A 57,671-nucleotide genomic window follows, 5' to 3' on the forward strand; every position below is an offset into this window, starting at 1 on the left:
GCCGAACAGTTCCTTGCAGAACTGCTCCTCCTCCACGGTCTCCGAGCCGTGGGTGTGCAGCCGCACGCCGAGGCGGCGGGCCAGCTCGGCACCCTGCCGGAGCAGTTCGGTGGAGACGGAGAACGGCGAGCAGGGCGCGACGGCGACCTGCGTCATGGCGTCGAAGGAGGCGTCGTGGTGCTTCTTGACGGTCTCCTCGGTGGCGGCGAGGGCGCCGTCGAGGGTCTCGACGGCGAAGTCCGGCGGCAGGCCGCCGTCCTTCTCGCTGCGGTCCATGGAGCCACGGGCCAGGGTGAAGCGGACGCCCATCTCGGAGGCGGCCTTGATGATGGCGCCGGACAGGTCGCCGGAGTCCTTCGGGTACACGTAGTGGTGGTCCATGGCGGTGGTGACGCCGCCGCGGGCCATCATTCCGAGGGAGCCCTGGGCCGCCGCGTACCCCATCTGCTCGTCGATGCGCGCCCACGTCGGGTAGAGGGCGACGAGCCAGTTGAAGAGGTTGTGGTCGGTGGCCAGGCCACGGGTGATCCACTGGTAGAAGTGGTGGTGCGTGTTGACCAGGCCGGGGGTGACCAGGTGGCCGGTGGCGTCGACGCGCCGTACGACGTTCGTCAGGCCCTCGGGGGCCTTGCCTGCTCCGACGGACTCAATCCTGTTGTCCGCGATGACGACGTGACCCGAGGCGTACTCGGTGTCGTTGGCGTCGACGGTCGCGATGGCGCAGTTCTCGATCACGATGCGCTGGGGAGCGCTCTGGGCTGCCGAAGGTGCCATGGTGCTTCCTTCTTCTTTCAGTGGCAGTGGCGGTGGGGGCACGGCAGGACCCTAGGAGGATTTGAGTGCCGGGACCGGGTGACGGCGCCGGGTGCCGAGATGGTGGAAGAACAGGTTGAGCAGGACCGCGACGAGCGCTCCGGCGCTGATCCCGGAGCCCAGGACGGTCTGTGCCCAGGCCGGGAAGTGTGCGTAGAAAGTGGGCGCGGCGAGCGGGATGATCCCCGCGCCGAGTGCGACGGCCACCAGGATGATGTTGGAGCTGTCGTCGAGTCCGGCCTCGGAGAGCGTACGGATGCCGCTGACCGCGATCGAGCCGAACAGGACGATACCGGCGCCGCCGAGGACGGGCATCGGGACGAGCGAGACGACCGCGCCGAGGACCGGGAAGAGCCCGAGGACCAGGAGCGCGCCGCCGGCGACCGCGACGACGTAGCGGCTGCGCACCCGGGTGAGGGAGACGACGCCGACGTTCTGGGCGAAGGCCGAGGTGGGGAACCCGCCGAAGACGGGGCCGATCAGGGTGGCGATGCCGTCCGTACGCAGACCACGGGTGATGGTCCTTCCGTCGGTGCGGCGTTCGCAGATCTCGCCGAGGGCGAGCATTCCGGCGCTGGACTCGGTCATCAGCACCAGCATCACGATGCACAGGGAGAGGATCGCGGCGGGCTGGAACTCGGGCGCGCCGAAGGCGAACGGCGAGGGCAGGGCGGCGACGGGGGCCTCGCGGAGGGTGGCGAAGTCGGCCATCCCGAAGGGGATCGCGGCGAGCGTGCCGAGGAACAGGCCCAGCAGCAGGGCGATCTGCTTGACGAAGCCCTTGCCGAAGCGCTGGAAGAGCAGGATCACGACGAGCGTGAAGGCGGCGAGCGCCAGGTACTTCATGGCACCGAAGTCGGCGGCGTGCTCGTCCCCGCCCTGGGCCCAGCTCACCGGTACGGGCATCAGGGTCACCCCGATGAGGGTGATGACGACGCCGGTGACCAGGGGCGGGAAGAAGCGGAGGAGGCGGCCGAAGAAGGGACCGACGGCGAGGCAGAACACTCCGGCGACCATGACGGCGCCGTAGATGGCGGGCAGTTGGTGGCCGGGGGCGCTGGTCTCGGCGATGGCGAGCATCGGCGCGATTCCGGCGGAGGAGGCGGCGTTGACGAACGGCAGCCGGTTTCCGGCGACGTTCGTGACGCCGATGGTCTGGAGGATGGTGGCGAGGCCGGCGATGAGCAGGCTCGCCGCGATGAGCCGGGTCATTCCGGCGGCGTCCAGGCCGACGGCCTGGCCGATGATGAGCGGAGGGGTGACGACGCCCGCGTACATGGCGGCGATGTGCTGGAGTGCGGCGGGGACGAGCCGCGAGAAGGGGAGCTTTTCGTCCACCGGGTGACACACCGCGGGGCGGGGCTGCGCGGGGCGGTCCGCCGCGGGCCGGTTCGCCGGGGGGCGGTTCGCCGCGGGCCGGTTCGCCGCGGGCCGGTTCGCCGCCGTACGCTCCGCCGGGTTGTGCTCCGCCGCGGCGCGGGGCTGCGCGGGGCGTTCCGCCGTCGGGGCGGAGGCGGGTGCGGTCGTGGTCTCCGGTGGGGTGGAACACGGGCCTTCTGGTGCCGGCCCTGTTGCAGGCTGTGCCATTGCTGGTCCCTCCGGTCCGGTGTCGCCCCGCCCGACTGCGGGCGGGCGGGGCGGCACCGGGCTGGCGTCAGAGGTTGGTCATGTCGACCGGGATCTTCGGCTCCACACCGTCACGCAGGATGGTGGCCTCGATGAGGCCGTACGGACGGTCCGCCGCGAAGTAGACCTCGTTGTCGTTCTTCAGCCCGAACGGCTCGAGGTCGACCAGGAAGTGGTGCTTGTTCGGGAGCGAGAAGCGGACCTCGTCGATCTCCGAACGGCTGTTGATGATCCGCGAACCCATCTGGTACAGGGTCTGCTGGAGCGACAGCGAGTAGGTCTCCGCGAAGGCCTCGAGCATGTGCCTCTTGGTCTGCTCGTAGGACTTCTCCCAGTTGGGCATCCGCTGCTCGTCGTCGGTCCAGTTGAACCGCCAGCGGCCGGAGACCTGGGTCGCCAGGATGCGGTCGTACGCCTCCTGGAGCGTCGTGTACTTGTCCTTGATGTAGCCCCAGAACTCCGAGTTGGTGGAGTTCATGACGACCAGGTCCTTCAGACCGGAGATGACCTGCCAGTTCTCACCGTCGTAGGTGATCTCGGTGAGGCGGGTCTCCTGGCCCTTGCGGATGAAGGAGTGCTTGACCTCGTCCGCGCCGATGAACTTCGAGTTGGCCTCGGAGGTCTCGATGCGCTCCCAGGCGTACTCCTCGATGCGGATGCGCGCCCGGTGGATCGGCTCCTGCGACGTCACGAAGTGACGCGCCAGGTGGATGCCGAACTGCTCGGCGGACTCGATGCCGTACTCCTTGGCGAACGCGTACACCGTGTTCTTGGTGGTGTCGGTCGGAAGGCAGTTGGCGTTGGAGCCGGTGAGGTGGACGTCCGACATGTCGCCGGAGAGGGCGACCGAGACGTTCAGGTCCTTGATGTGGTGGGTGTCGCCGTCCCGCGTGATCTTGACGACGCGGTTCTCTGCTTTGCCGTACTGGTTCTGGCCGAGAATCGTGGGCATGTGTCTGCTAGCTCCCTCGGTAAACGGAGTAGCCGAACGGGTTGAGCAGCAGCGGTACGTGGTAGTGCTCGCCCGGCACGACGGCGAACGTGATCGCCACCTCCGGGAAGAACGCGCCGCTGTCCCTTACGCGGGGGGCGTCCTGCTGCGCCTCGGCTTGCTTCTTGTCGAAGTACGCCTCGGTCTCGAAGTCGAGACGTACGTGGGTGGTGCCTTCCGGCAGGGCCGGCAGGTCCTTGCAACGCCCGTCCGCGTCGGTCGCCGAGCCGCCGAGCGCCACCCACTGTGCGCCGGACCCGCTGCGGGCCGACAGGGAGATGGCGACGCCCTCGGCGGGGCGGCCGATGCTGGTGTCCAGGATGTGCGTGGACACCGATGCGGTGGTTTCCGTGCTCATGCGGCGTTCTCTTCCTCTACGAGGCGGGTCAGGCGGATGCGGTTGATCTTGCCCAGTTCGGCGCGGACGATCTCCCGCTCCTGCTCGGGCGAGTTCTCGATCCGCTCGCGCACCGCGTCGCGCATCTGCTCGCCGGTCCTGCCGGTGGCGCAGATGAGGAAGACGTGGCCGAACTTCTCCTGGTACGCCAGGTTCAGTTCGAGCATTTCCGCCTTGAGGTCCTCGGAGGCACCGGCCATCCCGCTCTGTTCGCGGGAGGAGGTCGGGTCACCGGGCTTCGGGCGGCCGATCGGCGGGTGCCCCGCCATCGCCTCGGCCAGGTCTTCCGCCGTCAGTTCGGCCATGGCGGCGTCACTGGCGAGAAGGAGGGCCTCGGTGGTGGCGTACGGGCGCTGGGCGAGCAGCTTGCTCCCCCACGCCGAGCTGGCACACACCTCGTGCAGGGCGGCGAGCGCGTCGCTGTCCGCGGAGGTGTTGAACCGGGCGAGGCCCGGTGTCGTACTCGAAGTCACGGGAGCCTCCGTGGCTGTTTTTCCTGTGCTTGGACGGGCTGCGGATAGCTAACGCCCTCGCCCAACGCTCCGTCAACACTTTGTTGAAACTTCGGTGACACAAAAGCCGCCGTCCCGACATCTGGACGGCGGCCTTCGACACACAGTCATCACTTACTCACTCTTCGCGGCATTTTCCCTGTTCAGGTAGTTGTAGACGGTGAACCGGCTGACCCCGAGCGCACCCGCGACGGTCTCGACGCCATGGCGGACGGAGAAGGCGCCGCGCGCCTCCAGGGTCCGTACGACGGCCTGCTTCGTCTTGCGGTCCAGCTCGGCGAGCGGCTTCCCGTGCCGTCGTTCCATCGCCACCAGGATGTGATCCAGCGAGTCGGCGAGCTGTGGCAGCCGTACGGCGAGGACGTCCTCGCCCTCCCAGGCGAGGACGACGTCGTCGGCCGTGGCCTGCTCCGGTCCCAGTATCTGGGCGCCCATCGCGTCCACCAGCGGCTTCACCGCGGTGACCAGGGGGTGATCTCCCGGCTCGGTCACTTCTCGTCCTCCCCTGCCGCCGGGCTGCCCCCGGTCTCGCCGATCACGTTGACCTGCAGCGACACCCGGGTGGCACCCGCGCCCAGGGCCTGGCGGAGGAGGGCGTCGACCGCGGTGAGCACCGCGTCCGCGCCGCCTTCGGCCGTGTTGCCGAACGGGCCCACGTCCACGGCGTCCAGATCGGCCGCCTGGATGACCTCACGGGCCACGACCGCGTGGGCGGGTGCCTCGTCCAGGTCGAAGGGCTCTGTCGTGAACTCCACTCTCAGTCGCTGCATGCCCCCACGGTATGCAATCGCGGCACGCGCGTGCGACGGACGGGGGCTACTGGCCCGTAGAGGAGGTGACAGGACGGTCGCACAGGTCGGCAGGGAGGGCGTACGCCATGAAAGCAGCGCACAGGGGCAGGGCGGTCCGGGGAACGGTGGCCGCCGCGGCGGCGATGGCGGCGCTGACCGCGTCGCAGGCACCGGGGGCCTCCGCGTCGGCCTCCGCCTCGGCGGCTCGGGACGAGGCCGCGGCCGCGCCGGGGGCGAGCGTCTCCGGCGACTCGCCGTACCGTACGGAACTGCCGCCGCTGCGAACGCCGGGCGCGGCGGAGAAGGGCCGTGGCGCGTCGTCGCGAGGCCACGCCGTGCGGGGCGGCGGCACCCTGCCCGCCACCGTGTTCGCGGCGTACCGGCAGGCGGAGGAGCGGCTGGCGGACAGCGCGCCCGGCTGCCGCCTGCGGTGGCAACTGCTGGCCGCGATCGGCCAGGTGGAGTCGGGGCACGCGCGCGGCGGCCGGGTGGGCGCGGACGGCACGACCCTGGCGCCGATCCTCGGACCACGTCTGGACGGCAACGGGTTCGCGCTGATCAGGGACACGGACGGGGGCGCGTACGACGGGGACGCGGTGTACGACCGGGCCGTCGGGCCCATGCAGTTCATCCCCTCGACCTGGGCGGTGTGGGGCGCCGACGCCAACGGGGACGGCGTCGCGGACCCCGGCAACGTCCACGACGCGGCGCTCGCGGCGGGGCGTTACCTGTGCGCCGGCGGGCGGGACCTCTCCGACCCGTACGACCTGGACCGGGCGATCCTCGGCTACAACCACTCGACCGCCTACCTGCGCACGGTCAGGGCCTGGTTCGCGTACTTCCTGGAGGGCCACCTGGTGGTTCCGGATCCGGGGGCGGAGGGGCGGCCGGGGGTCTCGCCGTCGAAGGCGCCCGCCGAGCCGGCCGGCGCGGGGGATGACGGCCGCGGTACGGCGCCCTCCCCGGCGCCGTCGCGGAAGCCGGCGCCCACGCCCACTGCCACGCCCAGGCCCTCGGAGCCGTCGCCCTCCCCTTCGGCGTCGGGCTCGCCGGCGCGGCCGCCGTCGGGCGGGCCGGCCGTGCCGTCGGAACCTGTGGTTCCGGTTCCGGATGCCGTGGACGTCCTCCCTGGTGGGCCCGTGGGCAACGGTAAGGACTCGATGGTGGCCGCCCCCTCCACAACTCCGGATACCGGGCGGTAATGTCGCGTCCCGCCGGGCGGCAGGGACCGGCGGGTGAGCGCGAAGGGGCCCTCATGGCTACGGACATGCATGCACCGTCGGACGACGACCGGTGGCAGCGGGCGTGGAGCCACCGCGAGCAGCTGCTCAAGGTGGCCCGTCGCAGGTCCATGAGCCAGGAGGACGCCGAGGACGCCGTGCACGAGGCGATGCTGCGGGCCGCCGAGCAGCCCCACCTCGACGACGAGCGCCTCGGCGCCTGGCTGACGACGGTGACCATGCGGCTGTGCGTCGACCGCCACCGCCAGGTCCGCCGCGAGGCCGACCCCGGCCGGGCCGCCGCGCTCGTCCCGCCCGGCCCGGCGCCGGTCGACGAGGTGGTCTGCGACCGGGCCGAGGCGACGTGGCTGGCCCGGCGGAGCGGGGAGCTGCCCGCGCGGCAGGCGGAGGCGCTGTGGCTCAAGTCCGAGGACCTGGACGTCGGGCAGGTCGCCCGGAAAATGGGCCTCAGCTACCGCACGGTCGAGTCACTGCTGGCCCGCGCCCGCCGTACGCTGCGCAACTCCCTGGCGGCCACGCTCGGCCTGGTCCTGTGGCTGTGCGGGCGCGGCCGGCCGCGCGGGGTCGGCAACGCGCACGTGGTGGCCGCGGCCTCGACGGCGGCGACCTTGGCCGTCGCGGGGTTCGTCGCGCCGTACGCCCACGACTGGTCCCAGGACCGGCCCGCGTCCGCGCCGGCCACGTCCGGGGCGGCGGACGTACGCCCCGGTGACGGCGCGCACCCGCCGGTGTCGTCCGCCCCGGTGACCTCGGAGCGGCCGGCCCCGGCCTCGGCCCCGGGGAGCGGCGCCCCGTCCACGGGCCCGAGCCCGCTCCTCACGGAACCCGCGCTTCCGGTGTTGCCGCTGCCGCTGCCGCCGCTGCCCGACGCGGAGGTTCCGGAGGTTCCGGAGGTCCCGCCGGTTCCCGAGGTCCCGGCACTTCCGGCGGTCTCGGACGTACCCGAGGTCGCGGGCGTCCCGGAGGTTCCGGACGTGCCGAAGGTCCCGAAGGTCCCGGACATCGCGGACGTCCCGGAGGTCGCGGACGTCCCGGAGGCTCCGGATGTGCCGGAGACGCCCGATACGCCCGAGGTGCCGACTCCCTGACCGCCCGGCGGCCATGCCCGGTTCGTGGGGGGCGTGGCCCCTCCGGGCTCACCTCCTCGAGGCCGGCGGCCTTGGGTACGACGCTTGGGAGCCGTTACGGAGCCGCCGACCTCTGCGGGGGCGACCCTGCACGGCCCCGCCCCGGCCGGATGCCGGGTGCGGGTGGTTGGGGGGCTGGCGGCACGGACGCGGCCCGGTCGGTGCGGGTCGGTGTCGCTGGGGTTTCGCTCCGGAAAAATTTTCGGTTTCCGTGCGACGGACCGCCCGTCCCTCCCCGTAGAGCAGATGTCGGAGCTGCTCCACGGCTGAAGGGTGAACCGGATGGGTGTCGAGATCTGTGTGGAAGGACTGACCAAGTCCTTCGGCCACCAGGTCATCTGGCAGGACGTCTCACTGACGCTGCCCGCCGGGGAGATCTCGGTCATGCTCGGCCCCTCGGGCACGGGCAAGTCGGTGTTCCTCAAGACGCTCGTCGGGCTGCTGAAGCCGGACCGGGGGTCGATCGTGATCGCGGGCCGCGATATCACCGAGTTGCGCGAGCACGACCTGTACGAGGTGCGCAAGCTCTTCGGTGTGCTGTTTCAGGACGGCGCGCTGTTCGGGTCCATGAACCTGTACGACAACATCGCCTTCCCGCTGCGCGAGCACACGCGCAAACCGGAGAGCGAGGTCCGCCGGATCGTCCTCGAGAAGATGGACATGGTCGGGCTGATCGGCGCCGAGGAGAAGCTGCCCGGCGAGATATCCGGCGGCATGCGCAAACGGGCCGGGCTGGCCCGGGCGCTGGTCCTCGATCCGGAGATCATCCTGTTCGACGAGCCGGACTCGGGCCTGGACCCGGTGCGCGTGGCCTATCTGAACCAGCTCATCGTGGATCTCAATGCGCAGATCGACGCCACGTTTCTGATCGTCACGCACGACATCGCCTCCGCCCGCCAGGTGCCGGACAACATCGGGCTGCTGTTCCGGCGTGAGCTGGTGATGTTCGGGCCTCGGGAGAAGCTGCTGACCAGCGACGAGCCTGTCGTACGGCAGTTCCTGAACGGGCGCATGCAGGGGCCCATCGGCATGGCGGAGGAGAAGGACGCCGGCCAGGTCGCGCAGGAGCTGGCCGGGATCGACGACTCCCAGGGAAGCCTGCCCATGACTCCCCGGCTGCTGCCGAGCGCCGGGATCACTCGGCCGGCCCGCTGGGAAGCGATCGCCGAACGCGAGGAGGCGACCGCCAAGTGAGCCTCTCCCCCATCGGCGCCCTGCGGCAGACCGGCAGCCTGTTCGCGATGGCCCTGGACGTGCTGCGCACGCTCCCGAGGCGGCCGTTCCAGGTGCGCGAGTTCATCCAGCAGGCGTGGTTCATCGCGAGCGTGACGATCCTGCCGACCGCTCTGGTGTCGATTCCCTTCGGCGCCGTCATCGCGTTGCAGATCGGCAGCCTGACCCGGCAGTTGGGCGCCCAGTCGTTCTCGGGTGCGGCCTCGGTGCTGGCGGTGCTGCGGGAGGCGTCGCCCATCGTCACCGCGCTGCTGATCGCGGGCGCCGGCGGCACCGCGATCTGCGCGGACCTCGGGGCGCGCAAGATCCGCGAGGAGATCGACGCCATGCAGGTGCTGGGCATCGATCCCATTCACCGGCTGGTGGTGCCCAGGGTCCTCGCCTCGATGCTGGTGGCCGTGCTGCTCAACGGGCTGGTGTCGGTGGTGGGCGTCGCGGGGGGCTATTTCTTCAACGTCGTCCTCCAGAACGGCACGCCCGGCGCGTATCTCGCCTCCTTCACCTCCTTGGCCCAGATCTCCGATCTGTGGGCGGCGGAGCTGAAGGCGCTGGTGTTCGGCGCGATCTCGGCGATCGTCGCCTCGTACAAGGGACTGACAGCGAAGGGCGGGCCCAAGGGCGTGGGCGACGCCGTGAACCAGTCCGTGGTGATCACTTTCATGTTGCTGTTCGTGACGAACTTCGTGATGACCGCCGTGTACTTCCAAGTCGTTCCGCAGAGGGGTTGACGACGCATGGCTCTGTTGCACCGCCTGGAGGAGCTGGGCGCCCAACTCGTCTTCTACGGCCGCTCCTTGGCCTGGACCGGGCGCACCCTGCGCCGTTACAAGAAGGAGGTCCTGCGGCTGCTGGCCGAGGTGAGCTTCGGCCGCGGCGCGCTCGCGGTGGTCGGTGGCACGGTCGGCGTGATCGCGTTTCTGTCCTTTTTCACCGGGACCGAGGTGGGTCTTCAGGGATACGCGGCGCTCAATCAGCTCGGTACGTCGAACTTCGTGGCGTTCCTGTCGGCGTACTTCAACACCCGTGAGATCGCCCCGCTGGTGGCGGGGCTGGCGCTGTCCGCGACCGTCGGGGCCGGGTTCACCGCCCAGCTCGGCGCGATGCGGATCAGCGAGGAGACGGACGCGCTGGAAGTGATGGGTGTGCCGTCGCTGCCGTTCCTGGTCACCACGCGGATGATCGCCGGTTTCGTGGCGGTGATCCCGCTGTACGTGGTGGGCCTGCTGTCCTCGTACTTCGCCGCCCGGACCATCACGACCGGCTACTACGGCCAGTCGGCGGGCACGTACGACCACTACTTCCAGCAGTACCTGCCACCGGTGGACGTGCTGTGGTCCTTCGGCAAGGTGATCGTCTTCGCCGTCGTGATCATCCTGGTGCACTGCTACTACGGCTACTACGCGAGCGGCGGCCCGGCCGGTGTCGGTGTCGCGGTGGGCCGGGGCGTGCGGACGTCCATCGTCGCCATCAACGTCCTGGACTTCTTCCTCAGCCTGGCGATCTGGGGCGCCAGCACGACCGTACGGATTGCGGGGTAGGGGCCATATGCGTACACGTATCAGACTCCGGGTGTACGGGGTCGTCTTCGTGGCTGTTCTCGCCCTGCTGCTGTCCCTGTCCGTGGCTGTCTACCAGCAGGTGTTCACCTCCGTCGTACGGATCACGCTGGAGGCCGGCACGCTCGGCAACCAGCTGGAGCCGCGGGCCGACGTCAAGCTGCGCGGGCTGCTGGTCGGCGAGGTGCGCGAGGTGCGGGCCGACGGCGAGAAGGCCACCCTCGACATCGCGCTCAAGCCGGAGCACGTCTCCCGCATCCCGGCCGACGTACGGGCGCGGCTGCTGCCCAAGACGCTGTTCGGCGAGAAGTACGTCGACCTGGTGGCCACGGCCGGTTCGACGGCGCGGCCCATCCGGGAGGGGGACGTCATCACGCAGGACCGCACCCGGGTCGGCATGGAGGTGCAGCAGCTGATGAACGACCTCCTGCCGCTGCTGCGGACGGTGAAGCCCGCCGAACTCAACGCCACGCTCTCCGCGTTCGCCACCGCCCTGGAGGGCCGGGGCGACCGGATCGGCGACAACCTCGTACGCGTCGAGGACTACCTGAGCCGGCTGAACCCGCACATGCCGTCCATCAAGGAGAACATCTCCCGGTTCGCCGATGTGGCGGAGGTGTACGGGGACGCCGCGCCGGATCTGATGAAGATCCTGCGCAACACCATCACCACCAGCCGCACCCTCGTCGAGAAGCAGGACCAGCTGGCCGCCCTGTTCACCTCCACGGCGACCATGGCCGGCACCGCGGAAACCTTCCTGGACGACAACGGCGAGCGGCTCATCACCCTGGGCCGTGTCTCCCGCCCCACGCTGGCGCTGTTCGCCCGGTACGCGCCGGAGTACCCGTGCCTGCTCAAGGGCCTGGTGAGGCAGGAGGCCGCGGCGGAAGAGACCTTCAGAGGCGGAAAAATGCGCATCACCCTGGAAATCGTCCGCCCCCGCCCGGGCTACGAGCCCGGCGAGGAGCCGCGCTACCGCGAGCGGTCGGGGCCGAACTGCCGGGGGCTTCCCGGCCCCGGCGTCCCGGCCGGGCACACCAAGCTGGACGACGGCACGCGTGACGTGCAGGCCGGCGGCGGCCCCGTCGCGCACCAGTCGTCCGCCACGGCGGCCGAGCAGCGGGCCGTGGGCTCGCTCGTAGCGCCCGTCATGGGCGTACCGGCCGACGAGGTTCCGGCGGTGGCGACGCTGCTGTTCGGACCGATGGCCCGGGGGACGGCGGTGAGCGTCGCATGAGCCGTACGAAGAGCGCGCGGAGCACGGCGGCACCGCTGGTCAAGTTCGGTGTCTTCGCGGTGGTGACGGTCCTGGCGACCACGCTGCTCGCGGCGACCATCGTGAGCATCTCGTTCACGCCCGAGCACACCTACAAGGCCGTGTTCAGCGATGTGACGAGCCTGGAGGAGGGCGACGACATCCGGGTGGCGGGCGTGCGGGTCGGCGAGGTGGAAGAGATCGCCATCAGGGACCGGACGCTGGCGGAGGTGACGTTCACGGTCGCCGAGGACCGGCCCTTGCTCGCCGGTACCGGCGCCGTCATCCGCTACCGCAGCCTGGTGGGGCAGCGGTACATCGCGCTGACGGAGGGCGCGGGCGACGGTACGCGGATGCCGCCCGGCGGGACGATCCCGCTGTCCCGTACGCAGCCGGCGCTGGACCTGAACGCCCTGCTGAACGGGTTCAAGCCGCTGTTCGCGGCGCTCAGCCCCAAGGACGTCAACCAGCTCGCCACCGAGATCATCAAGACGCTCCAGGGCGAGGGCGGCACGGTCAACAGCCTCCTCGCGCACACGGCCTCCCTCACCACCACCCTCGCGGACCGGGACCAGCTGATCGGCTCGGTGATCGACAACCTCAACACCACCCTGGCGACGCTCGACGAGCGCGGTGCCCGTTTCTCGGGGCTGATCCAGCAGCTCCAGCGGGTGATCTCGGGGCTGTCGGCGGACCGCAAGCCCATCGGCGAGTCGCTGGTGAACATCAACAACCTGACGGAGGCCACGTCGGGGCTGCTGGAGGACGCCCGTCCGCCGCTCAAGGCCGACATCGCGGAGCTGACCGAGCTCACCGGAACGCTGAACAAGAACGAGAAGACCGTGGAGGGTGTGCTGAAGCGGCTGCCGAACAAGCTCAACAAGCTGACGAGAACCGCCTCGTACGGCTCCTGGTTCAACTTCTACCTCTGCGACTTCGACGGCCGCATCGTGCTGCCGAAGACCAAGGAAGTCATCACCCCCGAGCTTCACGTCGCCCGGGCGAGGTGCGCATGATCCCCTTCCGGGACCGGAACCCGGTCACCATCGGTGCCGCCGGCCTCACGGTGCTGGCGCTGCTGACCGCCGCGGCGTTCAACGCCGACAGCCTGCCGCTGATCGGCGACGGCGAGACGTACAGCGCGGCCTTCTCCGAGGCGGGCGGGCTGAAGCCCGGCGACGAGGTGCGGATCGCCGGGGTGAAGGTCGGCAAGGTCGACGAGGTGGACCTCGACGGCGACCACGTCAAGGTGGTCTTCCGGGTCAAGGGCGACCCGGCGTTCGGTACGAGGACGGGCGCGGCGATCCGCATCAAGACGATCCTGGGCGCCAAGTACCTGGCGCTGGAGCCGAAGGGCCCGGGGCAGCTGGAGCCGGGCAGTGAGATCCCGCTGAACCGGACGACACCCGCGTACGACGTCGTGGCGGCCTTCAGCGACCTGACCACGACGACCGAGCAGGTCGACACCGAGCGGCTGGCGACGGCGCTGGACACCATCTCGACGACCTTCGAGGACTCCCCAGCCGAGGTGCGGGCCTCCATCCAGGGCCTGTCGCGGATCTCCCGTACGGTCGCCTCCCGCGACCAGGCGCTGCGGGAACTCCTCGCCCACGCCCGGGGCGTCAGCGGGGTGCTCGCCGAGCGGTCGGGCGAGTTCTCCCGGTTGGTCAAGGACGGCGACAAGCTGTTCACCGAGATCGCGAACCGGCGGGCGGCGATCCACGCCCTGCTCAAGAGCTCGGCGGCGCTGGGGATCCAGCTGTCCGGCCTCGTCAAGGACAACAGCGAGGAGATCGGCCCGGCGCTCAAGGGCCTCAACCAGGTGGTGGCGATGCTGGAGCGCAACCAGGCGAGCCTCGACCGCTCGATCAAGCTGATGGCCCCGTACGTCCGGGTCTTCACCAACACCCTCGGCAACGGCCGCTGGTTCGACAGCTACATCCAGAACATGGTCGCCGCCCCGGTGGTCCCGCGCACGGGAGGTACGTCGTGAAAGCACCAGGAGTGAAGGTGCGCCGGGCGGTCGCCACCGCCGTCGCCCTCGCGGTCGTCGCCACGGGAGCCGTGGTGCTGTGGCCCGAGTCGGAGCCGGTCCGGGTGACGGCGTACTTCCCGCGCACGGTCGGGATCTACCCCGGCTCCGACGTGCGGGTGCTGGGCGTGCGGATCGGCGAGGTCAAGGAGATCACCCCGCTGGGCGAGCGGGTGCGGGTGGTGCTGGAGTACGACGCCGGCCGCAAGGTCCCGGCGGACGCCAAGGCGGCCATCATCAACTCGTCGGTCGTCAGTGACCGTTACGTCCAGCTGCTGCCCGTGTACCGCAAGGGCCCGGCGCTGGGTGACGGGGACGTCATCCCGGAGGAGAGGACGGCCGTGCCGGTCGAGCTGGACCGGGTCTTCGACAGCCTGCACACCACGTCGGAGGCGCTCGGCCCGCGCGGCGCGAACAAGGAGGGGTCGCTGGCCCGGCTGCTGGGCGTGAGCGCGGACAACCTCGAAGGGCAGGGCGAGAACCTGCACCGGACGGTGGAGGACCTGTCCCTGGCCGTGACGACGCTCGCCGACGGGCGGCAGGACCTGTTCGGGACCGTGCGCAACCTCCAGGTGTTCACGGCGGCGCTGGCCGCCGACGACAAGAGCGTCCGGTCCTTCAACGACAGCCTGGCGAAGGTGGCCGACCAGCTCGCCGCCGAGCGCAAGGACCTGGCGGCCGCGCTGAGGCACCTGGGCGTGGCGCTGGCGGACGTGTCCGAGTTCGTACGGAACAACAAGAAGTCCCTGTCGACGAACGTGGAGGGGCTCGCCGAGGTCACCAAGGTGCTGGTGACGCAGCGTGCCGCGCTGGCGGAGGTGCTGGAGGTGGCCCCGGCCGGGCTGTCGAACCTCCAGAACGCCTACAACCCGTCCTCCGGGACCCTCGACACCCGCAACAACCCCGATCAGCCGCAGGATCCGGCCTCCTTGCTGTGCTCGCTGCTCAGTACGACGGGCGAGGCGAAGGCGGCGGACTGCAAGGAGCTGAAGAAGCTGTTCGATTCCCTTCCGGAGCTGGGGTCGCCGCCGGGGGCTCCGGCCGCCGGGGCCGGCCCGGTGGACCGGACGCTGGGCGGAATCCTGGAGGAGGACGTATGAGGGCCCTCCGTGTGACCGCGGTGGTGTGGTCGGCGGCCGGTTCGCTGCTGCTGACGGGCTGCGACTTCGACGGCCTGTACGACATCGGCCTGCCGGGCGGCGCGGCGGCCGACGGCAACGCGTACCGGGTGACGGTCGAGTTCCGGGACGTCCTGGACCTGGTGCCGCAGTCCGCGGTGAAGGTGAACCACGTGACCGTGGGCGCGGTGGAGAAGGTGGAGCTGGACGGCTGGCACGCGCGCGTGCGGCTGCGGATCGCCGACGACGTGAAGCTGCCGGGCAACGCGGTCGCCGAGCTGCGGCAGACCAGCATGCTCGGGGAGAAGTACGTGGCGCTGTCGGCGCCCGTGGACGCGGCGCCGGCCGGGCGGCTGAAGGACGGGGCGCGGATCCCGCTGTCGCGCAGCGGCCGCAACCCGGAGATCGAGGAGGTGCTGTCGGCGCTGTCCGCCCTGCTCAACGGCGGTGGCGTCGCCCAGCTGAAGACGATCACCACGGAGCTCAACAAGGCCCTGGAGGGCCGGGAGAACCGGGTGAAGTCGCTGCTGGGCGAGCTGGACACCTTCATCGGCGGGCTCGACTCGCAGCGTACGGAGATCGTCCGCGCGCTGAACGGCATCGACCGGCTCTCCAAGCGGCTGGCGGCGGAGAAGAAGACCATCGCGGCCGCCGTCGACACCGTACCGCCGGCGCTGAAGGTGCTGGCCGACCAGCGGCGCAAGCTGACGGCGATGCTCACCTCCCTGTCGGCGCTGAGCACGACCGGTACGAAGGTGATCAACGCGTCGCGGGACGACGTGGTCGCCAATCTGCGCGCCCTGCGGCCGGTCCTGGAGCAGCTGAACAAGGCGGGCGACGACCTGCCGAACGCGCTGGAGCTGCTGACGACGTATCCGTTCCCGCGCAATGTGGTGGGCGCGATCAAGGGCGACTACGTCAACCTCAAGGTGACCGCCGATCTGGACCTGGCGAGCATCTACGGCAACCTCCGCGACGAGCCGCCGGCCAAGCCCGGGGCCCCGGCGCTTCCCGGTGTGCCGGAGGCGCCCGGGCTGCCGGAGGTGCCGGAGGTCCCCGGCGTGCCGGAGGCCCCGGGAGTCCCCGAGGCCCCGGACGTCCCGGGCGCACCGGATCCGGCTCCGCTGCCGCCGGCTCCTTCGCGGCCCTCGGACGACGGCGATCCGCTCTGCCCGCCGGTGTGCACCGTCGGCCATGCCTCGTACGGGGACGGCGACGGTTTCCCGCCCGGCACCGACCGCTCCCTCGCGGAGCTGATGCTGAAGGGGATGCTGCTGTGATCACCCGTACGGTCAAGGCGCAGCTCCTCGCCTTCGCCACCGTGACGGCGGTGGGCGTGTCGTACGTCGGCGCCGAGTACACCGGGCTGGCCGACGCCCTGTTCGACCGCGGCTACACCGTGAACGCGGACTTCGCCGACTCCGGAGGTGTCTTCCAGGGCGCCGAGGTCACCTACCGCGGTGTGCCGGTGGGCCGGGTCGGCGAGCTGCGGCTGACGGACCGCGACGGGGTGACGGTCGTCCTGGACATCGAGGACGGGGCGCGCATCCCGGCGGACACGCTGGCGGTGGTGGCGAACCGGTCGGCGGTGGGTGAGCAGTACGTCGACCTCCAGCCGCGCGGGTCGGGCGGCCCCTACCTGCGCGACGGCTCCACGATCGCCCGCCGGGACACACGGGTGCCGCTGCCCGCGACGGATCTGATCGTGAGCCTGGACCGGCTGGTGAACTCGGTCGGCAAGGACGATCTGCGGATCACGGTGGACGAGCTGGGCAAGGCCTTCGCCGGCACCGGTCCGGAGCTGAGCCGGCTGGTGGACTCGGGGAACCTGCTCGTGGAGTCGGCGTCCGACTCGCTGCCCCAGACGATCTCGCTGATCGAGGACTCGCGGACGGTCCTGAAGACCCAGGCCGACAAGGGTTCGGCGATCAGGTCCTTCTCGAGCGACCTGGCCGCGCTCACGGCTCAGCTGAAGTCGAGCGACGGCGACATCCGGCGGCTGATCGACGCGGGGGCGCCCGCCGCCCAGGAGGTGAACTCGCTGCTGACGACCACCCGGCCGCACCTGCCGGTGCTGCTCGGCAATCTGATCAGCGGCGGCCAGATCACGGTGGCCCGGCTGCCGGGGGTGGAGCAGGCCCTGGTCACCTTCCCGGTGGTGGTGGCGGGCAGCTACACCGTGATCCCCGGTGACGGCACCACCCACTTCGGGCTGGTCGCCGGCCAGGACGACCCGCCGCCGTGCCGGCAGGGGTACGGGACGCAGCGCCGCGACCCGGCCGACACCGCCGAGCGGCCGGCCAACACCGACGCGCGCTGCTCGGCCCCGCGCGGCGCCGGCACCTCCGTACGCGGCGCGCAGAACGCCCCCGGCCCGTCGGGGGGCTCCCGTGGCGGCGGTGGGGCCGGCCCGGCCGCGTACGTCACGCCGTACGACCCGGAGACGGGCACGGCGGCCGGGCCGGGCGGAAGGCTCGTCGAGATCGGCTCGACGGGCGGCGAACAGAGTGTGTTCGGAAAGGACTCGTGGCAATGGCTGCTCGTCGGACCTATGGCATGAGGGGCGTGCGCTTCGCCCGCGTAATACGGCGCCTGCGGGAGGCCGCCCGGCGGGGCCGGGCGATGCCCGCGACGCTGGCGGTGGCGACCGTCGCCGTCACGGCGCTGTCCGGGTGGCTGACCCTCCAGGTGTACGAGCAGCGCGCCGAGGAGCAGCGGCGCCAGGACATCCTGGCGGCGGCCCGTCAGTCGGCGCTCAACTTCACCTCGCTCGACTACCGGCATTACGACCGGGACAGCGCGAATGTGCTGAAGGGCGCCACCGGTGACTTCAAGGACCAGTTCGCGGCGCAGACCGCGCAGCTGACCAAGCTGGTCGCGGCGAACAAGTCGGTGTCACAGGGCCAGGTGCTGGAGGCGGGTCTCGTCCGCTCCGACGAGCGCAGCGCCCGCGTCCTGGTGGTCGCCGACAGCAAGGTCACCAACACCGCCGCCCCGCAGGGGCAGGCCCGTACCTACCGGCTCCAGCTCGACCTCGTGCACGAGGGCGGGCGCTGGCTGACGTCCGGCGTCGAGTTCGTCGGCTGAGTCGGCCGAGTCGGCTGAAAGGACAACCCTGATGGCGAACACGAGTATCCGCGGCCGCGGTGCCGGCTCCCCCGCCCGCCGCTCCCTGTCCGCGGCCGCCCGCGCGGCGGCCAAGCGCGCCGACCGGGCCGCCCCCGGCACGGCTGTGGTCTCCGGGCGCACCCTGCGGGCCCAGGAGGAGCTGGACGCGCAGGCGCCGGGGCAGGAACCGGACTGGGAGGCCCCGGACTGGGAAGGCCCGGAGGCCCGGGACCCGGACGCGCCGCCGGACGTCGACGAGCCGGACGCCCCTGACCGGCCCAGCGGCCGCCGGCGGGCCGTGCTGTGTGCCGTGCTGGCCCTGGTGGCCGTGGTGGGGCTGGTGGCGTCGGTCCTGCTGGCGCGGGAGTACCGGGACGGGCGGGGCGCCGAGCGGGCGCGGGCGCAGGCGGCGGAGGCGGCGCGGAAGGCGGCGCCGGTCGTGCTGTCGTACGACCACCGGCGGCTGGAGAAGGACTTCGCGGCGGCCCGGGCGCATCTGACCGGCTCGTTCCGCGACGAGTACCGCAGGACGACCACGAGCGTGGTGGCGCCGACGGCGCGGAAGTACCGGGGTGTGGTGAAGGCGTCGGTGGTGGAGCCGCCGGGCGGTGGTGACCCGGCCGTGTCGGTGGTGTCGGCGTCGCCGGACCGGGCGGTGGTCCTGCTCTTTGTGAACCAGATCACCACGAGCACGCAGGTGTCGGGGCCCCGTGTGGACCTGAACCGGGTGCGGATGACCCTCGCGCTCACCTCCGACGGCTGGAAGGTGAGCGCCGTCGACGCGTTGTAGCAGCTTGTGGCGGCGTACAAGCCACCAAGGCGCCTTTCGGGCCATCGCCCGGAAGGCGCCTTTTTTGTGGGCCGTTTTGCGGACCACTCTTGACAGCCCTCCCCCCCTCCAGGCAATCTTCCGTTAAGCAGAAACGAACTTCCGCAATACGGAAGGAGCGCCGAACCCCTCATGGGATACACGGACCAGCGCTTCAATGTGAACTTGTCGATCCTCTTCACGGAACTCCCGCTCCTGGAGCGTCCCGCGGCTGCCGCCGCGGCCGGCTTCACGGCGGTCGAGCTGTGGTGGCCCTGGATCGAGACGCCGACGCCCGACCAGAGCGAGCTCGACGCCCTCAAGAAGGCTCTGGAGGACGCCGGCACCCAGCTGGTCGGCCTGAACTTCTACGCCGGGCAGCTGCCCGGCCCCGACCGCGGCGCCCTGTCCGTCCCCGGTGAGGAGTCGGACCGCTTCCGCGCCAACATCGACGTGGCCGCGGACTTCGCCGCCTCCGTCGGCTGCAAGGCGCTCAACGCCCTGTACGGCAACCGCGTCGACGGCGTCGACCCGGCCGCCCAGGACGAGCTCGCCCTGGAGAACCTGGTCGTGGCGGCCCGCGCGGCCGACCGGATCGGTGCGATCCTGCTGATCGAGGCGCTGAACAAGCCCGAGTCGCCGCGCTACCCGCTGGTGAGCGCCCCGTCCGCGATCGAGGTCGTGGACAAGGTGAACGCGACGACCGGCCTCGGCAACGCCAAGTTCCTCCTCGACATCTACCACCTGTCGATGAACGGCGAGGACGTCAGCCAGGTCATCGAGGCGTACGCCGCCAAGACCGGCCACGTCCAGATCGCCGACAACCCGGGCCGTGGCGCGCCGGGCACCGGCTCGCTGCCGCTGGAGGAGCTGCTCGACCAGCTCAAGAAGGCCGGCTACGACGGCTGGGTCGGCCTGGAGTACAAGGCCGGCGACCGCCCGAGCGCCGAGTCCTTCGACTGGCTCCCGGCCGAGGCCCGCCCGGCCCGCTGACTTTCTTCCGCACCACCAGTTTTGAGAGGCACCCTCATGAGCAATCTCCCCAAGATCGCGTGGATCGGCCTCGGCATCATGGGCTCCCCCATGTCCGAGAACCTGATCAAGGCCGGCTACCAGGTCACCGGTTACACCCTGGAGCAGGACAAGCTGGACCGCCTGGCCAAGGCCGGCGGCACCGCGGCCGGCTCCATCGCCGAGGCCGTCAAGGACGCCGACGTCGTCATCACGATGGTGCCCGCCTCCCCGCAGGTCGAGGCCATCGCGTACGGCCCCGAGGGCATCCTCGACAACGCCAAGTCCGGCGCCCTGCTGATCGACATGTCCTCGATCACCCCGCAGACCTCGGTCGACCTGGCCAAGAACGCCAAGGAGAAGGGCATCCGCGTCCTGGACGCCCCCGTCTCCGGCGGCGAGGCCGGCGCCATCGAGGCGGTACTGTCGATCATGGTCGGTGGCGAGCAGGCCGACTTCGACGAGGCCAAGCCGATCCTCGAGGCCCTCGGCAAGACCATCGTGCTGTGCGGCCCGCACGGCTCCGGCCAGACGGTGAAGGCCGCCAACCAGCTGATCGTCGCGGTCAACATCCAGGCGTGCGCCGAGGCCGTGGTCTTCCTGGAGAAGTCCGGCGTGGACCTCACCGCGGCCCTGGACGTCCTCAACGGCGGTCTGGCCGGCTCCACGGTCCTGACCCGCAAGAAGGACAACTTCCTCAACCGCGACTTCAAGCCCGGCTTCCGGATCGACCTGCACCACAAGGACATGGGCATCGTGACCGACGCCGCCCGCAACGTCGGCGCGGCCCTCCCGGTCGGCGCCGTGGTCGCCCAGCTGGTCGCCTCCCTGCGCGCGCAGGGTGACGGCGGCCTGGACCACTCGGCGCTGCTGCGCGCCGTCGAGCGCCTCTCCGGCTCGCAGGTCTGAGCCTTTCCGGCTCCCCCAGATTTCCGGGCGGCCTCGTCGCTGACACCTGTCCTGTCGCGCCCAGGCGGCGGCGCCGTCCGGAACACCACAGCTTCACTTTCAACAAACTGTTGACGTGAGCTCGAGGGCGTACTTACGCTCCTCGCACCGCCAGCAGCTCCCGTACGTATCGGAAGGTCACGATGTCGAAGCGCGTGCTTACGACCGAGTCCGGCGCCCCTGTCGCCGACAACCAGAACTCCGCCACCGCCGGCGTCGGTGGCCCGCTCCTCCTCCAGGACCAGCACCTGCTGGAGAAGCTCGCCCGCTTCAACCGTGAGCGCATCCCGGAGCGTGTCGTGCACGCCCGCGGTTCCGGCGCGTACGGCTACTTCGAGGTCACCGACGACGTCACCGCCTACACCAAGGCGGACTTCCTGGGCGAGGTCGGCAAGCGCACGGACCTGTTCATCCGCTTCTCGACCGTCGCCGACTCGCTGGGCGGCGCGGACGCGGTCCGCGACCCGCGCGGCTTCGCGGTGAAGTTCTACACCGAAGAGGGCAACTACGACCTCGTCGGCAACAACACCCCGGTGTTCTTCATCAAGGACCCGATCAAGTTCCCCGACTTCATCCACTCGCAGAAGCGCGACCCCTTCACGGGCAAGCAGGAGCCGGACAACGTCTGGGACTTCTGGGCGCACTCCCCCGAGGCGACGCACCAGATCACCTGGCTCATGGGCGACCGCGGCATCCCGGCCTCGTACCGCCACATGAACGGCTACGGCTCGCACACCTACCAGTGGACGAACGCCCAGGGTGAGGCCTTCTTCGTCAAGTACCACTTCAAGACGAACCAGGGCATCCGCTGCCTGTCGTCCGAGCAGGCCGCCGAGGTGGTCGGCAAGGACGCGAACAGCCACCAGACCGACCTGCTCCAGGCCATCGAGCGCGGTGTGAACCCCTCCTGGACCCTGTACGTGCAGATCATGCCGGCGCACGAGGCGGCGGACTACCGCTTCAACCCGTTCGACCTCACCAAGGTGTGGCCGCACGCCGACTACCCGCTGCAGCGCGTGGGCCGCATGGTCCTCGACCGCAACCCGGACAACGTCTTCGCCGAGGTCGAGCAGGCCGCGTTCTCGCCGAACAACTTCGTTCCCGGCATCGGCCCGTCCCCGGACAAGATGCTCCAGGGCCGCCTCTTCGCCTACGCGGACGCCCACCGCTACCGCCTCGGGGTCAACCACACCCAGCTGCCGGTGAACGCCCCGAAGGCGACCGTCGCCGACAACTACGGCCGCGACGGCTTCATGGCCACCCGCAACGGCTCGCGCCACGACAAGAACTACGAGCCCAACTCGTACTCCGGCCCGGCCCAGACCGACGCCGCCCTGTCCGCCCCGCTGGCCGTCGCCGGCTACACGGGCACCCACGCGGCGCCGACCCACGTCAAGGACGACGACTTCTTCCAGGCGGGCGAGCTGTACCGCCTGATGTCGGAGGAGGAGAAGTCCCGCCTCGTGGCGAACATCGCCGGCGGCCTGTCCCAGGTCTCCCGCGAGGACGTCATCGAGAAGAACCTCGCCCACTTCCACGCCGCCGACGCCGACTACGGCAAGCGCGTCGAGGAAGCGGTCCGCGCCCTGCGCGAGGACTGACCTCTTCCGGCGACACCAGACCGCGTACGGCTCCCGACGGGAGGTCGGCAGCCGTACGCAGTCCGCACCGCGGGCCCGGATGAGGGGTGGCCAACGGTACGGACAGCGTGAGGACCGCGGCGGCGAGCGTGCCAGTGCGGTGGTAAGGAATCCCGGCCCCCTTCTTGACCTGAAGGAAGGCCCGGCCGGAACTCCGTCGCCGCCGCCGCGGTCCCAGCGCCACCACTCCCACCTCCCCCCCTTGACCCCCGTCCGGCGGCGCGAACGTCCTGTCGCGCCAGCCTCGCACCGTCGGACGGCTACAACTTCACATCAACAGAAAAAGCCAGAGCGCGGAGTTGGGGTTTACGGTCCCTCAACTCCGCGCTCTTCCTTGTGCCGCCTCCGCCGCCGCGGAACAAGTCCCGGCCGGAACAGCCCCGGGCCGGAACGGAACACGTTCGGGCGGCAGAACCTCCGAATCGCTCACGCGCGCCCACCCCTGGCGGTACGTTCACCATCCCCCACATGCCGCAGAAGTCGAACACCGGGAAGATCGTGGGGTTCGGCTGCCTCGGCATCGTCGGCCTGTTCCTGGTGATCGGCGTCATCGGTGCCGTCCTCGGCGGCAGCACCGAACCGGGCACCAGGAAGTCCGCCGCGCCGGCCGCGAGCAAGCCCGCGTCCGCACCGACGGGCAAGGCGCCGGCCGAGCAGCCCGAGAAACAGTCCGAGGCAGATCAGTTCAAGGCGTTCGTGGCCAGGGACGGCACCGCCGCGGAGAAGAAGGCTGCCGAGCACGTGACGCGAGTGCAGGGCTCCAGCGAGCAGAACAACGTGCTGGACTCCGCCGAGATCCACACCGACTACACCGGCGGACTCCTCGGCCCGCACGGGGGTGAAGGCAAGCTCCTCGCGTCGGTCTTCGCAGAGTGGAAGACCAGCGAGAACGGTCTCGTCACCGTGTACGGCGGCGATGGGGAGATCATCGCCAACGGAAAGTTCTAGGCCTTCCAAAGAAGCGCCGCGCGCTAGCGCAGGTTCACGGCCTCGCCGAACATCACGCAGTCCTCGTTCATGCAGACCGCCGCCCCTCGCCGACGCTCATGCCCTCCCTGGCCCATTGCGGTGGTGTCCTGCTCGCCGAAGACGACCGGCTCGCCGCAGTCCGGGCAGCGTGGTACGTCGCTGCTGTCCTGTGCTTCGGCTTCCTCGCTCATACCTTGACGGTACTTCCGCCGGCCTGGACCGGCCTGTCGACATCCGTCGCAGACGCCTGGCGTCTGCGACGGATCTCTCGGGTGGCAAGGGGGCAGCGAAGGTAGGAAGATACCAAGGGGAGTGTTGAGGAGATGCGATGTCCGGTTCTCATGGGACATTCCACAGAACGCTTCGGGCGTTCCTCGTCGGAGGCCTGCTCACTGCGGCGACCACGGCCCTTTCCCCACTCTCCGCACAAGCAATAACGGGTGGCAACGCCGTCACTGACGACTCTTTCGACTTCGTCGCACACGTCATCCACACCCCCAGCGGGAACAGCTGCACAGGAACCCTCATCACGGCATCCCGTGTACTCACGGCAGCGCACTGTGTGGGCGGTGTGAGCAATGCTCAGGCCAGCGACATGGCTGTTCGCGTCGGGATCAATGTCAGAGGCACCGGAGGGCAGTACAGGCGGGCCTCCTGGATCTGGTCGTACCCCACGTACAAGGGCGCGCACAACGATGTGGCGGTTCTGAGGCTGGAGGCCCCTGTCACCGGAGTGAAAACGGTCCCGTTGGCGCATGGCTCCATGAGGACCCGGTGGGATGGCCAATCCGGCGGTCCTTTTACTCGCTACGACGACGGTATAGCTGTCGGCTGGGGGGTGAACGGGGCCGGCGCGTTGCCCAACCGCCTGCAATTTCGCGGTGTCTACATCAAGCCGGCACAAAAGGACCGCGACGGTCTGAAGATGATTCCCACCGACGGTGGACCCTGCCGAGGGGACAGCGGTGGTCCGCTCCTCATCAGCTTCAAAGGACAGCTTTTCCAGGTGGGCGTGATGAAGGGACAGAACTGCAGTACCACGGCGAGTTACAGTGAGGTCGGGACGGGATATCTGCGGTCCTGGGTCTTGTCCAAACTGTAGGGTTTTCAGCGGTGTGGTTCACATCGACGCCCGCGTGAACAGCGCTGTTCCCAGTCGCAGTTGACGCGGCGCCGGCCGGCCGCACAGCACGGCACAGCAGCAGGCCCGGCGAGGTCAGCGCATGGACGAACGCCGGGACGAACGCCGAGCGGCAGTCCGCATCGAGCCCTTCAACGACTACGTCGCTGAGTTCCCGACGACCTGATCGCCCCGCCCCCGGTCCCGTACGGGGACAGCGTGCGCGGTGACGGATCCTGACGTCCTGGCCCGCCGGACCGGTCCGCAGGAGGGTGACTGTCAGTGGTGCCTCCTACTGTGGAGACCGTCCTTACCCGCGCTGCTGGCTGCCGCGTGCTGCGGACCGGTCGGCCCCGCCCGGAACAGCGCCCGGGTGGGGCCGTCTGCGGGTTGACCGGGGTCAGTCGTCGAGCAGTCGCCAGGTGGTGGTTCGAACCCCAGGGCCCTCGCGAGCTGTTCGAGTACCAGCGGGAGCGATGCGCCGTCAGCCGGACGACGGGTCGATCAGTTTCTCCAGGGCCCTCCTCACCGCCTCGTACGCCGCTGCCGACATCTCGTCCGGTGCCTGCTGCTCCTGCCGGCGTGCCCAGTCCCGGGTGACCCGGATACGGCGGAGCAGTTCGTCCGCGTCCACAACGTCTGCCATGGGGGCCGGGTACCCCGATTCCGGGACACCTCGCATGGATGTCGGTTACGCAGGGTGGGTAAAACCACGACGGGACGTACACCAACCGTGTACCTGTCAAGAGCTCCGGGAAGGGGGACCATGGCGTGGTATCCCGCCGCGACCCGCATGGAGTTGCAGCCCGAGTCGGACGGTCAGCCGGCGATCCGGCCCACCCAGTTCATCCTGCACAGCATCGCCGCTCCCTGGACCGCGCGCCGGATGTACGAGTACTGGCGTGACTCTTCGAACCTCGAGTCCCACTTCGGACTGGGGTACGAGGGCGACCTCGCGCAGTACATCGGCACCGAGACCCGCGCGGACGCCAACTACCAGGCCAACCGTCGCCCCGACGGTACCGGGGCGGTGTCCATCGAGACGGCGTCCAATCTGCAGCACACCGACCCCTGGACCGAGAAGCAGGTCGAGCAGCTGATCCGGCTCGGGGTGTGGCTGCACCGGCGGCACGGCATCCCGCTGCGGATCTGCCGCAGCGCGTCCGACCCCGGCTACGGCTACCACCGGCTGCACGCCGCGTGGTCGAGCGGTGGTACGGCCTGCCCCGGCGACGCCCGGGTGCGCCAGTTCAAGAACGTCGTCTTCCCGGGGATCGTGGCCCGGGCGAGCGGCCAGTCACAGGAGGACCCCATGCCGACCGTCATCAACGAGAGCCAGTCGGGCGGCCCGGCCCTGGTGGCCGGCACGTACAAGCAGCTGGCCATGGCCAACGACGCCGCGCTGCTCCAGGGCCCGTGCGCCTACTCGGCGACCGCGTACGCCACGGTCAAGGGCCAGGCCGGTACGCGCGTCGTCATGCGCTTCCAGGACTACCACCTCACCACCAAGCACCGGTCCCTCGACCTGCCCATCGACTGCGGCACCATCGGCCCGGACGGCGTGCTGAACGTGGCGGTCACGCGCAACGGCGTCCTGGACACCAATGAGGTGTTACGGGTCGAGATCAAGGCCGACCGCGCCGCCAGCGTGACCTGGCGGGTGCTGCGCGCCCTGCGCTGGTCCTCCTGAAGGGCTGAAGGGCTGAGGGGCTGAAGGGCACACAACGCGAAGGGCCCCCGTCCCGGGGTTCCGGGGCGGGGGCCGTTCACGGTGCGGGTCAGACCAGCGGGCGGATCGCCGTCGGGGCGTGGCCCGGCTCGGTGGCGATCTCCTCGAACTCGGTCACATTGCTCATGTCGACCGTCTTGCTCATCGCGATGTTGGTGATGCGCTCCAGGATGGCCTCGACGACCACCGGGACCTGGTGCTCGGCGGCGAGCTTCTTGGCCTCCTCCAGGGCGGCACCCAGCTCGTTCGGGTCGGTGACCCGGATGGCCTTGACGCCCAGGCCCTCGGCGACCTTGACGTGGTCGACGCCGTAGACGCCGATCTCCGGGGTGTTGATGTTCTCGAACTCCAGGTTGACCTGGAAGTTGATGTCCAGGTTGACCTGCGCCTGACGGATCAGACCGAGGTAGGCGTTGTTCACGAGGACGTGGACGTAGGGGACCTTGTGCTGGGCGGCGACCGCCAGCTCCTCGATCATGAACTGGAAGTCGTAGTCGCCCGAGAGCGCGACGATCGGGGTCTCCGGGTCGGCGACGGCGGCACCGATCGCGGCCGGGATGGTCCAGCCGAGCGGGCCCGCCTGGCCGCAGTTGATCCAGTGACGCGGCCGGTAGACGTGCAGGAACTGCGCGGCGGCGATCTGGGAGAGGCCGATGGTGGTGACGTAACGCGTCTCCGGGCCGAAGGCCTTGTTCATCTCCTCGTACACGCGCTGCGGCTTCATCGGGATGTTGTCGAAGTGCGTGCGGCGCTGGAGGGTGCCCTTGCGCTCCTGCGCGGAGGCGGCCCAGGCGGAGAAGTCCGGCAGCTTGCCCTCGGACTTGAGCTCCTTGGCGACCTCGATGAAGAGCTCCAGGGCGGCCTTGGCGTCGGAGGCGATGCCGTAGTCCGGGGCGAAGATCTTGCCGATCTGGGTGGGCTCGATGTCGACGTGGACGAACTTCCGGCCCTTGGTGTACGCCTCCATGTTGTAACCGGTGTGGCGGTTGGCCCAGCGGTTGCCGATGCCGAGGACGAAGTCCGACTCCAGGAAGGTCGCGTTGCCGTAGCGGTGCGCGGTCTGGACGCCGACCATGCCGGCGCTCAGCTCGTGGTCGTCCGGGATGGTGCCCCAGCCCATCAGGGTGGAGATGACCGGGACGCCGGTCAGCTCCGCGAACTCGACCAGCAGGTCGGAGGCGTCGGCGTTGATGATGCCGCCACCGGCGACGATCAGCGGCCGCTCGGACTCCAGCAGGAACCGGATGGCCTTCTCGGCCTGGGCACGGGTGGCCTTCGGCTGGTAGACCGGCAGCGGCTCGTACGTCTCGGGGTCGAAGTCGATCTCGGCCAGCTGGACGTCGATCGGCAGGTCGATGAGGACCGGGCCGGGACGGCCGGAGCGCATCAGGTGGAAGGCCTGCTGGAAGACGCCCGGGACCTGCGCGGGCTCCAGGACGGTCGTCGCGGCCTTGGTGACCGGCTTGGCGATCGACGCGATGTCGACGGCCTGGAAGTCCTCCTTGTGGAGCTTCGAGACCGGGGCCTGGCCGGTGATGCACAGGATCGGGATCGAGTCCGCGATCGCGGAGTACAGGCCGGTGATCATGTCGGTGCCGGCCGGGCCGGAGGTGCCGATGCAGACACCGATGTTGCCGGCTTTGGCGCGGGTGTAACCCTCGGCCATGTGGGAGGCGCCCTCGACGTGGCGGGCGAGCGTGTGGTTGATCCCGCCGCCCTCCTTGAGGGCCTTGTAGAACGGGTTGATCGCCGCGCCCGGCACACCGAACGCGTTGGTGACGCCTTCGCGCTTGAGGATCTCAACTGCCGCTCGGGCGGCGGTCATACGAGGCATTGGGTGCTCCTGCTTCGGCCAGCGGATTCGTGCTCTGTCGCGCCACCTGAGAGCTTCGATTCCGTAATGCGGAAGTGTAGTTCTGCTATATGGAAGTAATCTAGGGGGCGGAAGAGATGCAGTCAAGGGATGGCCGAAGTCCCTCCCCAAGAGCTCGCTCCTGGTGGACGATGGGTGACGGACCGAAAGGGGTCATACGTGGGAGAGAACGTCCCGGTACGCTGCCCGGCCTGCCGCCGGGCGCACGCCTACGCGCCGCCGGTCTACCCGTGCCCGTGCGGCGCCCCCGTCGTCCCTCCCCTGCTCAAGGGCGCCCCCGCCGAGCCGATCACCCACCGGACCTGGACCGACGAGTGGGTCACCGTCCGCTGCGCGGCGTGCGGGCGCCAGGACCAGTGGCCGCAGCCCGAGCTCGGCTGCCCGTGCGGCATGGTGCTGCGCGTCCCGGTACGGCCGGTGACCGCCGTACCGCCGCAGCCACCGCCGGCGTCACCGTCACCGCCCGGATCCGGCCCGGCGGGTCCACCGCCCGCGGCGACCGCCTCCACGACCGGGGTGTCGACGGTGCCCGCCCACATGCCGCTGCCGCGCACCGCCCCGGTACCGCGGCCCTCCTTCCGGCCGGTGACCATCCGCACCGCGCGCGACGCGGTCACCGCCGCCGCGCTCTACCTCCGCTGGCTCGGCTTCCGCGATGTCGTCCAGCCGGAGGAACGGCCCGGGAGCGGGAACGGGCCGGGGTCCTGGGGCGGGTACGGGGCGGGGTCCGGGTTCGGCATCGACCTGCGCGGCCCCGGGCTGGTCGCCTAGGTCGACCCCACCACCCGGCCCACGTCCCTGCGGGCCGTCGAGTGCCTGTGGCTGAGCGGCCTCGCGGCGTCGGCGACGAGCGTGTCGTTCTCGCTCGCGGGATACGAGGAGAGGGCACGCGTCCGCGCCGACCGGCTGCGGCTGCCGCTGTTCGTCATGGACCTCACCGGCACCCCGCAGCCCCTCAACGGCGCCGCCGACGAACTCGTCGCCCGGGGCGCGTGACGCCCCCGGCGGCCGTCCCTCACATCGGGCTCTATCGGGCTCTGAAGTGCGCGCTTCGTCGACGCGTGGGGGCTCGACGGAGCGGCCCGCGCGACGCTGCTACGAGGGATACGGACACGGCGCGGTACGCGGCCGGCGGCCGGCCTCCCGCCGCAGGAGGCCGCGCTGCCGCGGGGCGGTGCCGTGGCGGCGAGGCGGGAGGGTGCTCAGGGCCCCGGACCCGCTGCGGTACGCCCCGCACGGCCCGTACACCAGCACGGTCGCCTGACGCTCACGCGAGGTCCGCCTCGGTGTACTCGTCCGTCGCCCCCGCCGCCGTACGCTCGCGCAGCTCGATCCGGCGGATCTTGCCCGACACGGTCTTGGGCAGCTCGGCGAACTCGATGCGGCGGATGCGCTTGTACGGGGCGAGGACCGCGCGCGAGTGGGCGAACAGCGCCTTCGCCGTCTCCGGGCCCGGCTCCCAGCCGTCGGCGAGCACGATGTACGCCTTGGGCACCGCGAGCCGGACCGGGTCGGGCGCCGGGACGACCGCCGCCTCCGCCACCGCCTCGTGCTCCAGCAGCGCGCTCTCCAGCTCGAACGGCGAGATCTTGTAGTCGGAAGCCTTGAAGACATCGTCTCGCCGGCCCACATACGTCACGTATCCGTCGGCGTCGCGCGAGCCGATGTCGCCGGTGCGGTAGTAGCCGTCGGCCATCGCCTCGGCCGTACGGTCCGGGTCGCCGTGGTAGCCGGTCATCACGCCCACGGGGTCGGTGGACAGGTCGACGGCGATCTCGCCCTCCGCCGCGCCCGGCTTCCCCGTCACCGGGTCGAGCAGCTCGATGCGGAAGCCGGGGCTGGGCCGCCCCATGGACCCGGCCTTCAGCAGCTGGCCGGGGCTGTTGGAGACCTGGACGGCCGTCTCGGTCTGTCCGAAGCCGTCCCGGATGGTCACGCCCCATTCGCGCCGTACGGTCTCGATCACCTCGGGGTTCAGCGGCTCACCGGCTGCGACGGCCTCCCTGGGCGGGGTGCGCAGCGCGGACAGGTCGGCCTGGATGAGCATCCGCCACACGGTGGGCGGGGCGCAGAAGCTGGTGACGCCGTGCCGGTCCATCTCGGCCATCAGGCGGGCGGCGTCGAAGCGCGTGTAGTTGTGGATGAAGACGGTCGCCTCGGCGTTCCAGGGCGCGAAGAGGTTCGACCAGGCGTGCTTGGCCCATCCGGGTGAGGAGATGTTGAGGTGGACGTCGCCCGGCTTGAGGCCGATCCAGTACATCGTCGACAGGTGGCCGATGGGGTATGAGGTGTGGGTGTGCTCGACGAGCTTGGGGCGGGCGGTGGTGCCGGAGGTGAAGTACAGCATCAGCGGGTCGTCGGCCCGGGTCTCCCCCGTCGGCTCGAACGGCCCGCAGGCCCCGTAGGCGTCCTCGTACGCGATCCAGTGCGGGACACGGGCGCCGACCGCGATCGGGGTGTAGTCCCCCGGCACGTCGTCGAACTTCGGCGTGTCCTCGGCGCGCACGATCACATGACGGGCCCGGCCGCGCTCGATGCGGTCGGCGAGGTCGGCGGGGCCGAGCAGCGGGGTCGCGGGGATGACGACGGCGCGCAGTTTCATCGCGGCGAGGGCGGTCTCCCACAGTTCGACCTGGTTGCCGAGCATGACCACGATCCGGTCCCCGGGGCGGACGCCCAGCCCCCGCAGCCAGTTTGCGACCCGGTCGGAGCGGTCGGACAGCTCGGCGAAGGAGAGACGGGTCCGGGTGCCGTCCTCCTCGACGATGTGCAGCGCCGTCGCGTCGTTGCCCGCCGCGATGACGTCGAACCAGTCGAGCGCCCAGTTGAACCGGGCGGGCCGGGGCCAGGTGAAGCCGTCGTACGCCCTCTCGTAGTCCTCCCGGTGCCGCAGCAGGAAGTCCCGGGCCGCCCGGAACTCCTCGGTCGCGCCGCTTTCCGCCATGTGTCCTCCTCGTTGCCGCGCAGTGCGGGACCGGTCGCCGCCATCGTGTGAGCGGCGCCCAGGTCTCCCTACCCCCGGACGGGGGCGAAGGAGCGGGTACGCGCGGCCCTGTTGTCCTGACCCTCGCGGTGCTCGGCTCGCGGTGCCTAGGGTGAGGGCCATGGTGTCCACAGACCGCGTGCCGGCCTTCGCGGCCATGTCGCTGCTCGTGATCGTGATCCCTGGCCCGAGCGTGCTGTTCGTGATCGGCCGCGCCCTCGCGCACGGCCGCCGGACGGCGATGGCGACGGTGCTGGGCAATGTCGTCGGCTCGTACGTCCTGGTGGTGGCCGTGGCCCTCGGGGTCGGGGCGGCGGTCGAACGGTCGGTGGTCGTGTTCATGGCGGTGAAGCTGGCGGGTGCGGCGTATCTGGTCTTCCTCGGGGTGCAGGCGTTCCGGCACCGCAAGGAGATGAAGGCGGCCATGCTGAACGCGCCTCCGCCGGCCGCGTCGCGCGGTGACCTGCGCACTCTGCTGGACGGCGTCGTGGTGGGCGTCACGAACCCGAAGGGCATCGTCTTCTTCGCGGCTGTACTGCCCCAGTTCGTGGACCACGCGGCCGGTCAGGTGGCGGTCCAGATGCTGCTGCTGGGCCTGGTCCCCATCTGCATCGGCCTGGTCACCGACACCCTGTGGGGCCTGGGCGCGGCGGCGGCCCGCAACTGGTTCGCCCGCTCGGACCGCCGCCTGTCGATGGTGGGCGGGGCGGGCGGTTTCGCGATGATCGGCCTGGGCGTGACGGTGGCGGCGACGGGACGCGCGGACTAGAACGTACCGAACCGCACCTCGCACGCCTTCTGCGGGACCATCGCCGTCATCGTCCGCCCCGCCTCCTCCGCCAGGGCGGCGCGCTGCTCATGGGTGAGCTCCCCGAACGGCTGCACCGTCACGGTCGCCGTGTCCTTCGTCTCCTCCAGGCGCCAGATGCCCGCGAGGAACCCGTCGACGAGGAAGGTGCGGTACGCCTGGTTGCCCTTCCAGGTGCGGTCCTTGTACTCCTTCGGTACGACGCGGGTGCGGTCGGCGTGCGAGAGCAGCAGGTTGTCGAACTCGGGCAGGAAGCGCGGCGGTGCCGGGGTGTCCGGGTCGGGGCGGGGTGCGTCGGGCAGGTCGAAGAGTTCGGTGCCGTACGCGTCCTGGAAGGTGAGGAGCCGGGGCCTCAGCCGTTCGAAGGCGTCGCGCAGCCGGGTCAGGCCCGACCAGGTCTGCATGTCCTTGACGGAGGCCGGGCCGAAGGCGGCGAGGTAGCGCAGCACGGCCTCGTCCGGGGTGGCCGGCTCGGCGGGCCCGCCCAGCCACACCTCGGCGGTGGTGAGGGCCACCTGGCCGCTGCGTCCCCACAGGCCGCGCGGGGTGACCTGGACCAGCGGCAGCAGGCAGCGGGCGGCGACGGTCAGGGCGAGCGGATCGGCGTCCGGCCACTCTTTCAGCAGCGCCTCGCGGATCTCCTTCGGCGTACGGGGCCGCTCCTCCACCAGGTCGCGGCTGATGGCCATGAGCCGCTCCAGGTCCACCCCGACCAGTCCCTTGCGGAAGACGCCGACCTCCCGGTCGCGCGCGGCCTGGACGAACGGGCGCAGGGCCAGGACGTCGTCGGCGGTGTGGGTGTGGATGGTGGACCGCATGGTGACGATCCGGGCCACCTCGCGGGCCTCCATCAGCGCGGACAGCTCCTCGGGGCGGAAGCCTTCGAGGCGGGCGGCGAGGGCGTAGTAGGGCGGCTTGGTGTTCTGGGCCTGGAGGCCGACGAGGTGGGAGACGGCGTGCTTCGCCGGCATGGGGGTACGACGCAGCAGGAGCTGCCGTGCCAGGGTGGCGCGGTTGAGGGCGCGGGCGGAGAGCACGGGCTTCTTCTGGGAGACCATGCTCGGCACGTTACGCACCCTTGGGGACAGGTGTTGTCCTCAATACGATCCGGTGCCCCTGCAATGCCGGGGCAAACCGGGACGTATATGGTTCGACCCGGGAGGTGAGACCCGTATGACCCTGCCCTCGAAGAAGCCGAACTGGCGCCGGCGCTCCACGGCCCCGGCGCCCGCCGCCGAACAGGCACCGTCCGTCGCGCCCGTTGCCCCGTCCCCCGACCGGGGCAGTGTGGTCCAGGCGTCCCTCTACCGGGACGGCCGCAAGGTCTCCTCCCCCGGCACGCTCGCCGATACCTTCCGCCAGTTGCGCGAGGAGCCGGACGGCATGGCCTGGATAGGGCTCCATCGCCCCTCGGAGGCGGAACTCCTCTCTCTGGCAGCCGAGTTCGACCTCCACGAGCTGGCCGTCGAGGACGCCATGGAGGCCCACCAGCGCCCGAAGCTGGAACGGTACGGCGACACCCTCTTCGTCGTGCTGCGCGCCGCCCGCTACCTCGACGCCCAGGAGGAGGTCGACTTCGGCGAGCTCCACGTCTTCCTCGGCGCGGACTTCCTCATCACGGTCCGGCACGGCGCGGCCCCCGACCTCTCCGCCGTACGCCGCCGCATGGAGGAGACCCCCGAACTCCTGGCCCTCGGCCCGGAAGCGGTGCTGTACGCCATCCTCGACGCGGTCGTCGACGGCTACGCCCCGGTGGTGGCGGGCGTACAGAACGACATCGACGAGATCGAGACGGAGGTCTTCCGGGGCGACCCGGAGGTGTCCCGCCGCATCTACGAACTCTCCCGCGAAATGGTCGAGTTCCAGCGCGCCACCCGCCCCCTGGTCGGCATGCTCCACGGGCTGATGGCCGGCTTCGCCAAGTACGGCACGGACGAGGAACTTCAGCGCCACCTGAGGGACGTCGCCGACCACGTCACCCACACCAGCGAACGCGTGGACGGCTTCCGCCAGGCCCTCACCGAAATCCTCACGGTCAACGCGACCCTTGTCACCCAACAACAGAACGCGGAGATGCGGGCGCTGGCGGAGGCGGGCTTCGCCCAGAACGAGGAGATCAAGAAGATCTCGTCCTGGGCGGCCATTCTCTTCGCACCCACACTGGTCGGCACGATCTACGGCATGAACTTCGACCACATGCCGGAGCTGCACTGGGTGTACGGATATCCGTTCGCGATGGTGCTGATGGCGGTGGTGTGTACGAGCCTGTACGTGGTCTTCAAGAGGCGGGACTGGCTATAGAAATGGGGCTGGAAGCACCAATCGGATTCGCATCAGCGAACGCTACGGAACGGCCGTTCTGGCCCTCTGGGGAGAGTCTGGGGAGAATGCGCCGCGCGGCCGCCCCAGTCGCTCCTCTCGCGCCGACCTTGTTCCACGTCTACGGGCGCAGCCGCCCTCATCGGCGCATAGCTACGCAATGCAACGACAGGTGAAAGCCGAAAAGGTCCGCCGACTCCGTCGGCGGACCCTCACGCAAGATCCAGGCCAAGCCACGGACCATGTCGTTACCACCGCGCCAGGGAACGCTGTCTGGTCACGTACCCCCGGATTCCCAAGCCGGTCCCGACCAGTGTGAGCAGGGCTCCGGAGGCCGCCAGTGCCGACAGCACCAGCGGCACGGCCCGTTCGGCTCGGACACGACCGAGCACATCGGAGGCCGCGATGCTGCCCGACTGCTCTTCGAGGAAGTAGCGCGAGTCATTCGCGTTGGGCCGGTTGTCGCCAAGAAGGAACAGCCGCCCGTCCGGCACGGTCACCGCGTACGGTGCGCCTGTAGTGCCGGAGTTGTCGCGCGTCACGTACGGTTCGTCGATCTGCTTGCCGTTCACCACGACCCGCGTACCGTCGGTGGACTCCACGCGGTCTCCGCCCAGGCCGATCACGCGCTGTAGGGCCGGTGCGTCCCCATAGCGGCCCGGCACGCTGACGAGGACGACGTCGCCTCGGCGTATTTCGCCTGCGTCGACCCGCTCTATGGCCAGCCGCTCGCCCGGACGGTAGGTGGGCTGCATCGCGTCGCCTGCGACGGTGATCTGTTCCCGGTCCAGGTCACCGGTGGCCCCGATTCCTCCCATGGCTCCCAGCAACAGCACCAACCCCAGCGGGACCAGCACCCAGGCGGCGACTCCGAGTACACGGCCCGCACGTTCCGACGGCACCAACACCCCTCCCTGTCTGTCTCTGCTCAAGTGCCGTCGACCGAGCGGCTCGGACGGAACGTCGGGTCAAGGCCGTACTCTGCGATACCGAAAGGCTTGAATTCCTTGTCCGCGAGGACCCGGTACAGGAATTCCGAGGTCGACATTTCATACCTGCACCACTCGCCGACATCCCCTCGCGCCAGAATGCAATATTCACCCGGACGCTGTGCGTCGATAAGCCAGCAGTACTGATCAGACCATTCCGTCGAAGCCCAGGTGACAAAACCCTTGCCACCCGGCGCGTAAACCGGGTACGGATCACCGTCTCCACTTACGGAAAGGGTTGCCTGCCACCGCATGAGGAGATTGAACATGGGACCTTCCATGTTCCCGAGAAAGGACACGGAATCACAGAACGTGCCTCCGCCAAAAGCTTCGCACAGCTCCTTGTAGTCGGCCGGCAGCGGAATTTGCAGCTCCCTCTCGGCCTCAGCCCAGTCGACAGAGTGCGCCGACGGCTCCCAGCCGGCGAAATCGATGACACGCTGCACCCACATAGAGAATCCTTTCGGAAGGGCGGGGTGCAGGCAGGCCTCGGGAATGATACCCGCCTGCACCCCTGGAGATCCAGCTTACCGATCTAGGGCTGGAGCCCCGAAGGTGTATTCCAGATCGTAATGGGATCGGCTGGCACTTCCCCGGTATCCAGGTTCAGCCAGTTAATCGTCAGATAGTCGGGAGCGCCGTTCTTTCCGGTGTAGTGAGCGGTCACCTCGTAGTAGACCGTCTGCCCAGCGTTCACCATCTTGGCGATCTTGTCCTCTTCCGACCTCATCTGAACCTGATTGGGCGTAGCGTACAAGCTCACCAGGTTCCGCCGGTCTGTGCCGGTGCCACCGAGCTGATTGCCCAGCAGGTGGCCACGGTTCATGTCCTGACCCTCCACGAAACCAGGGGTCCAGGTTTCGGGGTATTTCCTCATGGGCCGCGGAACCGGGCTTCCCGCGATCATGGAGTCGGAATTGCCCATGGTCTGACCCTTGTAGTTGATCCAGCTGAAGTCGCCCTTGTTGAGGCAGGCCCGCACCCCCTGCGCCCGGTCGTACTTGTCGAGAGGCTGGTAGAACACCGAGCTCTCGTCATCCTCGCAGGAGTCCTGTGTGAACGGGAATCGTGATGCTCCCGGAACCCAGTCCCACTGCCCGTCGGGCTCCACGAGCCGGCCCTTGCTGAGGTCACCCGTGTAGTCGGACTCGTACCCGTTGGGGGCCGTCTCGGTGTTCCATCCGACGCCGTCGAGGAAGACGTCGGCGGCGGTCTTCCAACCGCCCCCCACCTTCTTGACACCGCCGACAGCGACATCCCCGATCGTGTCGAGAGCGTCGCCGCACCAGTCACAGCCGAAGATGTGGCCGTCCAGCTCGACGAAGCTGGTGGGGTTTCCGCCGGTGAAGGAGTACCGGTTTCCGGTGTACGGATCGGAACCGAGACCCATGTCCGCCAGGGCACCGTTGTACATGTCCCGGGTGGTGAACCGGTTGAGCCCGGGGTTGTAGTCCCGGAAACCCATGTCGTAGGTGCCGGAGTTGGCGTCCCACCGCTTCGCGTTGTAACGGTAGGGGTTGTACGCCTCCTTGGTCGGGTCGCCGGCGTCGGGCTTGTCGATACCGGTGAACTCGGACTCGTCGTCCGAGCCATAGGCCGTGTAGCCGTAGGTGGACTTGGAGTTGCCGTCCTTGTCGGTCAGCGTCTCGACGTCGGTGTGCGAGTTGTAGCCGTAGTAGCCGTCCTCGCCGGTGCCGTCGGTGTTGTGCTTGACCTGGGAGAGGCGCTCGCCCCACGGGCTGTACTGGTACGACTTCGTCAGTGCGCCGGCGACCTCCTCACCGAGCACCTCGGTCGACAGACCCAGGTAGGTGAAGTCGGTGGTCTTGCCGTCGGCCGTCTTGGACGCCGTACGGTCCAGCGGGTCGAAGGTGTACTTGGTGGACTTCAGCGTGCCCGCGTCGTCCATCTTCTGGGATTCGACGACGTGATCGAATCCGTCGTACACCGAGCGTTCGATGACCTTGCCGCCACCGGTGACGGACTCCTGGCGACCGAACGGGTCGTAGTTGTACGTGGCCGTCGAGCCGCCCACCGTCGCGGAGACCAGCCGATTGCGGTCATAGGTGTACGTCGTGGACGTGCCCTTGACCGTCTGGCTGACGACGTTGGCGTTGTCGTCGTGGACGTACGTCTCGGTGCCCGCACCGTTACCGGTCTTGACCGACTTGGCGAGCCGGTTCGCGGGGTCGTAGGTGTAGTCCGTGGTCGACTCGAGATAGGCCGAGTTGTTGTCGGCGTTCATCTTCTTCGCGATGTCCTGCGCCTTGTTCCCGTTGGGGTCGTAGGCGTAGGTGTGCGAGGAGACGAGCGTGCCGTTCGGCTTCTTCTCGACGGCCGTCTTGACCGCACCACTGAGGTAGTAGGTGTAGTCGACGGTGTTCTTGTTGTTCTTGGTCTCCTGGAGCTTCAGACCACGGTCGGTGTACGTGTACGAGGTCACCTTCGGCGAGCCGTCCGTGGACGACTTGCCGACCGAGACGGTCTTGACCAGATCCCGCAGATCGTAGGTGTACTTGGAGAACTGGTCCGGATGTGTGATCGTCTCCGGCTTGCCGTTGACGTCGTACGTGTACGACGTCGAGTTCTGCTCCGCCCCGGCGAGCGCTTCGGTGACCTTGGCGACCTGGTTGAGGCCGGTGTAGACGACCGTGTAGGCGTCGATCCTGGCACCGGAGGAGGTGTCGTCGATCGAGGTCAGGTTGCCGTTGGCGTCGTAGGCGTAGGCGAAGGACCTCTTCTCGGAGTCCGTCTCGCCGGCCGTGTCACGCACCAGCCTCACGCCGTCGGCGACGACGATGCCGCCGCTGTTCTGCTCCAGCTTCAGCTTGGCGTCATTGCCCTGCTTGAGGCTGTACGAGCCGAGCGAGACCCAGGTGCCGGTGGCGGCGTTCTGGTCCTTCGTGACCGACGGGTGCGTGGTGGTGCCCTGCGACAGCGTGTACTTCGCCGTCGTGGCCGCGCCCGTCACCTTCGGGTACTTCACGTACGCGGTGTACGTGCCGTCCTTGGGGATGTTGAGCGTCCACGTGAAGGCATCCGTGCCCGTACCGGCCGTGTGCGTGCGGTGGTCGTAGCCGTGCTGCCCGGCGATGTCACCCTTCGCCCAGGTACCGGTCGAGGAGGTGTGCTGGCTGTCGGAGTTGTCCACCAGGACCACCGACTTGCCCACCGGCACACCGTCGTCCGCCTTGGACTTCAGCTTGCCGTCGGGGTAGTACGACCACGTCATGGTGCGGTCCGAGGAGCCGCCCGCCGAGGTGAGCGTGCGGGCCTTCTGCTGCCCGAGCTCGGTGTAGTCGTAGGTGGTGGCGATGTCCCACGGGTCGGTGGACTTCCTCGTCCAGCCGTTGTCGAAGTACTCGAAGACCGTGTCGTTGCGGACCGTCTGGCCCTCGGACGGCGGCAGCGACTTCTTCGCCACGCGGCCCACCGCGTCGTACACGGTCTGTGTGTAGACGTTCGGGCTGTTGTAACGGGAGTCGGCCGGGTCGTACGGCTGGAACTGCTTGACCGGGCGGTTCAGCGCGTCATACTCGGTGCGCGAGACGAAGTCGTCCGTGGCCGCCGTGGCCGTGCCACGCGGGGAGATGACCTTGGTGGTGTTGCCGACCTGGTCGTACTCGTACTGGGTCTTGCGGAACGTGGTCCCCTCGTAGGGGGTCCGGACCTCCTTCTTCTTTCCGCGCTCGTCGTAGTCGACGTAGGTGATGTTGCCCTCGGCGTCCTTGGTCTGGATGACCAGGGAGTCCTTGTCGTAGGTCGTCGTGCTGGACTTGCCGGCGGCGTCCGTGACCGTGGTGACCCGGTGGTTCAGGTCGTAGGCGGTCTTGGTCAGGTAGTCGGCCGTGTCCGTCGTGGCGTTCTTCCTCGGATCGACGATCCGGGTGACGTTGCCGACGTTGTCGTACTCGTACGAGATCCGGTGCTGCGCGGAGTTCGCCACGGAGGTGAGCTGGTAGATCTCGTCGAACGTGTTGGTGGTGACGTGGTCGGTGGCGTCGCCGGTGGTCAGTACACCCTTGGGCTCGGTCGTCGTCTTGAGGTTGCCGACCTTGTCGTAGCTGTAGACCGTCTTGCGCTCGGCTGAAGTGGCGGTGTCCTTCGGCGCGGAGTCCGAGGTGATCTGGTCGGCCGCGTCGTAGACCGCCGTGGAAACTGCACCGTTGGGCGCCGTCGCCTTGGTGACGTTGTCGTTGGCGTCGTACTCAGGCGCCGACAGCGTGATCAGGTCTCCGGCCGCCTGGTCCTTCGGCACGACCTTGGTCAGCGGACGTCCGAAGGTGTCGTACGTCTGCGTGGTCTTCTTGCCCAGCGCGTCGGTGGTCTCGCGGACCTGGCCGCGCTCGTCGTAGACGAACGACGTGGCCTTGCCCAACGCGTCGGTGATCTTGGCCGGGTAGCCCGCCGGACCGAACTCGCTGTTGGTCGTCGGGTTGCCGTTGGCGTCGATCACCTTGGTCAGCTGACCGTACGCGTCGTATTCGTACGTGGTGGTGTAGTCGTCCGCCGTCGTGGTCGCGACGCCCTTGGGGTCGGTGACCGTCTTCAGGCTGCCGAACGAGTCATAGCCGAACTGCCACTTGCGGCCCTCGGGCGAGGTCTTGGTGAACAGGTCGGCGGAGAAGCCGTCCAGACGGGTCTGGTAGCTGTACTGCTGCGAGTTCGCCGGGTACGTGCCCGGGGCGCAGTCCGAGGACGGCGGGACGCCGCCCTTGTTGTTCTCCGCGTCGCGCGACCAAAGGGGGTAGCCCGTCTTCTGGTCGTAGCAGTACGCGGTCTTGGCCCCGTTGGCCTCCTCCATGTACGTGACGTTGTTGTCGGCGTCCCACGAAAGCTTGGTGACCTGGGACTTGGCGTTGGTCGTCTGGACCGGGCGGCCGAAGTCGTCGGTCACGTAGTCCGTGGCGTGCGCCTCGGCGTCGGTCACCTTGGTGTCGGTGAACTTGGGGTTCGTCGTGTTCGCCTTGTACGCGAAGCCGGTGAGGAAACCGAGACGGTCGGTGATCGTCTTGGTCCACCAGTGGTACTTCGGGTCGTCCCCGGCCTGCGGGGCGTAGTACGCCAGGTTGGTGGCGTTGCCGCGCGGGTCGGTGGCCTTGACGAGCTTGACGTTCTTGTTGCCCTGCGTCGCGTCGTAGGTGAACGTGAACACCTTTGGCTGCGTCGAGCCCACACCGTCCGTGAACTGCCCGAGCAGGCCCTTGGTGGTGTAGTGGAACTCGATCTTCCGGCCGGAGACGTCGGTCACCGAGCGGATGTGGTCGTAGATCTTCGAGTTGTTCAGCGCACCGGCGTCGGTGGTGAGGACCCCGGAGTCATTGACGTACTGGTAGCCGGACTGGCCCTTGGTCCAGTAGTCGACCGTGAGGGTCTGCCGACCGGCCGGGTCGGTGATGTACTTGAGGAACTTGGTCGGCTTGTTGTTGGACTTGCGTTCCTCGTAGGTGAACGTCTGCGTGTTGCCGTTCTTGTCGACCGTGGACGCCAGGTAGCCGTCGCAGCCGAAGAGGAAACGTGTGCCGTCGGGACGGGTGAGCGTCCAGGCGTCCGGGACCGGGTCCTTGGTGGGCTTGCAGTCCAGGCCGGCCTTCATCGTGACCTTGTAGTGGACGCCCGCCGGGGCCTTCCACGTGCCGTCCGCCTGCTTGCGGAAGACGTGCGTGGTGCCGTCGCCGTCCGGGAGACGGATCTCGGTCGGGTTGGGGTTGGGGTGGAAGTCCAGCGGCGCGCCGAGCCGGATGGGGCCCGCGAACTGGAACGACCAGCCGTGGCCGGCGACCGTGTCCGAGGTGTCCTGGCTGTTGTACGCGAAGCGGGCGAAGGTGCTCAGTCCGCGGCCGGGGTTGGTGAAGGCGTTGTACTGCCACACGCCGTTTCCGGAGGCCAGGTTGCTCATGAAGTTCGAACCGGCGCCGGTGTTCTTGCCGGCGTAGGAGTAGAACTTCTCCATGCCCAGCGTGTTCGAGGTCGGATCCTCCACCGCCACGTTCTGCTTCAGCGAGGGGATGCCGCCGGTGCCGGTGGAGAGCCAGGTGCCGTCGGCAATCTTGCGGACGTCCCAGCCGAGGACGTACTCGTTGCGCTTGTTGCCGTTGTCGGAGTTGATCGGCGTCTTGACCTGCGCCTGGATCGTCGCCGACTGGCCCGGCAGCAAGGCCGGGATCGCCGTCTTCAGCTGGTTGCCGCCGGTGGTGACGTCCGTGCCGTCGGGGAGCTTCCAGGTGTAGGACAGCTCCCGCTCACCGGCCGCCCACGCGGTGGCGGTGGTGTTGGTGACGGTGAAGTCCACCGTGTAGGTGGAGTTCGGCGTCATCCGGGCCGGGGTCGTCGGCGCGTAGTACGTGTCCTCGGTGGTCGCGTCGACGTAGATGACCTGCATGTACGGGCGCAGCTGCGGGTCGGCGGCCTCGGCCGACAGGAACAGGGTGCGCTCCTGGGGGCCGGTGGCGGACTCGTCCTTGAGCTTGACGGCCACGCCCTTGTTGTTGGCGGGGGTCTTGACCCAGGACTTCATCAGTCCGGTGGCGTCCCACCAGTGGCGGCCGACCTCGTCGGTGATCTGCGGGACGGTGTCGGCGACGGTGGCGGACATGTCGCCGCCCGGGGTGGTCCAGGCGGTGGTGGCGTTGGCGTTGTTCCAGGTCGCCGTCGTCTCGTCGAAGTCGCGGGTCAGGGAGTGGAGCTCGTAGACGGCTCCGTTGCTGGTGCTGGTGGTCTCCGCGCCCCACATGTAGAAGGTGTTCTGCAGCACCGTGGCGGTGGTGGGGATGTCGCTGGTGGGGAACTTCAGCACGGCACGGGTCTTGCCGTACGTGGAGGAGTTGTTGCCCACGCTCAGCCACGTCTGCCCGATGTCCCAGGACTTGATCTTGTCCTGGTTGGTGGTGGGCTGGGCGGAGGAGAGGGTGGTGTCGGTCTGACCCGCCTGGATGATCTTCATCGTCCGGCCGGCCTTGGGGATGCCGACGACCCGGGTGGGTGAGCCGAGCAGCTCGCCGCCCTTGGTCTTGACCGCCAGCTGGTAGTAGTACGACTTGCCGATCTCGGCGGTGCTGGAGTCCGGGGTGGGGACGGCGGTGGTGTCTGTGTACGTCGTCGCGCTCGCCGGGATGGGGGCGATCAGCGTGGCGGCGGACGGGGTGAACACCTGCTGCGTGGAGCGGTGCAGCTGGTACTCGACGATGTCCAGGCCGCTGTCACCGGTGGTGTTGCTGTACTTGGCCCACGACAGCTCCGGACCGGTGGAGTGCACCACGGTCGGCGAGTTCAGCGCGGCGCCGACCTTGCCGTAGGTGACGGTCAGGCGCGGGTAGGTGGAGGTCTCGCCGCCGTAGTCGTTGCCGTCGGCCGCCTCGTAGCGCGGACCACCGGTCGGCGCGGTCGACGACTCGTCGGTGGCCTTCAGCACGAAACCGTGGTTGGTGGCGGTGCCCGAGACCCACTTCTGGACCGTGTCGGTGACCGGGAACTTGTGCCACTGGTTGTACTCGCCGGTGTTCTTCACGATCGACGCCGGATTCACCAGCCGGACCGCGTCGGCGAGAGTACGGGTGGTGGCCGAACCCGTGTCACCCAGGACGATCTTGCCCGCGGTGCCCTTGGAGAAGTACCGCTGCGTCGCGTCCAGCGTCTTCCACGTGGCGCCGGACCCGGTCTGGTTGACCGTATAGCTGTTGGTGCCGTCCCGGTGGGTGACGGTGTACGGCGCGGCCGTGGCCGCGTCGGAGGCGGCCGGGTAGTGCACGTCGACGCGGTAGCTCGCGGTCTCCGGCACCTTCGGCTGCCAGGTGTACGTCTCACCGGTCGCGGTGTTCTTGTTGTACGCGTAGTCGCCGCCGATGGCCGCGCTCGTGGAGCCCTTGGGCCACTCGCCGACCGCCGCCGTACCCGCGTCACCGTCGTCCTGCTGGACGCTGGTGCCCGACAGCTCACCGACCAGCGTGCTGGTGTTGGACCAGGTCGCCGTCGACTCCGCCCACGACCCGGTCGCCCGGTAGGCGCCGATCGTGACGTCGTTGCCGTTGGTGGTGTGCGCCTGGTCGAAGTACATCTCCAGGCGGGCGGTGTCGATGTCGACACCCGCCGGGATCTCGTCGATCGGGAACTTGATCAACGACCGCGCGATACCGGTGTCCGTCTTGCCGGCCGACAGCTTCCAGGTGGTGTTGAAGTTCACCCCCGCCTGGTCCGACAGCACCATCGCGTCCTGCGACTGCGACGCGTTCGGCGTGATGGTGATCGTCGGGTCGATGACGACCGGGTACTGGCGCTCCTTCGCCGCAAGCCACGAGGCGTCCGGGGTGACGGTGAGCGTCCAGCCCTTGCCGTTCTTGGCACGGGCCAGCTTCTGGGTGACCTTGGTGCTGTACGTGCCGCCGGTCGGCGACAGGGCGTCCTTCTTCGCGTCCGTCATGTACGGCGCGGGGATCACCATCACCGGCGTCTGCGGCGCCTCGCCGAACAGCGCGATCGAGCCGTCCCCCCGCACCTGCGGCGTCAGGCCCTCGGTGTCCAGCGTGAAGGTGAACGACACCGGTCCGGCCGGATGCTCGGCCAGGACGATGTTCTCCTTCACCTGCCCGGCACCGACGACGTACTGGAGATCGGCCCCGCCCACGGCGCCCTTGTAGGTGACCGTGGAGCCCTTCGCCTCCGGCTTCAGCGCCGCCTTCGCGCCCTGGAGGCCCAGCGTGACCGAACGGCCGTCGGGAGCCTCGTACCGCAGCAGCTTGTCGGGGCTTCCGCCGAACGAACTGCGGCCGGTGTTGGTGGTGTTGGCGAAGCCCTGCGCGGTGGGCCTGACCGCCGGGTCGATCGCCTTCCACGACGAACCCGAGCGGTACGACGTCGGCACCGCCGACAGCTCCGCCTGCACCCGCCCGTCCGACAACTGCCAAAAGCGCGCCTGCGGGGTGCGTCTGTCGGTCAGCTCCTTGACCCGCTTGGGCTCGGGCAGCGCCTGGCCCCTGGGCAGCTTTTCGCGGCTGGGTATCTCCAGCTTCCCGCCCTCGGGCGGGGCCGCCGCGGATTGCTCCTCGTTGTCCGAGAACCAGCCAGCGATGGCGTCGACAACGCCCTTGTCGTCACCGCCACTTGGCGCCGATGACGCCGCATAAGCGACCTGTGGCAGTAGCGTCCCCGCCACCGCTGCCACGATCAAACAGGAGATTTGTCTCCTGTATGGGATTGACACGTGTGTGCCTTTCTCTTTCGGCGCCCTGTTCGGCCACATGGGCAAAGCGGGTACGCCGATGTGCCGGATCGGAGGTTTCCGACCGGCTTGAAGCCGAGAGCCGGCGCAAGCAAGCAAGCAGAAGGCCTTGATCGCGTGCGCGGCAGCGGGAGTATTGACCATGTACTTGACGTGCTGTCAACCCAGCGGACATTTAAGGCAATAGGCGGACGCAGTCGCGGTCGTTCGTCCCTTTCTTCCCATCACTGGCTCAGGCGATCCGGCATGGTGTATAACCGCCCGCGTTTCCACGCTTCAACCAACTCACGGAAAGCCAACCACTCATGACTTCTAGTCAATCCCCGGGGAACGCAGGGCCGGAAAACGGCACGAAACCCGGCAGGGATCTCGAGTCGGACATGGGAAAGAAGGGCGTTCTTGCCACTCCGGAGGACACGCAGGTGGTCGAGTGCGCAGCGAAGCGGGCAGTCAGCGTCCGCCAAGGCCTGATCATCGCCGGCGTGTTGCTCCTCGCCTGCGGCGGTCTGGTCGGCTACGGGATACTCAACACCGAGGACGAGCCCAAAGCGCAAGCGGTACCGACGGCCGAGGTGACCTACGAGGTGACCGGCACGGGCACCGCAGAAATTTCGTATCTCGCCCCTAGTCAGTCCGGCACTGCCACGGTTGAGAAGGGCGCCACCCTGCCCTGGAAGAAGACAGTTCAGGTACCGGTGGGTAAAGCCCCGACCGTGGCCATCATCCTTGATGAAAGGGGTGGCGAGGCGGTCTGTGCACTTGCCGTCCGTGGCAAACATGCCCAACGTGCCAGCGCCATGGGCGCGTTTGGCCGCGCCACTTGCAGCGGGCCTCTCCTTCAGCCTGTTCAGCGATAGGCCCGCTGTAATCTCCGGCGCGCTTTGGCGATGGCCACCTCCCCTTACTAAGCTTGCTCCTTAACCTCGGCCTCCTTGGTTGCCCGCTACAGGTGGGCGGACAGCGCGATGAGAACCGAGCTGCGGATAGGTTCTACCTCGCCAGCGTTGTCCGCAGGCAGTGGCAGCTGGTATCGATGGCGCCTGGAGGGAGTGGACATGCCGGATGAGGCGAAGGTTCGCATAGGTGACGTTGTGCGGGTCACAGGCGGGCCATTCGCAGACTTCAGGGGCCCTGTCGGATCCATCGCGGCCGCATTGACGCTGGTCAGCGCCCGAGGGCGACAACTTCAAGAAGGTCTCGTCCTGGGCGGCCATCTTGTTTGCACCCAACTCGTGGGAACCATCTACGGCATGAACTTCGACCACATGCCGGAGCTGCACTGGGTGCACGGCTACCCTTTCGCGATCCTGCTGATGGCAGTGGTATGTACGAGCCTGTACGTGATCTTCAAGCGGCGGGACTGGCTGTAGACGTCGACCACGACGGACTATCCGGCGAGGGCGAGGTTGTGCATGCGGGCCTTGCGCACCGCGTCCGCACCCTCACGACGCAGAACCGCCCCCGGTGAACGGAGCTATCCAGGACGGCTCCGACGCCGTGATCACACCAGCCCCCGGCGGCGTGATGTCGCGCGGAATCCGATGGTGCTGCACGGCTCTGGCGTCAAGAACCACCGGATGCGTGAAGTGAAGCTGTCCGACGGGATCATCACGCTGTCCCCCCCCCCCCCCCCCCCCCCGGCGCCTGGACGACGTGGAGGCGCACCTCGCCGGGGAGGACGAGCTACTCGTTCGCCGGCTCAACGGCGGTCCCGGCACGCGCGAGGGCGTCGAAGCGTACTTCCGGCACTGCCGGCGGGACCTGCAACGCCGCCGCCCGGTGACACCAACGGCTGTCACGGCCCAGGCAGGAGGTCGAGATCCAGGATCATGTCGAGCGACCGCACACCGTCTGTTCCGGTGAAGGAGCCGACCGTCTGGAAGCCGTTTTTCCGGTAGTAGCGAATGGCGCGTGGGTTGTCGGCGAGAACGCCACCCCACAGGATGATCCTCTTCTTGCCGAAACATCGTGCGGCGTCTGCGACGAGCGGGAAGACTTGCGTCCCGATGCCTCTCCCCTGGTAGTCGTCGGCCAGGGTGGGGCCGAAGCGGCAATCGGTCGCTGTAAGGCGGATGCCGGCCGCGCGATAGCGCGCGATGTCGTCAGGGTTGAGACCGAGACTGCACTCGAGCAGGCCGACGATCCTGCCGGACAGCACTTCCTCAAGCATGAGCCTGAGCTTGTCGTAGCGCGCGATCGCGTCACACAGGTCCTGCGCAGTCGCAAGGTCGTACCCGTCGAAAGTACTCAGCCGTCTCGATTCAGGTGACAAGCCCACCAAGAAGCCTGCCAGACGATCTGTATCGGCGCGTGTGAGAGGGCGGAACACCACATCCGAACCGTCAATCCGCGCCAGGCGGCGTGTCAGGACCAACGGATCGTGGGCGATCTCCGCCAGCGTGAACACCACAGCATCCCCCAACTCGGACTCCGGTGGAACGAACCTACTGTTGAGGCCCTCCAGAAGCCCAGCGGCGCGTCCCGCGCGTGGTACCCGGCGCCCGCGCCGAGATCGTCTCGAGACACGGGCCATGGACCGCGGATCGACCACACCGAGAAGGTCAACCACCGGATGCTGAGCTTCATGGACTGTCTCGGCCGACCGATGTCCAGGGCGGGCAGCGCGGCGGATGTCAGCGGCGCCGCGCCACCACCTTGAGCGGGGCTCGGAAGGACAGCAGCCCGAGCATCGGCGCTCGCTCGTCCTCGACGAGAACGGCGTCCGGCAGCAGTCGGGCCAGCGTGCGCAGTGCCACGGCCGCTTCGGTGCGGGCCAGGGACGCGCCGGGACAGCGGTGCCGTCCCGCGCCGAAGGACAGGTGGTGACGGATGTTCTGCCGGTACGGGAGCAGTCGTTCCGGTTCGTCGAACATGTCCGGGTCCGAACCCGTCCCCATCAGCATCAGCAGGAGCTGCGCCCCCGCCGGCAGCCGTGTGCCGGACAGTTCCACCTCATGCGCGGTGACCCTGCGCCAGGTGGTGACCGGCGGCTCACGGCGCAGTATCTCCTCCACCCACGCGTAAATGAAGCGGTCGTCCGTGGCGGCTCGCGCCCAGGCGTCGGAGTCGGCCAGGGTGTGGCGGAGTACGGTCGAGATCAGCTGTCCGGTGGTGGCCTGGGCGGCGATGAAGACGAAGAAGCACACGGCCACGATGGTCGGGGTGTCCAGCGGCTCGCCGTCCGGCAGCTGGTGCCCGCGCAGCGCCCCGATCAGCCCGTCCGCCCCGGCGGCACCGTCCACCAGGTCCGTCAGCCATGTGTAGAAGTCCGCGACCTGCTGGGCCAGGTGGGCCTGCCGGTCGGCCGGCGGCCGCCCGTAGAAGAGCTCCAGCGCGGCGTCGCTCCATGTCACGAGTGCGGCCGTCGGCACGTCCTCCAGCCCGAGCACCCGCGTCATCACCCGGCACGGCAGAGGCCGCGCGTACTGCGCCGTCACGTCGCAGAGGTGCCCACGTACGAACTGGTCCCGCAGCGCGGACGCCAGTTCCCGCGCGGTCTCCTCCACCAGTGGCACGGCCGAAGCCACACGCTCGGCATTGAAGAACCGCGTGACCAGGCGGCGGAGGCCGGCATGGCTGGGACCGCCGTTGTTGGCGAGAGCGGGCGGCAGCGTGAAGCCGGCCCGGGCGAGCGCGCGCAGGGCGGAGACCGGCAGCGGGTCGACGGCGTGCTGTGCGTTGTCCGGCACGAACGCGACGGGGTCCAGCAGCACCCGCCGCACATCCGCGTACCGGCTGATCAGCCATAGACCGGTTCCGGGATCGAAATGGACCGGCGCGGCGCGGCGCAGGGAGGCCAGCGTGGGGTGGGGGTCCTGCACGAATCGGGTGTCGAAGAGGTCCGGGCATGGCGTCGGCGCGGGCTCCGGACCTGCTGATGTGCTCGCCATACCTCTTCTCTCGTCGAACGGCGGCCTTCGGGCGATGGGCACCCGAGCGTCGAGTATCGCCCGGTGGGAGGGACGACGACGCGGTGGGGCTCCGGGCGGGGGCGGACGGCCCTCCGCTACATCCCGTTTCGCCGCACATATGGCGAGGTGCCCCGCATCCGTGCTTGCGCACGAGCGCGGGGCACCCCTGCCGATCCGGTGAGAGAGTCAGTCCCCCTCGGTTTCGAAGGTGCGCAGCAGATCGGCAGCGACGCTCACCGCGATGGTCGCGGGTTCCTTGCCGGTGATGTCGGCCAGCCCGATCGGGGTCTTGATCCGGTCGATGGTGGCCTCGTCGTGTCCGCCCTCGGTGGCCAGGCGCTTGCGGAACCGTACCCACTTGGCCGCCGACCCGATCAGTCCGATGGAGCCGAGATGGGTGGTGCGCAGGGCGGCGTCGCACAGAGCGGCGTCCTCGGCGTGATCATGGGTCATGATCAGGACGTGGGTGCCGCGCGGCAACTCCTCCAGCACCTCCTCGGGCAGCAGTGGCGTGTGATGCACGTGCACCTGCGCCACCGCGTCCGCCAGCACGTCGAGCCGCTCCTTGGTGAGCAGGTCGGAGCGGCTGTCGATCAGGTGGAGGTCGAGGTCCTGACGGGCCAGGACGCGCGCCAGTTCCAGCCCGACGTGCCCGACGCCGAAGATCGCCACCGCCCGTACCACCGGCAGCGGTTCGAGCAGCACCGCGACCGTGCCGCCGCAGCACTGCACGCCATGCTGGTTGGTCACTTTGTCGTTCAGGGCGAAATCCATCAGCTCCGGCTCGGGCGTGGACGCGGCGATCATCTCCCGGGCCCGGTCGATGGAGACGGCCTCGACATTGCCGCCTCCGATCGAGCCCCAGGTCTCGGTCTGCCCCACCACGAGTTTCGCACCGGCGTCGCGAGGGGCGTGGCCGCGCACGGCCGCGACGGTCACCAGCACGCCGGGCTCCCGGCGTGCTCGCAACCGTGCGACCGCGGCGACCCACGTCATGTCAGGCACCGCTCAGCGCTTCTGCGTCGGCCCGGATCGTGCCGTCGGTGGCGAACCCGTCACCGGCGTCACCGTTCCGGGAGGCACCGGCCTGGCGAGCCGCCTGGATCGCCCAGTACACCGCTTCCGGCGTCGCGGGCGAGGCCAGCTCGAGGCTGACACCGCTCGGCCCGAACGCGGCGGCGGCCTGCCGCAGCGCTTCGCGCACCGAGAACGCCAGCATCAGCGGAGGCTCGCCCACCGCCTTGGACCCGTACACCGCGCCCTCTTCGGTGGCGTTCTCGAGCAGGTGGACGTTGAACTCCTCGGGCATCTCCGAGAAGCTCGGCAGCTTGTAGGTGCTCGCCGCCTGGGTCAGCAGCCGGCCGCGGTTCGGGCCGTCGCTGGTGTCCCAGCGCAGGTCCTCCAGCGTCAGCCAGCCCGCGCCCTGCACGAAGCCGCCCTCCACCTGGCCGATGTCGATCATCGGGGACAGGCTGTCGCCGACATCGTGCACGATGTCCACGCGCCGGATGCGGTACGCGCCGGTGAAGCCGTCCACCTCCACCTCGGTGGCAGCGGCGCCGTGGGCGAAGTACTTGAACGGCGAGCCCCGGAACGCCTTCGCGTCCCAGTGCAGCCCCTCGGTCCGGTAGAAACCGGACGCCGACAGCTGAACCCGCTGGAAGTACGCGGTGCGCACCAGGTCGTCCCAGGCCAGCTCCTTGTCGCTGCCCAGGGAGCGCGCGACGCCCTCGACGATGCGTACGTCCGAGGCGTTCGCGCCCAGCTGGGTGGCGGCCACCTGCAGCAGCCGCTCGCGCAGCTGCTCACAGGCGTTCTTGATCGCCCCGCCGTTGAGGTCCGCCCCGGCGCTGGCGGCGGTGGCGGAGGTGTTGGGCACCTTGTCGGTACGCGTCGGGGCGAGGCGGACCTTGTGCAGCGGGATGCCCAGCGTGGTCGCGGCCACCTGCATCATCTTGGTGTGCAGGCCCTGGCCCATCTCGGTGCCGCCGTGGTTGATCAGGACGGAGCCGTCCTTGTAGATCAGCACCAGCGCGCCGCCCTGGTTGAAGGCGGTGAGGTTGAACGAGATGCCGAACTTGATGCCGGTGACGGCGAGGGCCCGCTTGGTGTGCGGGTGCGCGGCGTTGAAGGCGGCGATCTCGCGCTTGCGGTCGGCGATGCCGCCGATCTCCTTGACCTGCTGCCAGACGGTGGAGATCCGCTCGGCCTGGGTGACCGGCTGTCCGTACGGCGTCGTCTGACCCTGGCCCGGCCGGTAGAAGTTGCGCTCCCGCAGCTCCATGGGGTCCAGGCCGAGCTGCGGCGCGCAGCGGCCCAGGATGTCCTCGATCACCAGCATGCCCTGCGGTCCCCCGAACCCGCGGAAGGCGGTGTTGGAGACCGTGTTGGTCTTGGCGATGCGACCGGCGACGCGCGCGTTGGGGATCCAGTAGGTGTTGTCGATGTGGCACAGCGCGCGGGCGAGGACCGGCTCGGACAGGTCCAGGCTCCAGCCGCCGTCCGCGACCAGGGTGGCGTCGAGGGCCTGGATGCGGCCGTCGGCGTCGAAGCCGACCTTCCACTTGGCGTGGAACCCGTGCCGCTTACCGGACATGGTCAGGTCCTGGGTCCGGTTGAGCCGGAACCGGACCGGCCGGCCGGTCAGCTTGGCGCCGAGCGCGGCGACGGCCGCGAACCCGTGCGGCTGCATCTCCTTGCCGCCGAAGCCGCCGCCCATCCGCAGGCACTGCACGGTCACCTCGTGGGCGGGCACACCGAGCACGTGCGAGACGATTTCCTGCGTCTCCGAGGGGTGCTGGGTGCTGCTCTGGATGAACACCTGCTCGTTCTCGTCGACCAGGGCCAGCGCCGCGTGCGTCTCGAGGTAGAAGTGCTCCTGACCGGCGAACTGGAACTCGCCGGTGATCACGTGCGCGGAGTCGGCGAAGCCCGCGTCGACGTCGCCGTGCACCATCAGGGGCTGGGCGCCGTGATAGCTGCCCGCCGCGATCGCGTCCTGCAGCGTGACGATGGAGGGCAGTTCCTCGAGTTCCACCTCGACGGCCGCGGCACCGAGCCGGGCCGCCTCCAGGGTCTCGCCGAGCACCCAGGCCACCGCGTGGCCGTGGAACATGACCTCGTCGGGGAACAGCGGTTCGTCGTGCTTCATGCCGGCGTCGTTGACGCCGGGCACGTCGGCACCGGTCAGCACGCGGACCACGCCGGGTACGGCGAGCGCGGGCTCGGTGCGCAGCGCGGTGATCCTGCCGCGGGCCTTCATGACCTGGACCGGGTACGCGTGCAGCACGTCCTTGGTGCGCTGGACCAGGTCGTCGGTGTAGAGAGCGGTGCCGGTGACGTGCTGGAAGGCGCTCTCGTGCGGCATCGAGACGCCGACGACGGGCTTCTCGGGACGCTCTGACAGATGACTCATGACGACACCGCCTCGGTGGTCTGTGCGTGCAGCTTCAGCAGGCTCTGCCCGAGCATCGCCGAACGGTAGAGGGAGCTGGCGCGATGATCGTCCATCGGCGTGCCCTCACCCCGCAGCACCCGGGCCGCGGCCTCGACGGTCTCGGCCGACCACGGCTTGCCCTCCAGGGCGGCCTCGGTGGCGAGGGCGCGGATCGGGGTGGCGGCCACGCCGCCCAGGCCGATGCGTGCCTTGCGGACGGTCCCGTCCTCGATGTCGAGCGCGAAAGCGACGGCCACGCTGGAGATGTCGTCGAAGCGCCGCTTGGCGATCTTGTGGAAGGCCGTGACCGGCGACAGCGGCAGCGGGACGCGCACCGCGCGGATCAGCTCGCCGGGTCGGCGCACGCTCTGCCGGTAGCCGGTGAAGTACTCCGCCAGCGGGACCTCGCGCTCACCGTCGGCGTCGGCGAGCACCAGCGACGCCTCGAGCGCGAGCAGCACCGGCGGGCTGTCACCGATGGGCGAGCCGGTGCCCAGGTTGCCGCCGAGGGTCGCACCGTTGCGGATGAGCCGGGACGCGAACTGCGGGAACAGCTCCGCCAGCAGCGGGACGTCGCCGTCGAGGCGGCGTTCGATCTCGGTGAGCGTCAGCGCCGCGCCGATCTCGATGACGTCGGACTCGACGCGCAGCTCCCGCAGTTCGGGCAGCCGGTCGATGGCGACCACGCAATCCGCCCGGCGGGAGCGGATGTTGACCTCGACGCCATAGTCGGTGGAGCCGGCGACCACCACCGCGTCGGGCCGCTCGCGCAGCAGCTCCAGCGTCTCGGCCAGGGTGTTCTTCCGCAGGAACGTGCTGTCGTCCTGGGTGTACTCGGTGGCCACCGGCGCCGGCGGGGACTGCTCGCGACGCTGCGCCAGCGGGTCGTCGTCGGTGGGCTCGCCGACGGCGAACGCGGCGTCGCGAATGGGGCGGTAACCCGTGCAGCGGCACAGGTTTCCGCTCAGCGCGTGCAGATCGAAACCGTTCGGACCGTGCTCGGCGTCGGCGGTGTCGGCCGGGTCCGCGTCCCCGTGCCCGTGCGCACAGCGGTCGGGCCGGTAGTACTCCGCGGCCATGCTGCAGACGAATCCCGGCGTGCAGTAACCGCACTGGGAGCCGCCGCGGACCGCCATCTCCTCCTGCACCGGGTGCAGGGTGGGCGGCGTGCCGGGTTCGCCGACGGTGGCGAGACCCTCGGAGGTGACGATCTCCTGTCCGTCGAGCGCCGCGACCGGGACCAGGCAGGCGTTGACCGCCACCCAGTCGGTGGGCTTGTTCACCCCGGGGCGGGCCACCAGGACCGAACAGGCGCCGCACTCGCCCTCGGCGCAGCCCTCCTTGGTGCCGGTGAGGCCACGCTCCCGCAGGAAATCCAGCACTGTGGTGTGGGGCGCAGCCGGTGAGATCGGTGCTTCTTTCCCGTTGACCGTGATCCGCGCCGCTACCATGACAGGCCTGCATTTCGGTGCGTGATCGGTCGATTCATCATGTTCGCCAATTTCAGGCAGCTTTCTGTGTTCAGACGCGCCACGTAAGAGCAGCGGGCGCAAAACGGCATGCGGCAGCGGCGTGCCGGGAAATGGTGACGGGAAACCTGGAATGTGCCACGGAGGGGCACATCAGAACGGCGTAATCAGCAGCCGTGCGCGATTCGACCCGGAATCCAGACCGTGCACTGGGCAAGGCGACCAAGATCAGAGCTCGTGTACATCCGCCGGTCGCCTCCTTCCGGTCATTATGGGTCGACGTCTACCGCAAATTAGTGGCTGCGGGCCGCCGAGGTCAAGAGGTGGGCCGCGCTCTTTCAGCCGGCGTCGGCCCGGAAGCGACGCCGGTACTCCGTCGGTGTCGTGTCGAGTTTCCGGCGGAACGCGCGGATGAGGGTGTCGGTCGTGCCGAAGCCGCAGGTGGACGCGATCCGGTCGAGGGTGGCGTCGGTGGTTTCCAGCTGGTTGCGCGCCCTCTCGACGCGGGCGGACTCGATGTACGCGGCCGGGGTCATGCCGAGTTCGGCCTTGAAGACGCGGGCGAGCTGCCTCTCACCGACGTGGGCGTACGCAGCGATGTCGGCGAGGGTGAGCCGCCGGCCGATGTTGCGGGCGATGTAGTGACGTACGTCCTCCACGCGCCGCGTCAGGGAGACGGGCTCCAGGGGGACGCTGAACTGGCTCTGACCGCTCGGCCGCTTCAGGTACATCACCAGCTGGCGGGCGACGCGCAGCGCGGTGGTCTCGCCGAAGTCCTCGGCGACCAGGGCGAGGGACAGGTCCAGGCAGGCGCTGATGCCGGCGCCGGTCCACACGTCGCCTTCCCGGATGAAGATCGGGTCGGCGTCGACCTCGACCGCCGGATGCTCGGCGGCGAGCTGCTGTGCGGTCGACCAGTGGGTGGTGGCGCGCTTGCCGTCGAGCAGGCCGGCGGCGGCGAGGATGTGTGCTCCGACGCAGACGGAGGTGACCCTGCGTGTCCTGGTGGCGAGGGTCTTCACCCAGCCGACCACGGCCGGGTCGGTGAGGGCGCGTACGCGGCGCTCGCTGTCGACCTCGACCGAGCCGGGCACCAGCAGGGTGTCGATGCTCCTCGTGGACGCCTCGCGGAAGGTGAGGTCCGGAAGGACGCGCACCCCGGCGGAGGTGGTGACCGGGTCCAGCGTCTCGGCGGCGAGTACGACGTGATAGCCGGTGGCGTCGGACGTCTCGCGCTGCACCAGGGAGAACACCTCCGGGGGCCCGGTGACGTCCAGCAGGTCGACCCCGTCGAAGAGGACGATCACGATCAGTCGTTCGACGGTGCCCGTGGGGCCCTCAGCGATGTCCATATCTGCATGTTAGATGCCATTGTTGACATGGACGGGCCGGATTAGCGTCGTTCCTGCCGCAGCGACCGCACGCCGGTGCGGGCTGCGAAGCACCCGGCACCACACCCGACACACACCTGAGGTGGTACTTCCATGGCATCGACGACGCTGCGCGCACTCAACGGCTTCGACGACACGCCCGCGTCCCTCGCCGACGCGACCCTGATCATGATCGATTACCAGAACACCTATGTGCGGGGCGTGATGGAGCTGGAGGGCTGGCAGGCCGCGCTCGACTCGGCCGCCGCGCTGCTGCGGAGGGCTCGGGCGGCCGGTACGAAGGTGGTCCATGTCGTCAACGACGGCGGCGAGGGCACTCCGTACGACATCCGTACGGAGATCGGCCGGATCCACCCGAGCGTGGCGCCGGTCGCGGGCGAGCCGGTCGTCGTCAAGAAGACCCCGAACGCGTTCCTCGACACCGACCTCGGCGAGCACGTCGACGCCGCCGGCACCAAGGACGTCGTCGTCGCGGGGTTCATGACGCACATGTGCGTGGCGTTCACCGCGCAGGGTGCCTTCCTGCGCGGTAACCGGCCCACGGTGGTCGCCGACGCCTGCGCGACGCGGGCGTTGCGGTCCGCGGACACCGACCTGCCCGCCTCCCAGATCCATCACAGCGCTCTCGCGACGATCGCCGACCTCTACGGGGTCGTCGTGCCGTCCGCGGAGTCACTGACCTGAGCGTGAGGGTTCCGGCACGCGGACCGCGTAGTGGGCGAGCGCGGGTTCGAGGAGGTCGAACGCGCGGGTGGTCTCCTCCGTGAGGACGGCGGCGATGTCCGGGTTGTCGCGTCCGGCCAGGGTGAGTTCCTGGATGCGCTGGAAGAGCGTGCGGTGCACGGCGGCGAGCAGGGCCGCGGCCGTGCGGGCGGTGATGTCGTCGGCGGGAGCACCGGTGGCCTCGGCGAGGGCGTGGGCGAGAGCCGCCTCGCGCCGGTCGTGCAGGGCGCGCAGGCAGGCCGAGAGGGTGGGGCTGTCGGCGATCATCCGGGAGAACTCGGGCCCGGCGAATCCGGCGACGGGATCCTGCGCCGTGACGGCGGCCTGAAAGGCGAGGCGGAGCGCGGTGAGGGCCGACTGGCCGGGCCGCCGGTCGGCGACGGTGCGCGCGAGACCGGCGACGAACTCCTCCTGGTGGTCCAGGGCCAGGTCCTCCTTGCGCGGGAAGTAGTTCGTCACCGTCTTCTTGGCGACGCGGGCGGCAGCGGCGATCTCGGCGATCGTCGTGCGCTCGAAGCCCTGCTGGAGGAAGAGCCTGGTCGCGTGGTCGGAGATCAGCTGCCGGGTCTCCCGCTTCTTGGACTCGCGAAGGCCCAGTCCGTCGGCGGGTGCGTCGGCGCCGTGCCCCGTGTTCATCTCGGTATCCATGACGGAATCTTACCTCCGTAGCAAATTTATGTTGACACCCCCGGGAGGCCGTGGCTAAAGTTACGTCCATCGTAAGTTTGCCTCGAAGGGAAGAAGTGCATGCGACCCACGCCCCTCGCCGCACGGACCGAACAGACCACACAGACCGGCCGGCTCACCGCTGCTCGCCCCGGACGCGACACCCGGTCCCCGGCGCCGCGCGGCTCCGCCGCCGTGCGCGCCGTGCCGCGGCGCGGGCTCAACGCCCCGCGCCGCCGCTCCTTCTGACGCCCGGCCGTCCGCGCCACCGCCCACCGGCGCCACCAGCGCCCGTCCTCTCGTACACCCACCCATCGCCCGTGCCGGCAAGGAGCCCACCGTGCAGATCTCCACCTCCACCCTCTCCCTCACCGTCGACGACGTCGCCGCGTCGCACGCGTTCTTCACCACGCACCTCGGCTACCAGGAGGTAGCCGCCGCCGACGGCTTCGCCTCGCTCACCCGGGAGGACGCGGCGGTCGACATCGTCCTGCTGCGCCGGGGCATCGAGGTCCTGCCGGCCGACCAGCGCGACCGGCGCGCCTCCGGGATCATCCTCGCCTTCACCGTCACCGGGCTGGACGACGAGGAGAAGCGCCTGCAGGCCGAGGGCGTCGACATCACCATGCCGCTGCGCGAGGAGCCCTGGGGGGAGCGCCTGTTCCAGGTCACCGACCCCAACGGCGTGATCATCCAGTTCGTCGAATGGGTCACCCCGGCCGACGCCTGAACGCCTTCGTCAGTCGGCGTGTTCCAGAGGACGGGCGGGCCAGTCACGGGCGGGCCAGTCGAGGAGACGGGCGCCCAGCGTCGCGGTGTGGAGGGTGTAGCGCTGGTCGGGGTCGGCCGGGTCGTAGCCGGTGAGCCGGCGCACGCGGGCGAGCCGGTAGCCGACCGCCCGGACGCTCAGCCCGAGCCGGTGGGCCGTCGTGGTAGTGACGCGGCCGGCGGCGAAGTAGGCGGTGAGCGCGGCCGGCAGGGGCCGGGGGCCGCCACGGGCGCGCTCCGGGCCGCCGAGCACGGTGGCGACGAGGCCGGTGATGGCCGCGCGGTCCCTGCCCAGTACCTGGAAGACCAGCAGTCCGGAGGCGTCCACCAGCGGGCCGGCCAGGTCGAGGCGGTCGGCGAGGTCCAGGGTGGAGCGGGCCTCCTGGTAGCGGCGGACGATGCCGCCGGCACCCAGCCGGGGACGGCTGACGGCTGACGGCTGACGGCTGACGGCGATGCGGTGTCCGGCGGCCCCGGCTTCGCGTACGTACGCGGCGTACCGTCTCGGGACGTCGGCCTCGGCGGCCGGTGAGACGCAGACCAGCAGGGAGTCCTTGGTGGTGATGAGGACGTCACGCACGCCGAAGGCCGCCGCCATGCCGTCCTCGACGTAGTGGGTGGCCGCGTCCCCGGCGCGGAAGGGGGCCGCCGCGCGGGCCACGGCGACCCGGTGCCGCCCGGCCAGGCGCAGCACGAAGCGGTCGGCCCGCTCCACGAGCCGGCCGAGGTCGGTGCGCCCGTCGCGCAGGTCGTCGACGCACTCGCGCCGTACCGCCTCCTCCCGCCGTACGGCGGCCCCATACCCCGTCTCGTAGCCCTCGGTGAGCGCCACGGTCACATCGCGGACCGCCTGGAGGAGGGCCGGCGGCTCGCTTCCGCCGGCCTCCGCGGGCCAGGACCGGCAGGCGGCGGCGAGCCACTCGCCGACCAGCGTGTGCAGGGCCACGCCCCGTGCGGCGGCCGCGGCCGCCAGGTTGCGGAGGGCCGCGAGTTCGTCCGTGCGGGGCCTGCGCCCCTGGGCCTTCGCGCAGCTCAGCAGGTCGAGGCAGCTGCCCGTGACGGGGGCGGGTACGGGCGAGGGCGCGGGAGCAGGCGC

Annotated in this window: 48 protein-coding genes and 2 pseudogenes (2 of these 50 running past the window's edge); 27 read left to right on the top strand and 23 right to left on the bottom strand. The window is 69.6% G+C overall.

The window, feature by feature from the left end:
• The 7 genes from AMK26_RS14485 to AMK26_RS14515 form a co-directional block, all read right to left on the bottom strand.
• Window positions 1-774: the 5' portion of an 8-oxoguanine deaminase gene (locus AMK26_RS14485; RefSeq protein ID WP_073755027.1), read on the bottom strand. 627 nt of this gene lie to the left of the window's left edge; the window shows 774 of its 1,401 coding nt (coding positions 1-774); its start codon is at window positions 772-774; the stop codon falls past the left edge of the window.
• A gap of 51 nt (window positions 775-825) precedes the next feature.
• A complete protein-coding gene (locus AMK26_RS14490; protein WP_073755028.1) occupies window positions 826-2,163 on the bottom strand; it encodes a nucleobase:cation symporter-2 family protein in 1,338 nt (445 codons plus the stop codon).
• Window positions 2,164-2,467: 304 nt separating this feature from the next.
• On the bottom strand, window positions 2,468-3,391 hold the full coding sequence (pucL, locus tag AMK26_RS14495) for a factor-independent urate hydroxylase (RefSeq protein WP_073755029.1): 924 nt from the start codon (window positions 3,389-3,391) through the stop codon (window positions 2,468-2,470).
• A gap of 7 nt (window positions 3,392-3,398) precedes the next feature.
• Entirely contained in the window at window positions 3,399-3,788 is a 390-nt protein-coding gene (gene uraH / locus AMK26_RS14500) for a hydroxyisourate hydrolase (RefSeq protein ID WP_073755030.1), read from the bottom strand.
• Complete coding sequence (gene uraD / locus AMK26_RS14505; RefSeq protein ID WP_073755031.1) at window positions 3,785-4,300, bottom strand: 2-oxo-4-hydroxy-4-carboxy-5-ureidoimidazoline decarboxylase; 516 nt, start codon at window positions 4,298-4,300, stop codon at window positions 3,785-3,787. Before uraD ends, uraH begins: the two co-directional genes overlap by 4 nt.
• Window positions 4,301-4,453: 153 nt before the next feature.
• Window positions 4,454-4,831, bottom strand: a complete 378-nt coding sequence (locus AMK26_RS14510) for a helix-turn-helix domain-containing protein (RefSeq protein WP_073755032.1) — start codon at window positions 4,829-4,831, stop codon at window positions 4,454-4,456.
• Entirely contained in the window at window positions 4,828-5,109 is a 282-nt protein-coding gene (locus AMK26_RS14515) for a hypothetical protein (RefSeq protein WP_073755033.1), read from the bottom strand. The genes AMK26_RS14510 and AMK26_RS14515 overlap by 4 nt, the downstream gene beginning before the upstream one ends.
• A gap of 107 nt (window positions 5,110-5,216) precedes the next feature.
• On the opposite strand from AMK26_RS14515, the gene AMK26_RS14520 reads away from it, so the two are divergent.
• The 17 genes from AMK26_RS14520 (at window position 5,217) to AMK26_RS14600 (ending at window position 23,155) form a co-directional block, all read left to right on the top strand.
• Complete coding sequence (locus AMK26_RS14520; protein ID WP_073755034.1) at window positions 5,217-6,332, top strand: lytic transglycosylase domain-containing protein; 1,116 nt, start codon at window positions 5,217-5,219, stop codon at window positions 6,330-6,332.
• A 53-nt stretch (window positions 6,333-6,385) separates the two neighbouring features.
• Window positions 6,386-7,459 carry an RNA polymerase sigma factor gene (locus AMK26_RS14525; RefSeq protein ID WP_073755035.1) on the top strand — a complete coding sequence of 358 codons (1,074 nt, stop codon included), beginning with the start codon at window positions 6,386-6,388 and terminating at the stop codon, window positions 7,457-7,459.
• Between the two features lie 321 nt (window positions 7,460-7,780).
• Window positions 7,781-8,692, top strand: coding sequence for an ABC transporter ATP-binding protein (locus AMK26_RS14530; protein WP_073755036.1), 912 nt, complete (start codon window positions 7,781-7,783; stop codon window positions 8,690-8,692).
• A complete protein-coding gene (locus tag AMK26_RS14535) occupies window positions 8,689-9,459 on the top strand; it encodes an MlaE family ABC transporter permease (protein ID WP_073755037.1) in 771 nt (256 codons plus the stop codon). Before AMK26_RS14530 ends, AMK26_RS14535 begins: the two co-directional genes overlap by 4 nt.
• Before the next feature lie 6 nt (window positions 9,460-9,465).
• Window positions 9,466-10,269 carry an MlaE family ABC transporter permease gene (locus AMK26_RS14540; RefSeq protein WP_019890370.1) on the top strand — a complete coding sequence of 268 codons (804 nt, stop codon included), beginning with the start codon at window positions 9,466-9,468 and terminating at the stop codon, window positions 10,267-10,269.
• Between the two features lie 7 nt (window positions 10,270-10,276).
• Window positions 10,277-11,524 (top strand): MCE family protein, encoded by a 1,248-nt coding sequence (locus AMK26_RS14545; RefSeq protein WP_073755038.1) that lies wholly within the window; start codon window positions 10,277-10,279, stop codon window positions 11,522-11,524.
• Entirely contained in the window at window positions 11,521-12,558 is a 1,038-nt protein-coding gene (locus tag AMK26_RS14550; protein WP_073755039.1) for an MCE family protein, read from the top strand. The genes AMK26_RS14545 and AMK26_RS14550 overlap by 4 nt, the downstream gene beginning before the upstream one ends.
• A complete protein-coding gene (locus AMK26_RS14555) occupies window positions 12,555-13,535 on the top strand; it encodes an MCE family protein (protein WP_073755040.1) in 981 nt (326 codons plus the stop codon). The genes AMK26_RS14550 and AMK26_RS14555 overlap by 4 nt, the downstream gene beginning before the upstream one ends.
• Entirely contained in the window at window positions 13,532-14,674 is a 1,143-nt protein-coding gene (locus AMK26_RS14560; RefSeq protein WP_241837896.1) for an MCE family protein, read from the top strand. The genes AMK26_RS14555 and AMK26_RS14560 overlap by 4 nt, the downstream gene beginning before the upstream one ends.
• A complete protein-coding gene (locus AMK26_RS14565; RefSeq protein ID WP_073755041.1) occupies window positions 14,671-15,972 on the top strand; it encodes an MCE family protein in 1,302 nt (433 codons plus the stop codon). Before AMK26_RS14560 ends, AMK26_RS14565 begins: the two co-directional genes overlap by 4 nt.
• On the top strand, window positions 15,969-17,252 hold the full coding sequence (locus AMK26_RS14570) for an MCE family protein (RefSeq protein ID WP_073755042.1): 1,284 nt from the start codon (window positions 15,969-15,971) through the stop codon (window positions 17,250-17,252). Before AMK26_RS14565 ends, AMK26_RS14570 begins: the two co-directional genes overlap by 4 nt.
• A 62-nt stretch (window positions 17,253-17,314) precedes the next feature.
• Complete coding sequence (locus AMK26_RS14575; protein ID WP_241837897.1) at window positions 17,315-17,779, top strand: hypothetical protein; 465 nt, start codon at window positions 17,315-17,317, stop codon at window positions 17,777-17,779.
• Window positions 17,780-17,810: 31 nt separating this feature from the next.
• Window positions 17,811-18,590, top strand: a complete 780-nt coding sequence (locus tag AMK26_RS14580) for a hypothetical protein (RefSeq protein WP_073755044.1) — start codon at window positions 17,811-17,813, stop codon at window positions 18,588-18,590.
• A 171-nt stretch (window positions 18,591-18,761) separates the two neighbouring features.
• Window positions 18,762-19,601, top strand: coding sequence for a TIM barrel protein (locus tag AMK26_RS14585; RefSeq protein WP_073755045.1), 840 nt, complete (start codon window positions 18,762-18,764; stop codon window positions 19,599-19,601).
• Between the two features lie 36 nt (window positions 19,602-19,637).
• Window positions 19,638-20,528, top strand: coding sequence for a 2-hydroxy-3-oxopropionate reductase (locus AMK26_RS14590; RefSeq protein WP_073755046.1), 891 nt, complete (start codon window positions 19,638-19,640; stop codon window positions 20,526-20,528).
• A gap of 182 nt (window positions 20,529-20,710) precedes the next feature.
• Window positions 20,711-22,168 (top strand): catalase, encoded by a 1,458-nt coding sequence (locus tag AMK26_RS14595; RefSeq protein ID WP_073755047.1) that lies wholly within the window; start codon window positions 20,711-20,713, stop codon window positions 22,166-22,168.
• Between the two features lie 507 nt (window positions 22,169-22,675).
• Window positions 22,676-23,155: a hypothetical protein gene (locus AMK26_RS14600; RefSeq protein WP_073755048.1), complete on the top strand. Its 480-nt coding sequence runs from the start codon at window positions 22,676-22,678 to the stop codon at window positions 23,153-23,155.
• Between the two features lie 23 nt (window positions 23,156-23,178).
• On the opposite strand, the gene AMK26_RS14605 is transcribed toward AMK26_RS14600, so the two are convergent.
• Window positions 23,179-23,367, bottom strand: coding sequence for a hypothetical protein (locus tag AMK26_RS14605; protein ID WP_073755049.1), 189 nt, complete (start codon window positions 23,365-23,367; stop codon window positions 23,179-23,181).
• A gap of 137 nt (window positions 23,368-23,504) precedes the next feature.
• On the opposite strand from AMK26_RS14605, the gene AMK26_RS14610 reads away from it, so the two are divergent.
• Complete coding sequence (locus AMK26_RS14610; protein ID WP_073755050.1) at window positions 23,505-24,278, top strand: S1 family peptidase; 774 nt, start codon at window positions 23,505-23,507, stop codon at window positions 24,276-24,278.
• A gap of 502 nt (window positions 24,279-24,780) precedes the next feature.
• Here the strand turns inward: AMK26_RS14610 and AMK26_RS37275 are convergent.
• A complete protein-coding gene (locus AMK26_RS37275; RefSeq protein WP_198944067.1) occupies window positions 24,781-24,942 on the bottom strand; it encodes a hypothetical protein in 162 nt (53 codons plus the stop codon).
• 120 nt (window positions 24,943-25,062) lie between these two features.
• Here AMK26_RS37275 and AMK26_RS14615 point away from each other — a divergent pair, with 120 nt between their 5' ends.
• Window positions 25,063-25,986 carry a peptidoglycan recognition protein family protein gene (locus AMK26_RS14615; RefSeq protein ID WP_073755051.1) on the top strand — a complete coding sequence of 308 codons (924 nt, stop codon included), beginning with the start codon at window positions 25,063-25,065 and terminating at the stop codon, window positions 25,984-25,986.
• Between the two features lie 88 nt (window positions 25,987-26,074).
• Here AMK26_RS14615 and gcl read toward each other — a convergent pair whose 3' ends face one another.
• Window positions 26,075-27,850, bottom strand: coding sequence for a glyoxylate carboligase (gene gcl / locus AMK26_RS14620; RefSeq protein WP_073755052.1), 1,776 nt, complete (start codon window positions 27,848-27,850; stop codon window positions 26,075-26,077).
• 207 nt (window positions 27,851-28,057) lie between these two features.
• Between gcl and AMK26_RS14625 the strand changes: the two are divergent.
• A pseudogene (locus tag AMK26_RS14625) lies at window positions 28,058-28,894 on the top strand (hypothetical protein).
• Window positions 28,895-29,165: 271 nt separating this feature from the next.
• Here AMK26_RS14625 and AMK26_RS14630 read toward each other — a convergent pair.
• The gene (locus tag AMK26_RS14630) at window positions 29,166-30,842 is read right to left on the bottom strand and encodes an AMP-binding protein (protein WP_073755053.1); all 1,677 of its coding nucleotides are present in this window, start codon (window positions 30,840-30,842) and stop codon (window positions 29,166-29,168) included.
• 160 nt (window positions 30,843-31,002) lie between these two features.
• Between AMK26_RS14630 and AMK26_RS14635 the strand changes: the two genes are divergently transcribed.
• Window positions 31,003-31,650 carry a LysE family translocator gene (locus AMK26_RS14635; RefSeq protein ID WP_073755054.1) on the top strand — a complete coding sequence of 216 codons (648 nt, stop codon included), beginning with the start codon at window positions 31,003-31,005 and terminating at the stop codon, window positions 31,648-31,650.
• Here AMK26_RS14635 and AMK26_RS14640 read toward each other — a convergent pair.
• Complete coding sequence (locus AMK26_RS14640) at window positions 31,647-32,747, bottom strand: winged helix DNA-binding domain-containing protein (RefSeq protein ID WP_073755055.1); 1,101 nt, start codon at window positions 32,745-32,747, stop codon at window positions 31,647-31,649. The two genes, AMK26_RS14635 and AMK26_RS14640, sit on opposite strands and share 4 nt — an antisense overlap.
• A gap of 115 nt (window positions 32,748-32,862) precedes the next feature.
• On the opposite strand from AMK26_RS14640, the gene AMK26_RS14645 reads away from it, so the two are divergent.
• Window positions 32,863-33,990 (top strand): magnesium and cobalt transport protein CorA, encoded by a 1,128-nt coding sequence (locus tag AMK26_RS14645; RefSeq protein ID WP_073755056.1) that lies wholly within the window; start codon window positions 32,863-32,865, stop codon window positions 33,988-33,990.
• A gap of 266 nt (window positions 33,991-34,256) precedes the next feature.
• On the opposite strand, the gene lepB is transcribed toward AMK26_RS14645, so the two are convergent.
• The 3 genes from lepB to AMK26_RS14665 all read right to left on the bottom strand — a co-directional run bounded on the left by lepB (window position 34,257) and on the right by AMK26_RS14665 (window position 43,200).
• On the bottom strand, window positions 34,257-34,865 hold the full coding sequence (gene lepB, locus AMK26_RS14650) for a signal peptidase I (protein WP_241837898.1): 609 nt from the start codon (window positions 34,863-34,865) through the stop codon (window positions 34,257-34,259).
• Window positions 34,866-34,936: 71 nt separating this feature from the next.
• The gene (locus tag AMK26_RS14655; RefSeq protein ID WP_158071117.1) at window positions 34,937-35,443 is read right to left on the bottom strand and encodes an SMI1/KNR4 family protein; all 507 of its coding nucleotides are present in this window, start codon (window positions 35,441-35,443) and stop codon (window positions 34,937-34,939) included.
• An 89-nt stretch (window positions 35,444-35,532) separates the two neighbouring features.
• A complete protein-coding gene (locus AMK26_RS14665; protein WP_443333165.1) occupies window positions 35,533-43,200 on the bottom strand; it encodes a golvesin C-terminal-like domain-containing protein in 7,668 nt (2,555 codons plus the stop codon).
• A 1,391-nt stretch (window positions 43,201-44,591) separates the two neighbouring features.
• Here AMK26_RS14665 and AMK26_RS14670 point away from each other — a divergent pair.
• Both AMK26_RS14670 and AMK26_RS14675 read left to right on the top strand, forming a co-directional pair.
• The gene (locus AMK26_RS14670) at window positions 44,592-45,068 is read left to right on the top strand and encodes a hypothetical protein (protein ID WP_241837899.1); all 477 of its coding nucleotides are present in this window, start codon (window positions 44,592-44,594) and stop codon (window positions 45,066-45,068) included.
• A gap of 331 nt (window positions 45,069-45,399) precedes the next feature.
• A pseudogene (locus tag AMK26_RS14675) lies at window positions 45,400-45,581 on the top strand (CorA family divalent cation transporter); the annotation flags it as partial.
• 425 nt (window positions 45,582-46,006) lie between these two features.
• Here the strand turns inward: AMK26_RS14675 and AMK26_RS14685 are convergent.
• The 6 genes from AMK26_RS14685 to AMK26_RS14710 form a co-directional block, all read right to left on the bottom strand.
• Window positions 46,007-46,621 (bottom strand): GNAT family N-acetyltransferase, encoded by a 615-nt coding sequence (locus AMK26_RS14685; RefSeq protein ID WP_241837900.1) that lies wholly within the window; start codon window positions 46,619-46,621, stop codon window positions 46,007-46,009.
• A gap of 223 nt (window positions 46,622-46,844) precedes the next feature.
• A complete protein-coding gene (locus tag AMK26_RS14690) occupies window positions 46,845-48,032 on the bottom strand; it encodes a cytochrome P450 (RefSeq protein WP_241837901.1) in 1,188 nt (395 codons plus the stop codon).
• 276 nt (window positions 48,033-48,308) lie between these two features.
• The gene (gene xdhC / locus AMK26_RS14695; protein ID WP_107420949.1) at window positions 48,309-49,118 is read right to left on the bottom strand and encodes a xanthine dehydrogenase accessory protein XdhC; all 810 of its coding nucleotides are present in this window, start codon (window positions 49,116-49,118) and stop codon (window positions 48,309-48,311) included.
• Between the two features lies 1 nt (window position 49,119).
• Window positions 49,120-51,537 (bottom strand): xanthine dehydrogenase molybdopterin binding subunit, encoded by a 2,418-nt coding sequence (xdhB, locus tag AMK26_RS14700; protein ID WP_073755061.1) that lies wholly within the window; start codon window positions 51,535-51,537, stop codon window positions 49,120-49,122.
• Complete coding sequence (locus AMK26_RS14705) at window positions 51,534-53,009, bottom strand: xanthine dehydrogenase small subunit (RefSeq protein WP_073755062.1); 1,476 nt, start codon at window positions 53,007-53,009, stop codon at window positions 51,534-51,536. The genes xdhB and AMK26_RS14705 overlap by 4 nt, the downstream gene beginning before the upstream one ends.
• 356 nt (window positions 53,010-53,365) lie before the next feature.
• On the bottom strand, window positions 53,366-54,379 hold the full coding sequence (locus AMK26_RS14710) for a GlxA family transcriptional regulator (protein WP_073755063.1): 1,014 nt from the start codon (window positions 54,377-54,379) through the stop codon (window positions 53,366-53,368).
• A 132-nt stretch (window positions 54,380-54,511) separates the two neighbouring features.
• Between AMK26_RS14710 and AMK26_RS14715 the strand changes: the two genes are divergently transcribed.
• The gene (locus tag AMK26_RS14715; RefSeq protein WP_073755064.1) at window positions 54,512-55,102 is read left to right on the top strand and encodes a cysteine hydrolase family protein; all 591 of its coding nucleotides are present in this window, start codon (window positions 54,512-54,514) and stop codon (window positions 55,100-55,102) included.
• Here AMK26_RS14715 and AMK26_RS14720 read toward each other — a convergent pair.
• Entirely contained in the window at window positions 55,091-55,789 is a 699-nt protein-coding gene (locus tag AMK26_RS14720; protein WP_073755065.1) for a TetR/AcrR family transcriptional regulator, read from the bottom strand. The two genes, AMK26_RS14715 and AMK26_RS14720, sit on opposite strands and share 12 nt — an antisense overlap.
• Before the next feature lie 99 nt (window positions 55,790-55,888).
• Between AMK26_RS14720 and AMK26_RS36980 the strand changes: the two genes are divergently transcribed.
• Both AMK26_RS36980 and AMK26_RS14725 read left to right on the top strand, forming a co-directional pair.
• Window positions 55,889-56,056: a hypothetical protein gene (locus tag AMK26_RS36980; RefSeq protein ID WP_158071118.1), complete on the top strand. Its 168-nt coding sequence runs from the start codon at window positions 55,889-55,891 to the stop codon at window positions 56,054-56,056.
• A gap of 91 nt (window positions 56,057-56,147) precedes the next feature.
• Complete coding sequence (locus AMK26_RS14725) at window positions 56,148-56,537, top strand: VOC family protein (RefSeq protein ID WP_073755066.1); 390 nt, start codon at window positions 56,148-56,150, stop codon at window positions 56,535-56,537.
• Window positions 56,538-56,546: 9 nt separating this feature from the next.
• Here the strand turns inward: AMK26_RS14725 and AMK26_RS14730 are convergent, their stop codons facing one another.
• Window positions 56,547-57,671 carry the 3' portion of a PucR family transcriptional regulator gene (locus AMK26_RS14730; RefSeq protein ID WP_079277592.1) on the bottom strand. It continues 24 nt past the right edge of the window, so the window shows 1,125 of its 1,149 coding nt (coding positions 25-1,149); its start codon lies beyond the right edge, outside the window; the stop codon is at window positions 56,547-56,549.

The sequence above is a fragment of the Streptomyces sp. CB03234 genome, from assembly GCF_001905885.1.
Lineage (GTDB): Bacteria > Actinomycetota > Actinomycetes > Streptomycetales > Streptomycetaceae > Streptomyces.

Bases quoted from the DNA above. Each gene is read 5' to 3' on its own strand.
- pucL (WP_073755029.1), bottom strand. From the start codon at position 3,391: ATGCCCACGATTCTCGGCCAGAACCAGTACGGCAAAGCAGAGAACCGC.
- uraH (WP_073755030.1), bottom strand. From the start codon at position 3,788: ATGAGCACGGAAACCACCGCATCGGTGTCCACGCACATCCTGGACACC.
- AMK26_RS14515 (WP_073755033.1), bottom strand. From the start codon at position 5,109: ATGCAGCGACTGAGAGTGGAGTTCACGACAGAGCCCTTCGACCTGGAC.
- AMK26_RS14520 (WP_073755034.1), top strand. From the start codon at position 5,217: ATGAAAGCAGCGCACAGGGGCAGGGCGGTCCGGGGAACGGTGGCCGCC.
- AMK26_RS14525 (WP_073755035.1), top strand. From the start codon at position 6,386: ATGGCTACGGACATGCATGCACCGTCGGACGACGACCGGTGGCAGCGG.
- AMK26_RS14530 (WP_073755036.1), top strand. From the start codon at position 7,781: ATGGGTGTCGAGATCTGTGTGGAAGGACTGACCAAGTCCTTCGGCCAC.
- AMK26_RS14540 (WP_019890370.1), top strand. From the start codon at position 9,466: ATGGCTCTGTTGCACCGCCTGGAGGAGCTGGGCGCCCAACTCGTCTTC.
- AMK26_RS14545 (WP_073755038.1), top strand. From the start codon at position 10,277: ATGCGTACACGTATCAGACTCCGGGTGTACGGGGTCGTCTTCGTGGCT.
- AMK26_RS14550 (WP_073755039.1), top strand. From the start codon at position 11,521: ATGAGCCGTACGAAGAGCGCGCGGAGCACGGCGGCACCGCTGGTCAAG.
- AMK26_RS14555 (WP_073755040.1), top strand. From the start codon at position 12,555: ATGATCCCCTTCCGGGACCGGAACCCGGTCACCATCGGTGCCGCCGGC.
- AMK26_RS14565 (WP_073755041.1), top strand. From the start codon at position 14,671: ATGAGGGCCCTCCGTGTGACCGCGGTGGTGTGGTCGGCGGCCGGTTCG.
- AMK26_RS14575 (WP_241837897.1), top strand. From the start codon at position 17,315: ATGCCCGCGACGCTGGCGGTGGCGACCGTCGCCGTCACGGCGCTGTCC.
- AMK26_RS14580 (WP_073755044.1), top strand. From the start codon at position 17,811: ATGGCGAACACGAGTATCCGCGGCCGCGGTGCCGGCTCCCCCGCCCGC.
- AMK26_RS14585 (WP_073755045.1), top strand. From the start codon at position 18,762: ATGGGATACACGGACCAGCGCTTCAATGTGAACTTGTCGATCCTCTTC.
- AMK26_RS14590 (WP_073755046.1), top strand. From the start codon at position 19,638: ATGAGCAATCTCCCCAAGATCGCGTGGATCGGCCTCGGCATCATGGGC.
- AMK26_RS14595 (WP_073755047.1), top strand. From the start codon at position 20,711: ATGTCGAAGCGCGTGCTTACGACCGAGTCCGGCGCCCCTGTCGCCGAC.
- AMK26_RS14600 (WP_073755048.1), top strand. From the start codon at position 22,676: ATGCCGCAGAAGTCGAACACCGGGAAGATCGTGGGGTTCGGCTGCCTC.
- AMK26_RS14605 (WP_073755049.1), bottom strand. From the start codon at position 23,367: ATGAGCGAGGAAGCCGAAGCACAGGACAGCAGCGACGTACCACGCTGC.
- AMK26_RS14610 (WP_073755050.1), top strand. From the start codon at position 23,505: ATGTCCGGTTCTCATGGGACATTCCACAGAACGCTTCGGGCGTTCCTC.
- AMK26_RS37275 (WP_198944067.1), bottom strand. From the start codon at position 24,942: ATGGCAGACGTTGTGGACGCGGACGAACTGCTCCGCCGTATCCGGGTC.
- AMK26_RS14615 (WP_073755051.1), top strand. From the start codon at position 25,063: ATGGCGTGGTATCCCGCCGCGACCCGCATGGAGTTGCAGCCCGAGTCG.
- gcl (WP_073755052.1), bottom strand. From the start codon at position 27,850: ATGACCGCCGCCCGAGCGGCAGTTGAGATCCTCAAGCGCGAAGGCGTC.
- AMK26_RS14630 (WP_073755053.1), bottom strand. From the start codon at position 30,842: ATGGCGGAAAGCGGCGCGACCGAGGAGTTCCGGGCGGCCCGGGACTTC.
- AMK26_RS14635 (WP_073755054.1), top strand. From the start codon at position 31,003: ATGGTGTCCACAGACCGCGTGCCGGCCTTCGCGGCCATGTCGCTGCTC.
- AMK26_RS14640 (WP_073755055.1), bottom strand. From the start codon at position 32,747: ATGGTCTCCCAGAAGAAGCCCGTGCTCTCCGCCCGCGCCCTCAACCGC.
- AMK26_RS14645 (WP_073755056.1), top strand. From the start codon at position 32,863: ATGACCCTGCCCTCGAAGAAGCCGAACTGGCGCCGGCGCTCCACGGCC.
- AMK26_RS14665 (WP_443333165.1), bottom strand. From the start codon at position 43,200: ATGGTGCTGTCGGACCAGGCGGGGGTGAACTTCAACACCACCTGGAAG.
- AMK26_RS14670 (WP_241837899.1), top strand. From the start codon at position 44,592: ATGGGAAAGAAGGGCGTTCTTGCCACTCCGGAGGACACGCAGGTGGTC.
- xdhC (WP_107420949.1), bottom strand. From the start codon at position 49,118: ATGACGTGGGTCGCCGCGGTCGCACGGTTGCGAGCACGCCGGGAGCCC.
- xdhB (WP_073755061.1), bottom strand. From the start codon at position 51,537: ATGAGTCATCTGTCAGAGCGTCCCGAGAAGCCCGTCGTCGGCGTCTCG.
- AMK26_RS14705 (WP_073755062.1), bottom strand. From the start codon at position 53,009: ATGGTAGCGGCGCGGATCACGGTCAACGGGAAAGAAGCACCGATCTCA.
- AMK26_RS14710 (WP_073755063.1), bottom strand. From the start codon at position 54,379: ATGGACATCGCTGAGGGCCCCACGGGCACCGTCGAACGACTGATCGTG.
- AMK26_RS14715 (WP_073755064.1), top strand. From the start codon at position 54,512: ATGGCATCGACGACGCTGCGCGCACTCAACGGCTTCGACGACACGCCC.
- AMK26_RS14720 (WP_073755065.1), bottom strand. From the start codon at position 55,789: ATGGATACCGAGATGAACACGGGGCACGGCGCCGACGCACCCGCCGAC.
- AMK26_RS36980 (WP_158071118.1), top strand. From the start codon at position 55,889: ATGCGACCCACGCCCCTCGCCGCACGGACCGAACAGACCACACAGACC.